General features: G+C 58.8%; 51 protein-coding genes. 31 read left to right on the top strand and 20 right to left on the bottom strand.

The genetic code is table 11. From position 1 onward, the window contains the following. Positions 1–22: 22 nt before the first annotated feature. Complete coding sequence (locus tag ACIF4X_RS21190) at positions 23–1,588, bottom strand: sigma-54-dependent transcriptional regulator (RefSeq protein ID WP_397483602.1); 1,566 nt, start codon at positions 1,586–1,588, stop codon at positions 23–25. Between the two features lie 331 nt (positions 1,589–1,919). Here ACIF4X_RS21190 and phhA point away from each other — a divergent pair, with 331 nt between their 5' ends. From phhA to ACIF4X_RS21160, 6 genes are all read left to right on the top strand, one after another. After that, positions 1,920–2,711, top strand: a complete 792-nt coding sequence (gene phhA / locus ACIF4X_RS21185) for a phenylalanine 4-monooxygenase (protein WP_007920123.1) — start codon at positions 1,920–1,922, stop codon at positions 2,709–2,711. A 117-nt stretch (positions 2,712–2,828) separates the two neighbouring features. Continuing rightward, positions 2,829–3,185, top strand: coding sequence for a 4a-hydroxytetrahydrobiopterin dehydratase (locus ACIF4X_RS21180; RefSeq protein ID WP_397483601.1), 357 nt, complete (start codon positions 2,829–2,831; stop codon positions 3,183–3,185). Continuing rightward, on the top strand, positions 3,185–4,378 hold the full coding sequence (locus ACIF4X_RS21175) for an amino acid aminotransferase (RefSeq protein ID WP_397483600.1): 1,194 nt from the start codon (positions 3,185–3,187) through the stop codon (positions 4,376–4,378). Before ACIF4X_RS21180 ends, ACIF4X_RS21175 begins: the two co-directional genes overlap by 1 nt. A gap of 266 nt (positions 4,379–4,644) precedes the next feature. Beyond that, a complete protein-coding gene (locus ACIF4X_RS21170; protein WP_016987951.1) occupies positions 4,645–4,776 on the top strand; it encodes a hypothetical protein in 132 nt (43 codons plus the stop codon). A gap of 70 nt (positions 4,777–4,846) precedes the next feature. Beyond that, positions 4,847–5,029 (top strand): hypothetical protein, encoded by a 183-nt coding sequence (locus ACIF4X_RS21165; RefSeq protein WP_397483599.1) that lies wholly within the window; start codon positions 4,847–4,849, stop codon positions 5,027–5,029. A gap of 114 nt (positions 5,030–5,143) precedes the next feature. Continuing rightward, positions 5,144–6,331, top strand: coding sequence for an MFS transporter (locus ACIF4X_RS21160; RefSeq protein WP_397483605.1), 1,188 nt, complete (start codon positions 5,144–5,146; stop codon positions 6,329–6,331). Here the strand turns inward: ACIF4X_RS21160 and arfB are convergent. Further along, a complete protein-coding gene (gene arfB / locus ACIF4X_RS21155; RefSeq protein ID WP_007920134.1) occupies positions 6,328–6,741 on the bottom strand; it encodes an alternative ribosome rescue aminoacyl-tRNA hydrolase ArfB in 414 nt (137 codons plus the stop codon). The genes ACIF4X_RS21160 and arfB overlap by 4 nt on opposite strands. A 308-nt stretch (positions 6,742–7,049) precedes the next feature. Between arfB and ACIF4X_RS21150 the strand changes: the two genes are divergently transcribed. From ACIF4X_RS21150 to queC, 6 genes are all read left to right on the top strand, one after another. Further along, positions 7,050–7,313, top strand: a complete 264-nt coding sequence (locus ACIF4X_RS21150) for a PAAR domain-containing protein (RefSeq protein WP_007920142.1) — start codon at positions 7,050–7,052, stop codon at positions 7,311–7,313. Positions 7,314–7,429: 116 nt separating this feature from the next. Further along, positions 7,430–12,055 (top strand): RHS repeat-associated core domain-containing protein, encoded by a 4,626-nt coding sequence (locus ACIF4X_RS21145; protein WP_397483598.1) that lies wholly within the window; start codon positions 7,430–7,432, stop codon positions 12,053–12,055. 4 nt (positions 12,056–12,059) lie between these two features. After that, positions 12,060–12,419: a hypothetical protein gene (locus ACIF4X_RS21140; protein ID WP_397483597.1), complete on the top strand. Its 360-nt coding sequence runs from the start codon at positions 12,060–12,062 to the stop codon at positions 12,417–12,419. 1 nt (position 12,420) lies between these two features. Further along, positions 12,421–13,017: a hypothetical protein gene (locus ACIF4X_RS21135; protein WP_397483596.1), complete on the top strand. Its 597-nt coding sequence runs from the start codon at positions 12,421–12,423 to the stop codon at positions 13,015–13,017. A gap of 207 nt (positions 13,018–13,224) precedes the next feature. Further along, positions 13,225–13,692: an SUKH-3 domain-containing protein gene (locus ACIF4X_RS21130; protein ID WP_397483595.1), complete on the top strand. Its 468-nt coding sequence runs from the start codon at positions 13,225–13,227 to the stop codon at positions 13,690–13,692. Positions 13,693–13,888: 196 nt separating this feature from the next. Beyond that, entirely contained in the window at positions 13,889–14,587 is a 699-nt protein-coding gene (queC, locus tag ACIF4X_RS21125) for a 7-cyano-7-deazaguanine synthase QueC (RefSeq protein ID WP_397483594.1), read from the top strand. Between the two features lie 53 nt (positions 14,588–14,640). Here the strand turns inward: queC and ACIF4X_RS21120 are convergent, their stop codons facing one another. The 3 genes from ACIF4X_RS21120 to ACIF4X_RS21110 form a co-directional block, all read right to left on the bottom strand. Then, positions 14,641–15,519, bottom strand: coding sequence for a queuosine precursor transporter (locus ACIF4X_RS21120; RefSeq protein ID WP_108225918.1), 879 nt, complete (start codon positions 15,517–15,519; stop codon positions 14,641–14,643). Continuing rightward, on the bottom strand, positions 15,503–16,108 hold the full coding sequence (locus ACIF4X_RS21115; protein ID WP_397483604.1) for a helix-turn-helix transcriptional regulator: 606 nt from the start codon (positions 16,106–16,108) through the stop codon (positions 15,503–15,505). Before ACIF4X_RS21115 ends, ACIF4X_RS21120 begins: the two co-directional genes overlap by 17 nt. A 195-nt stretch (positions 16,109–16,303) precedes the next feature. Further along, entirely contained in the window at positions 16,304–16,483 is a 180-nt protein-coding gene (locus tag ACIF4X_RS21110) for a hypothetical protein (RefSeq protein ID WP_397483593.1), read from the bottom strand. A gap of 158 nt (positions 16,484–16,641) precedes the next feature. On the opposite strand from ACIF4X_RS21110, the gene glyA reads away from it, so the two are divergent. After that, positions 16,642–17,991: a serine hydroxymethyltransferase gene (gene glyA / locus ACIF4X_RS21105; RefSeq protein ID WP_397483592.1), complete on the top strand. Its 1,350-nt coding sequence runs from the start codon at positions 16,642–16,644 to the stop codon at positions 17,989–17,991. A gap of 68 nt (positions 17,992–18,059) precedes the next feature. On the opposite strand, the gene ACIF4X_RS21100 is transcribed toward glyA, so the two are convergent. After that, positions 18,060–19,478, bottom strand: a complete 1,419-nt coding sequence (locus tag ACIF4X_RS21100) for an amino acid permease (protein ID WP_397483591.1) — start codon at positions 19,476–19,478, stop codon at positions 18,060–18,062. An 893-nt stretch (positions 19,479–20,371) separates the two neighbouring features. Between ACIF4X_RS21100 and ACIF4X_RS21095 the strand changes: the two genes are divergently transcribed. After that, positions 20,372–20,509 carry a hypothetical protein gene (locus ACIF4X_RS21095; protein ID WP_003222780.1) on the top strand — a complete coding sequence of 46 codons (138 nt, stop codon included), beginning with the start codon at positions 20,372–20,374 and terminating at the stop codon, positions 20,507–20,509. 71 nt (positions 20,510–20,580) lie between these two features. After that, on the top strand, positions 20,581–21,546 hold the full coding sequence (locus tag ACIF4X_RS21090; RefSeq protein WP_397483590.1) for a leucyl aminopeptidase: 966 nt from the start codon (positions 20,581–20,583) through the stop codon (positions 21,544–21,546). A gap of 208 nt (positions 21,547–21,754) precedes the next feature. Here ACIF4X_RS21090 and rluB read toward each other — a convergent pair whose 3' ends face one another. The 6 genes from rluB to ACIF4X_RS21060 form a co-directional block, all read right to left on the bottom strand. Further along, complete coding sequence (rluB, locus tag ACIF4X_RS21085) at positions 21,755–22,975, bottom strand: 23S rRNA pseudouridine(2605) synthase RluB (protein WP_038363752.1); 1,221 nt, start codon at positions 22,973–22,975, stop codon at positions 21,755–21,757. 143 nt (positions 22,976–23,118) lie between these two features. Continuing rightward, entirely contained in the window at positions 23,119–23,310 is a 192-nt protein-coding gene (locus ACIF4X_RS21080) for a DUF1289 domain-containing protein (protein WP_311886165.1), read from the bottom strand. A 104-nt stretch (positions 23,311–23,414) separates the two neighbouring features. After that, positions 23,415–24,398 (bottom strand): SMC-Scp complex subunit ScpB, encoded by a 984-nt coding sequence (gene scpB / locus ACIF4X_RS21075; RefSeq protein WP_397483589.1) that lies wholly within the window; start codon positions 24,396–24,398, stop codon positions 23,415–23,417. 11 nt (positions 24,399–24,409) lie between these two features. Further along, entirely contained in the window at positions 24,410–25,108 is a 699-nt protein-coding gene (locus ACIF4X_RS21070) for a ScpA family protein (RefSeq protein ID WP_185057878.1), read from the bottom strand. Positions 25,109–25,231: 123 nt separating this feature from the next. Beyond that, positions 25,232–25,861 carry an L-threonylcarbamoyladenylate synthase gene (locus ACIF4X_RS21065; protein ID WP_155740674.1) on the bottom strand — a complete coding sequence of 210 codons (630 nt, stop codon included), beginning with the start codon at positions 25,859–25,861 and terminating at the stop codon, positions 25,232–25,234. A 13-nt stretch (positions 25,862–25,874) separates the two neighbouring features. Continuing rightward, positions 25,875–26,738, bottom strand: a complete 864-nt coding sequence (locus ACIF4X_RS21060; protein ID WP_397483588.1) for a PHP domain-containing protein — start codon at positions 26,736–26,738, stop codon at positions 25,875–25,877. Between the two features lie 87 nt (positions 26,739–26,825). On the opposite strand from ACIF4X_RS21060, the gene ACIF4X_RS21055 reads away from it, so the two are divergent. The 6 genes from ACIF4X_RS21055 (at position 26,826) to ACIF4X_RS21030 (ending at position 31,167) form a co-directional block, all read left to right on the top strand. Next, the gene (locus ACIF4X_RS21055) at positions 26,826–27,422 is read left to right on the top strand and encodes a septation protein A (RefSeq protein WP_127926280.1); all 597 of its coding nucleotides are present in this window, start codon (positions 26,826–26,828) and stop codon (positions 27,420–27,422) included. A gap of 1 nt (position 27,423) precedes the next feature. Further along, positions 27,424–27,723, top strand: coding sequence for a YciI family protein (locus ACIF4X_RS21050; RefSeq protein WP_007919677.1), 300 nt, complete (start codon positions 27,424–27,426; stop codon positions 27,721–27,723). A gap of 150 nt (positions 27,724–27,873) precedes the next feature. After that, entirely contained in the window at positions 27,874–28,284 is a 411-nt protein-coding gene (locus ACIF4X_RS21045) for a translation initiation factor 2 (RefSeq protein WP_038363742.1), read from the top strand. A gap of 7 nt (positions 28,285–28,291) precedes the next feature. Further along, positions 28,292–28,969 (top strand): response regulator transcription factor, encoded by a 678-nt coding sequence (locus ACIF4X_RS21040; protein WP_007919679.1) that lies wholly within the window; start codon positions 28,292–28,294, stop codon positions 28,967–28,969. 240 nt (positions 28,970–29,209) lie between these two features. Next, positions 29,210–29,659, top strand: coding sequence for an LTXXQ domain protein (locus ACIF4X_RS21035; RefSeq protein ID WP_397483587.1), 450 nt, complete (start codon positions 29,210–29,212; stop codon positions 29,657–29,659). Positions 29,660–29,826: 167 nt separating this feature from the next. Further along, on the top strand, positions 29,827–31,167 hold the full coding sequence (locus tag ACIF4X_RS21030; RefSeq protein ID WP_397483586.1) for a sensor histidine kinase: 1,341 nt from the start codon (positions 29,827–29,829) through the stop codon (positions 31,165–31,167). A gap of 246 nt (positions 31,168–31,413) precedes the next feature. Here ACIF4X_RS21030 and ACIF4X_RS21025 read toward each other — a convergent pair whose 3' ends face one another. Beyond that, the gene (locus ACIF4X_RS21025; RefSeq protein ID WP_397483585.1) at positions 31,414–31,980 is read right to left on the bottom strand and encodes a nitroreductase family protein; all 567 of its coding nucleotides are present in this window, start codon (positions 31,978–31,980) and stop codon (positions 31,414–31,416) included. Between the two features lie 121 nt (positions 31,981–32,101). On the opposite strand from ACIF4X_RS21025, the gene ACIF4X_RS21020 reads away from it, so the two are divergent. Then, complete coding sequence (locus ACIF4X_RS21020; RefSeq protein ID WP_064119592.1) at positions 32,102–33,556, top strand: TrkH family potassium uptake protein; 1,455 nt, start codon at positions 32,102–32,104, stop codon at positions 33,554–33,556. Here the strand turns inward: ACIF4X_RS21020 and ACIF4X_RS21015 are convergent. After that, positions 33,513–34,574 (bottom strand): AraC family transcriptional regulator, encoded by a 1,062-nt coding sequence (locus tag ACIF4X_RS21015; RefSeq protein ID WP_397483584.1) that lies wholly within the window; start codon positions 34,572–34,574, stop codon positions 33,513–33,515. The two genes, ACIF4X_RS21020 and ACIF4X_RS21015, sit on opposite strands and share 44 nt — an antisense overlap. Positions 34,575–34,738: 164 nt before the next feature. Between ACIF4X_RS21015 and ACIF4X_RS21010 the strand changes: the two genes are divergently transcribed. Both ACIF4X_RS21010 and ACIF4X_RS21005 read left to right on the top strand, forming a co-directional pair. Continuing rightward, entirely contained in the window at positions 34,739–35,050 is a 312-nt protein-coding gene (locus ACIF4X_RS21010) for an Mpo1-like protein (protein WP_397483583.1), read from the top strand. Positions 35,051–35,064: 14 nt separating this feature from the next. After that, the gene (locus ACIF4X_RS21005; RefSeq protein WP_397483582.1) at positions 35,065–35,655 is read left to right on the top strand and encodes an HD domain-containing protein; all 591 of its coding nucleotides are present in this window, start codon (positions 35,065–35,067) and stop codon (positions 35,653–35,655) included. A gap of 116 nt (positions 35,656–35,771) precedes the next feature. Here the strand turns inward: ACIF4X_RS21005 and ACIF4X_RS21000 are convergent, their stop codons facing one another. Next, positions 35,772–36,587: a UDP-2,3-diacylglucosamine diphosphatase gene (locus ACIF4X_RS21000; RefSeq protein ID WP_007919701.1), complete on the bottom strand. Its 816-nt coding sequence runs from the start codon at positions 36,585–36,587 to the stop codon at positions 35,772–35,774. Between the two features lie 133 nt (positions 36,588–36,720). On the opposite strand from ACIF4X_RS21000, the gene ACIF4X_RS20995 reads away from it, so the two are divergent. Then, positions 36,721–37,485 carry an AraC family transcriptional regulator gene (locus ACIF4X_RS20995; RefSeq protein WP_397483581.1) on the top strand — a complete coding sequence of 255 codons (765 nt, stop codon included), beginning with the start codon at positions 36,721–36,723 and terminating at the stop codon, positions 37,483–37,485. 112 nt (positions 37,486–37,597) lie between these two features. Next, positions 37,598–38,491: a DMT family transporter gene (locus ACIF4X_RS20990; protein WP_397483580.1), complete on the top strand. Its 894-nt coding sequence runs from the start codon at positions 37,598–37,600 to the stop codon at positions 38,489–38,491. Here the strand turns inward: ACIF4X_RS20990 and ACIF4X_RS20985 are convergent. Continuing rightward, on the bottom strand, positions 38,485–38,772 hold the full coding sequence (locus ACIF4X_RS20985) for a SelT/SelW/SelH family protein (protein ID WP_397483579.1): 288 nt from the start codon (positions 38,770–38,772) through the stop codon (positions 38,485–38,487). The two genes, ACIF4X_RS20990 and ACIF4X_RS20985, sit on opposite strands and share 7 nt — an antisense overlap. Positions 38,773–38,843: 71 nt before the next feature. Between ACIF4X_RS20985 and ACIF4X_RS20980 the strand changes: the two genes are divergently transcribed. Continuing rightward, positions 38,844–41,033, top strand: a complete 2,190-nt coding sequence (locus ACIF4X_RS20980) for a patatin-like phospholipase family protein (protein WP_397483578.1) — start codon at positions 38,844–38,846, stop codon at positions 41,031–41,033. Positions 41,034–41,153: 120 nt separating this feature from the next. Here ACIF4X_RS20980 and ACIF4X_RS20975 read toward each other — a convergent pair whose 3' ends face one another. The 3 genes from ACIF4X_RS20975 to recQ all read right to left on the bottom strand — a co-directional run bounded on the left by ACIF4X_RS20975 (position 41,154) and on the right by recQ (position 46,027). Further along, complete coding sequence (locus ACIF4X_RS20975; protein ID WP_397483577.1) at positions 41,154–42,932, bottom strand: FimV/HubP family polar landmark protein; 1,779 nt, start codon at positions 42,930–42,932, stop codon at positions 41,154–41,156. 127 nt (positions 42,933–43,059) lie between these two features. Further along, entirely contained in the window at positions 43,060–43,494 is a 435-nt protein-coding gene (locus tag ACIF4X_RS20970) for a MarR family transcriptional regulator (RefSeq protein ID WP_007919713.1), read from the bottom strand. A 403-nt stretch (positions 43,495–43,897) separates the two neighbouring features. Further along, positions 43,898–46,027, bottom strand: coding sequence for a DNA helicase RecQ (recQ, locus tag ACIF4X_RS20965; RefSeq protein ID WP_397483576.1), 2,130 nt, complete (start codon positions 46,025–46,027; stop codon positions 43,898–43,900). Positions 46,028–46,411: 384 nt separating this feature from the next. Between recQ and ACIF4X_RS20960 the strand changes: the two genes are divergently transcribed. From ACIF4X_RS20960 to ACIF4X_RS20945, 4 genes are all read left to right on the top strand, one after another. Continuing rightward, positions 46,412–46,999, top strand: coding sequence for a YecA family protein (locus tag ACIF4X_RS20960; RefSeq protein ID WP_064119603.1), 588 nt, complete (start codon positions 46,412–46,414; stop codon positions 46,997–46,999). Between the two features lie 10 nt (positions 47,000–47,009). After that, a complete protein-coding gene (locus ACIF4X_RS20955) occupies positions 47,010–47,405 on the top strand; it encodes a YbaN family protein (RefSeq protein WP_397483575.1) in 396 nt (131 codons plus the stop codon). A 122-nt stretch (positions 47,406–47,527) separates the two neighbouring features. After that, entirely contained in the window at positions 47,528–51,151 is a 3,624-nt protein-coding gene (locus ACIF4X_RS20950) for a hypothetical protein (protein ID WP_397483574.1), read from the top strand. 554 nt (positions 51,152–51,705) lie between these two features. Further along, positions 51,706–52,065: a DUF6124 family protein gene (locus ACIF4X_RS20945; protein WP_397483573.1), complete on the top strand. Its 360-nt coding sequence runs from the start codon at positions 51,706–51,708 to the stop codon at positions 52,063–52,065. A gap of 191 nt (positions 52,066–52,256) precedes the next feature. Here the strand turns inward: ACIF4X_RS20945 and ACIF4X_RS20940 are convergent. Next, positions 52,257–57,671, bottom strand: a 5,415-nt coding sequence (locus ACIF4X_RS20940) for an Ig-like domain-containing protein (protein WP_397483572.1), incomplete at its 5' end; no start/stop codon positions are given.

Here is a 57,671-nt window from a genome sequence, read left to right as displayed (position 1 = left end):
CCCACGCAGAGCGTGGGAACGATCACGTGCTGCCCAGATCTTTGCCAACCTCATACTCACGCAGTTTGTTGGCAATCGTCGTATGTGAAACCCCCAGCCGCTTACCCAACTGCCGACTGCTCGGATGCTCGGAATACAAGCGCTCCAGCACCGCTTTCTCGAAGCGCCCGACGATCTCGTCCAACCCACCTTCGAGCGAGAAATCGCCAAGCGGCTGACGCACGCCGTAATCCGGCAGACGAATATGCTCGGCTTTCACCGTGCCGCCCTCACACAGCGAAACCGCCTGAAACAGCACGTTTTCCAGTTGTCGCACATTGCCCGGCCAATGGTAATGACTGAGCCGATCCATTGCCGTCGGCGCCAGTTTCGGCAGCGAGCAGCCAATCTGCCGACTGGCCTGATCGAGGAAGTGTTCGACCAATGGCGTCAACCCGTCGAGGCATTCGCGCAGTGGCGGGATGTGCAGCGACAGCACGTTCAAGCGGTGATACAAATCCTGGCGAAACTCGCCGCGTGCGCACAGCTCCGACAAGTCAACCTGCGTCGCGCAGATCACCCGCACATCCAGATAAACCTCTTCATCACTGCCGACCCGGCGGAAGCAGCCGTCCTGCAAAAAGCGCAGCAGCTTTACTTGAAGGCGCGGACTCATTTCGCCGACACCGTCAAGAAACAGCGTGCCGCCCGCGGTCAATTCCAGCAGGCCGAGCTTGCCCTCAGCGCGCGCGCCTTCGAACGCGCCCGGGCCGTAACCGAACAGCTCGGTCTCGGCCATGGACTCCGGCAAGCCTGCGCAGTTGAGCGCCATCAGCGGCGACTGTCCGCGCGGGCTGGCGAGGTGGCAAGCGCGCGCGAGCAATTCCTTGCCGGTGCCGGTTTCGCCTTCAATCAATAGCGGCGCATCCAGTGGGGCCATACGCCGCGCTTCACGCACGACGGCGGCCATGACTTTCGAACTCTGGAAGATGCTGTCGAAGCCACGCAGCTCCTGCTTGCGCACGTTGTAGATGCGCTCGCCGACACGGTCGGCGCGATGCAAGGTCAGCACCGCGCCGGCCATGGCCTCGCTGTCATCGTGCTCTGATTGCAGCGGCGCGATGTCAGCCAGAAAGACGTCGCCCTTGACCTTGACCCGCATGCCGTTGATTCGCGATTTGTTGGCGCGCACCAGCTCCGGCAAGTCGAAATCTTCGGCGTAGCGCGACAGCGGAATCCCCGGCACTTCATCGACGCGCACACCGAGCAACTGCGCCGCCGCGCGGTTGGCCGCGACAATGGAGCCGCCCATGTCGATCGACAACACCGGAAACTCCAGCGCGCCAAGCAACGCGTTCAGCTCCATGTGCCGTCGCTCGCTGGGCATCAGCCCTACCCGCTTGACGCCGAACACCCCGGCAATCGCCTCGAATTTCGGCCGCAGCGCCTGGAACTGGATGTTGATCAGATTTGGGCAGTGCAGGTAGATCGCATTACCGTGCTCGCCACCGACCTCACCGCGCGCCACGTTGATCCCGTAAGCGACCAGCAGGTTGAGAATGTCGCGCAGGATGCCGATGCGGTTCTGGCAGTGGACTTTGATGCGCATATATAAGGCCCGACAAGATTGGGAGTTGAATACCGACCCTGTGGGAGCGAGCTTGCTCGCTCCCACAGGGTGTTGCGGTGCGCCCGAAGCTCATTTTTCTGCCGAGGCGCGCAGATAACTGTCAAGATTATGTGACAGCTACTGAGCTTTTCAAACCCGCGAATCACCGCAAACGCGATATATCCGCCAAAGCGTAACGATTATTTTACGATTTCAGGCGATTTTTCCTACACGTATCGCGATCAACCTGCTGCAAACCCGACCGCTCTCAGGTAATTCTGAGTCCATCGCTGGACATAACAAGAACGAATTCCCCTAGCAGGAGAGCAGTATGAAGCAGACGCAATACGTGGCCCGCGAGCCCGATGCGCAAGGTTTTATCGACTACCCCGCCGAAGAACACGCGGTGTGGAACACGCTGATCACTCGCCAGCTGAAAGTGATCGAAGGGCGTGCGTGCCAGGAGTACCTGGACGGTATCGAAAAACTCGGTCTGCCCCACGACCGCATTCCGCAACTCGGCGAGATCAACAAGGTGCTCGGCGAGACCACCGGTTGGCAGGTCGCCCGCGTACCGGCACTGATTCCCTTCCAGACCTTTTTTGAACTGCTGGCCAGCAAGCAATTTCCGGTCGCTACGTTCATTCGTACCCGCGAAGAGCTGGATTACCTGCAAGAGCCGGATATTTTCCACGAGATCTTTGGTCACTGCCCATTGCTGACCAATCCGTATTTCGCCGAGTTCACCCACACCTACGGCAAACTTGGTTTGCAGGCCACCAAGGAAGAACGCGTGTACCTCGCGCGCCTGTACTGGATGACCATCGAGTTCGGCCTGGTCGACACCCCGCAAGGCAAACGCATCTACGGTGGCGGCATCCTGTCCTCGCCAAAAGAAACCGTTTACTCGCTGTCGGACGAACCTGAGCATCAGGCATTCGATCCGCTCGAAGCCATGCGTACGCCGTATCGCATCGACATCCTGCAACCGCTGTACTTTGTCCTGCCGAACCTCAAGCGCCTGTTCGACGTGGCCCATGAAGACATCATGGCCATGGTTCGCCAGGGCATGCAGTTGGGTCTGCACGCACCGAAATTTCCGCCGAAACCGAAAGCCGCGTGAACCGCGACTTTTGCTGACAATTGAGCCTGTCAGTCGCCGCCACTTTGGTTTAGCGTGACGGCATTGAAGGCCGAAAAGCTTTAATAAAAAAAACACACTCGATTTCAGGAATACACCATGTCCACTTTGAACCAAGCCCACTGCGAAGCCTGCCGCGCCGATGCGCCACAAGTCAGCGACGAAGAACTGCCGATCCTGATCAAGCAGATCCCTGACTGGAACATCGAAGTGCGCGACAGCATCATGCAGCTGGAGAAGGTCTTCCTGTTCAAGAACTTCAAACATGCGCTGGCGTTCACCAACGCTATCGGCGAGATCTCCGAGGCCGAAGGTCACCACCCGGGCCTGCTGACCGAGTGGGGCAAAGTCACCGTGACCTGGTGGAGCCACTCGATCAAAGGCCTGCACCGCAACGACTTCATCATGGCCGCACGCACTGACGAAGTGGCCAAGACTGCAGAAGGACGCAAGTAATGCACTTCGACGCCATCGGCCGGGTACCCGGCGACCCGATCCTCGGCTTGATGGAGGCGTATGCGCAGGACACTAACCCGCGCAAATTCGATCTGGGCGTTGGCGTCTACAAGGACGCCCAAGGCCTGACGCCGATCCCGGAAGCGGTGAAAATCGCCGAAGCGCGGCTGGTCGAAAGCCAGGACACCAAGACTTACATCGGTGGTCACGGTAATCCGTTGTTCGGCAAAGCCATCAACGAGTTGGTGCTCGGCGCCGATTCGAAGCTGCTCGCCGAACAACGTGCCGGCGCGACTCAGACCCCGGGCGGTACTGGCGCGCTGCGTCTGGCCGCTGACTTCATCGCGCAGTGCCTGCCGGGCAAAGGCGTGTGGCTGAGCAACCCGACCTGGCCGATTCACGAAACCATTTTCGCCGCGGCCGGGGTCAAGGTCAGTCACTACCCGTACGTCGGTAGCGACAACCGCCTCGACGTCAACGCCATGCTCGCCGTACTCAACCAAGTGCCGAACGGTGATGTGGTGCTGCTGCACGCGTGCTGCCACAACCCGACCGGTTTTGACTTGAGCCATGACGACTGGCAGCGCGTGCTCGACGTGGTGCGCAGGCGCAATCTGCTGCCGCTGATCGACTTTGCCTACCAGGGTTTTGGCGACGGTCTTGAGCAGGATGCGTGGTCGACCCGGTTGTTCGCGGCAGAAATGCCCGAGCTGCTGATCACCAGTTCCTGCTCGAAGAACTTTGGCCTGTATCGCGACCGCACCGGTGCGCTGATCGTCTGCGCGAAAACCGCCGACAAGCTCATCGACATCCGCAGCCAACTGGCCAACATCGCCCGCAATCTGTGGTCGACGCCGCCGGATCACGGTGCTGCTGTAGTCGCGACCATCCTCGCCGATCCAGAACTGAAAGCCCGTTGGGCCGATGAAGTGGAAGCCATGCGCCTGCGTATTGCGCAACTGCGCAGCGGCCTGGTCGAAGCGCTGGAGCCGCATGGCTTGCGTGAACGTTTTGCGCACATTGGCGTGCAGCGCGGCATGTTTTCTTACACCGGGCTGTCGCCGGAGCAAGTGAAACAACTGCGCGAGCATCACAGCGTGTACATGGTCAGCTCGGGCCGGGCGAACGTCGCCGGCATCGACGCCACGCGCCTCGCCCTGCTGGCTGAAGCCATCGCCAGCGTCTGCAAATAATCCCTCCCATGCTCGTTCCCACGCTCCGCGTGGGAATGCAGCCCGGGACGCTCTGCGTCCCAACAGCGGACGCAGAGCGTCCATTGAGGCATTCCCACGCAGAGCGTTGGAACGATCAATCTCTCCTCTGGGCCTCCCCTGCGGCCATCTGTCGCATTAATTTGAATTAAAAGTCTGATTGTCATTTTTCCTGCTGTATCCTGCGCAGGCTTTCTAAAAGCGCGGATCTACCAGATCTATCAACAGACTTAGCGAGGAGCGCAACCATGCACGAGATTCCTAATCTCCCCTTCCCAAGCCTGCACGTACCTGAGCAGACGACCACGCAACAAGCCGGCGCGGGGCAGCCCGAACCGAAAGAAGCCGTTGAGAGCCGCCCGGCCGACAACGAAGAGTAAGACCCGTCGTACAGACCGTGTGGAAAGCGCTAACATGCGCTTTCCACACTGCCTGAACCCCGAGCCCGCCATGACCGACGAATTCTCCGAAAGCCAAGCTGCCGTCCTGATCGGCGCGACCGAGAAAATGATCGAGATCTGGAACCGTCTCTCCCCGGAAAAACGCGCCGCCCTGCTTGCCCGGTTCGGTAGCGAAGAAAATGCCCTCGCCGCGCTGGTCACCACGCAACTGGTTGCCCCGGACAAACCTTGAACCCGCCGCCGAGCAAATAGTTTTACTTTTCCCGCCCCAGATCCGTCCGCGCCGGTATCATAAGCAGCCTATCTAATCTGCCGTTCCCGTGGATCGTTACCCATGTCGTCCTCTATGTCCGAGCCCCAGCGCCCCCTGGCGGTTACGTTGCAAGTCGTTTCCATCGTCCTTTTCACCTTTATCGGTTACCTGAACATCGGCATTCCGCTCGCGGTGCTGCCTGGCTATGTCCACAGCGACCTGGGCTTTGGCGCGGTGATCGCCGGTCTGGTGATCAGCGTGCAATACCTCGCCACCCTGCTCAGCCGCCCGTATGCCGGCAAGATCATCGACAACCAGGGCAGCAAACGCGCGGTGATGATTGGTCTGGCCGGCTGCGGTTTGAGCGGTGTGTTCATGCTGATTTCGGCGTGGACCCCGAGCATGCCAATGTTCAGTTTGATCAGTCTGTTGATCGGCCGTCTGGTGCTGGGCAGTGCAGAAAGTCTGGTCGGCTCAGGTTCGATCGGCTGGGGCATCGGCCGGGTCGGCGCTGCCAACACCGCCAAGGTGATTTCCTGGAACGGCATCGCCAGTTATGGCGCACTGGCGGTCGGCGCACCGTTCGGCGTGTGGCTGGTTGGGCAGTTGGGGCTGTGGAGCATGGGCGTCAGCATCATCTTGCTCGCCGTCCTGGGCCTGTTGCTCGCCTGGCCAAAAACGCCGGCACCGATTGTCGCCGGCGAGCGTCTGCCGTTCATGCATGTGCTCGGTAAAGTGTTTCCCCACGGTTGCGGTCTGGCACTGGGCTCGATCGGTTTCGGCACCATCGCTACCTTCATCACCCTGTATTACGCGACGCAGCATTGGGACAACGCCGTGCTGTGCCTGAGCCTGTTCGGCGCCAGCTTCATCGGCGCGCGGCTGCTGTTCGGCAACCTGATCAACCGTCTCGGCGGCTTTCGCGTGGCGATTGCCTGTCTGTCGGTGGAAACCCTTGGTCTGCTGCTGTTGTGGCTCGCGCCGGACGCGCATTGGGCGCTGGCCGGTGCGGCGCTGAGCGGGTTTGGTTTCTCGCTGGTGTTCCCGGCGCTGGGCGTGGAAGCAGTGAACCTGGTGCCGGCCTCCAGCCGTGGTGCGGCGGTCGGTGCTTACTCGCTGTTCATTGATTTGTCGCTGGGGATCACCGGGCCATTGGCCGGGGCGATTGCGGCGGGATTCGGTTTTGCCTCGATCTTCCTCTTCGCCGCCCTCGCCTCGCTGAGTGGATTGGCGCTGAGCGTGTATCTGTACAAGCACACGGCGAAGTACCGCGAAGACTAGAAATCCACCTTGCCACGCCCGGCCTTGATGCTGCCGCGCTTGGTTTTCGATTCGAGCCGGCGTTTCTTTGAGCCGAGGGTCGGTTTGGTCGGACGGCGTTTCTTTTCGACTTTGGTCGCGCTGAGAATCAGCTCGACCAGACGCTCCAGCGCATCGGCGCGGTTGGCTTCCTGCGTGCGGTACTGCTGGGCCTTGATGATCAACACGCCGTCGCTGGTGATGCGACTGTCACGCAGCGCCAGCAGCCGCTCCTTGTAGAACTCGGGCAAGGACGAGGCCGGTATGTCGAAGCGCAAGTGCATGGCACTGGAGACCTTGTTGACGTTCTGCCCACCGGCGCCTTGCGCGCGGATGGCGGTCAGTTCGATCTCGGCATCTGGCAGATGCACGTTGTTGGAAATCACCAGCATGGAAAAGCGTCCGTAATCAGAACGCGCAGGATACCGCGAAACAGACCTCGAACCTGCTGAAGATCCACCCTAGGCTTTCGCTTGTTCGGAGCCGCTCAACTGCGCAACTTCTTGCGCACTTTGAGGCGGTTTCCCCAATAAAAATCGATTGATTCCGCAGGCATCCGGCGCAAACCCTTGCTGCGTAATGGCCATATAGTGGCTGGCACGGATTTTGATATCAAATCGGCACTAACGCCTGCTGAACGCAGGCAGGAAAGACAGGGTTGCTCGCCGAGCCAGCCACCCTCGGTCAAAGGAATGACGCAATGAAAGACGCAATTCGCTTGGGCGACTCCACCACTCACGGTGGCAAAGTCCTCGAAGCCTTCTCCCGCACCGACCTCAACGGCAAGCCGATTGCCGGGGTCGGGCACAAGGTCAGCTGCCCGCTGTGCAAAGGGGTTTTCCCGATTGCCGAGGGCAGCAGCACCTACACCGTCGATGGCACCCCCATCGCACTGGACGGCATGAAAACCGCCTGCGGCGCCGCGCTGATCGCCAGTGGCCCGAAAGGCGCTGTCGTCAGCTAATTCCGTTTTTTCACTTTGATGCGTACCTCTGAGAGGCGGCTTTTTCTCGCCCGCTCATTGAGGTCTGCAATTTTTGCCCGCAAAGCCCGGACCTTGTCGCCGGGTGAGATGCCGTGATGACCACTGAAACTGCTGTCGCAAAACGTGAGCCCCAAGCCGCCATCGTTCCACTCAATGCCATCGACGTTCAGGACGTCGCCAGCAGTGCGGCGGCTTTCGATGCCTGGCTGCAATCCGCCACCGATGGCGTGGTCACGCTTGACCGGATCAAGAACTACGCCGGTTTCTTGCCGGTGGTCGGCAACATCATGGCTTTGGTCGATGCGCTGAGTGACATCGTCACCCTGTCGGATGCCAAGCAACGCGACTTGCTCACGTGGGCCAGCCTTGGCATCAACCTGATCGGCGTCTTGCCGTTGCCGCCGTCGATGGCAGCGGCGCGCATGACCCTGCGTCCGACGCTGTTTCTGGTACGTCAAGAGATGAGGGCCAGCGGCAAGTTGTTGCTCAGCACCTCGGTGATCGAGGTGCTGGTCGGTCACCTGAACGCCTCGATCATCGGCACCCTCGATGACTTTGTTGAGCAGGCCAAAGGCAAGTTGCCGGGGATTCTGGCGGACGCTGGCAAGCTCGGCGAACAAATCATCAACGAGATTGCCACCGGTATCGAAGCAACGGCCCTTGGCCGGCTGGATGCCAAGGGTGATCTGGAGGAAGCCAGCGCAAGAGCCAGCGTCGGGCGCGGCCAACTGCTCAACGACCCCCTCGCGACGGCCGACAACTTTTTAGCGGCTGCCAACAGCGCCTTGAAAGCGGCAGGCAAAGGGATGGTCAACAGCGTCGCGCAGAACCTGCTGCCGAACGAACTCCAGAAACAGATCACCACCGAGACCGGCAAACTGCGCGCGATGGGCCCGGAACTGCGCACGCAGTTGAGCAAGCTCGACGATAAAAATGTGCAGAACTCCATCGGCTGGCTGCTGCAGATCCTCTCCAGTGCCGTGATCCTGTGGCGCAAGCGCAATGCCCATGGCCAGAACGCCGCGGTCCATACGGAGAAGACCGGTAAGGCCACCCACACGGCAGCGGAAGGCGAATTGGGTGTTAACAACAAGCAAGTCCCAGCGAAAAGCGCGCCCAATCCGGAGAAAGGTCCCTGTAAATGCGCCACTGAATTCAGCATCAACTTTGCCCTGGGTTCAGAAAGCCTCAGCCATACCGATTTCAGCCTGCCCGGCCCCTTCCCGATCGAATGGACGCGCACCTACAACTCACGCCTCGACGCCTACGATCAGAGCGAACTCGGCGCTCGCTGGATCAGTGAATTCACCACACGTTTTGACTGCGTGGACGATGGTCTGACGTTCTACGGCGCCGACGGCCGCGACCACAGCTACCCACTGCCTAAAGTCGGCCTGTTCCACTACGACGCCATCGAAAACATCACCCTGGTCCGCAACAGCGAAGATCAGTTGTTGCTGTGCCGAGGTTTCGAGCGCAAAGAAACTTACGTCCGCCGTGGCCAGCGTTTTGTGCTGACCAATATCTCGTTGCGCAACGGCGCCGGAGTGATGCTGCATTACGAGCACCGTCACGGCGAACACTCGCTGCTCTCCGACCTGATCACCTATCAGGAAAACGACTTCACCAAAGTCCATTTGCACCTCGGCACGATGATCGACGATCACGGCCGGTTTATCGGTGTCTGGCAGATCGTTGATGGAGAACCGCTGCGCCAGCTGTGTGCGTACCAGTACGACGCCTATGGCGACCTGATTCAGGCGCAGGACGAGAACGGTGCAGTCTGGTCGTATCAGCTCCAGCATCACCTGATCACCCGCTACACCGACCGCACCGGGCGCGGCATGAATCTGCAGTGGGATGGCCAGAGCGCCAAGGCCAAAGCCGTGCGCGAATGGGCCGACGACGGCAGTTTCGACACGCGTCTGGAATGGGACGAAACCATTCGTCTGACCTACGTCACCGACGCGCTCGGCAACGAGACCTGGCACTACTACGACATCCTTGGCTACACCTATCGCATCCGCTACGCGGACGAGCGTTCGGAATGGTTCTTCCGCGACGAGGCGAAGAACATCGTGCGCCGCGTCAATGCTGACGGCAGCACCGATCGCTACAGCTACGATGAGCGCAGCAACCTGCTCGAACACATCCGCGCCGACCATACCGTGATGCATTACGCCTACGACGATCAGGACCTGCTGATCAAGATCAGCGATGCCGAGGGCGGTCAGTGGCAGCGCGCCTATGACGACCAAGGCAATCTGGTCGAAGCGCTCGATCCGCTGGGCAACAAAACCGAATACGCCTACAACAAATCCGGCCAGCCCACCGCGATCAAGGACGCCAACGGCAACGAAAAAACCCTCGACTACAACGATGCCGGGCAACTGGTCGAGTACGTCGATTGCTCGGGCAAAACCAGCACATGGGAGTACAACGATCTGGGGCAGATGACCTGCTTCACCGACGCCGCCGGCAACGCCACCGAATACGAATACAAGGCCGGCCAACTGGTGCTGATCAAGCACCCGGACAAGACGGAAGAACGCTTTGATCGTGACGCCGAAGGTCGGCTGTTGGCGCATGTCGACGGTCTCGATCGCTGCACCACCTGGAGCTACAGCGCTGCCGGTTTGATCGCCGAACGCATCGACGCTGCCGAGCAGACCCTGCGCTATCGCTGGGATCGTCTCGGACGGCTAACGGCGCTGGAAAACGAAAACGAACAACGCGCGCACTTCCACTACGACCCGGTCGGTCGTCTGCTCGAGGAACGCGGTTTCGACGGCCGCAGCACGCGCTATCAGTACGACCCGCTCACCGGTCGCCTCGCCCAATCGATCAATGGCCAACGCGTCATCTCTTTGAGCTTCGACCCGATGGGCCGTTTGACTGAACGTCGCGCAACCTTGGGCGATCAGTCGCAAAGCGAGACTTTTGCCTACGATGGCAACGGCAATCTGGTGCTGGCCGACAACGCCGACAGCCGCTTGCAATGGTTCCACGACCCGGCCGGCAATCTGCTGCGCGAACACCAGCATTACCTCGGTCTGGAAAAACCTACGGTCGCAATCTGGCAGCACGAGTACGACGTGCTCAATCAGCGTGTTGCTACCGTGCGCCCGGACGGCCACCGCGTCAGTTGGTTGACCTACGGCAGCGGCCACCTGCTCGGTCTGCGCCTGGACGACCACGAACTGATCGGTTACGAGCGCGACGACCTGCACCGCGAAGTCGCCCGCCATCAAGGCAACCACCTGCTGCAAACCCAGAGCTGGGACCCGGCCGGTCGTTTGCAGGAACAGTTGCTGGGCCGCAGCGACGACAAATCCACACTGCTCAAACGCGAATACAGCTACGACGCCGCCGGCCAACTGACCGACATCAACGACAGCCGCCGCGGCCCGCTCGCCTATCGCTACGATCCCGTCGGCCGACTGCTCAGCGCCACCACACGCCAAGGCGTGGAAACCTTCGCCTTCGACCCGGCCGGCAACCTGCTCGACGACAAGGCGACAGAAATTCGCCGCCCGCTGGACCTGACCCCACCGCGCAGCAAACTGGTCGATAACCTGCTGCGCGAATACGCCGGCACCCACTACGACTACGACGAACGCGGCAACCAGATTCAGCGCTGGCACAACGGCCAACGCAGCGACCTGCGTTGGAACCTGTTTGATCGACTGGTGCATTTTGAAGACCCGCACCTCAGCGTAGATTTCGCCTACGACGCACTGGGACGCCGCCTGCACAAAAACTCGCGCGCGCATTACAAACAACGTCCAGAAGCAGGCTCTCTCTGGAACAGAAACGAACACGCCCGCAAACAACGCGAACTTGGCTGCGGCTTCACCTTCTACGGTTGGGATGGCGACACCCTCGCCCTTGAAAGCAGTCCTGCACAAAGCGATGGCGAACCGGGTCGCACGGTGCACTACGTCTTTGAACCGGGCACTTTTGTCCCTGTGGCACAGGCTGTGCGGCACGCGCCGATCGATCTGATTGGGCTACCGGATTACAGCGGTGAATACAGCCTTGATGAAGATCCAGTGTGGAATCACAAGGAAGCGGCTTTACCGTTTGATGCGCTGGCCTGGTATCAGTGTGATCACCTCGGCACGCCGCAGGAATTGACGGACTCGCACGGCAACATGGCCTGGACCGCGCAGTACAAGGCGTGGGGACAGGTGACGGAGCAGCGTTCGGAGTGGGCGCAGCAGCATGGCGTGATGAACCCGATACGGTTCCAGGGGCAGTATCACGATCATGAGACGGGGCTGCACTACAATCGGCATCGGTACTATGATCCGGGGGTTGGGCGGTTCATCAGTAAGGACCCAATAAGTTATGAGGGTGGCATAAATATTTATCAGTATGCCCCGAATCCTATGGGGTGGGTCGATCCTTTAGGATTGGCAGCCCAGAGAGGACGTATTCAAGCTCAAGGTGCCAAGCTTGAAGAGTCTGTCGCATGGAACCAAGATACGCCTCTGACCGCTAGCGACGCTAAGAAAAAGCTTGAGGAGTTGAAAGGAAAACTCAATAAAAAAGACCTCGCAGCCCGACAGGATGCATTCCAGAAGGCGGACAAATATATTGACAATGCGGCTAAGTGCGGCGGAGCGGATGCGCATATCAGTCAGACGTTCAAGGTAAAAGATACCAAAAGTGAGCGCGTTGATATTGAAGTAATTACTGGCAAAGCATTTGTGGAGTAGAGAAATGTTTGATGACTACCTGAGCAACAAAGACAGCTATTTTCAACTAGAGCAGGATTTTTATAAATTCTTTTATCTAGAGGCTCAGAAAAACGAAGTCGCTAGTGAAATATTCAAGGCGCCTTTTTACAATACATTCTTTTCAAACGGCACGCCGTTCATGGATGGAAATCCAATTTTTTCTGTAAGAAACGAGGTGAATGGCCAGATTCTTAGAATAGTATTAGACGAGGAGGTTGATGAGCTTTCCTCGTATCAAGACAAAGAGGCGGGGTGTGAGCTTGTTATATTCGGAAATCTATCCTTGATGGATGAAATAAAGAAAATGATTTCCGCGTGGATCAAGGCGCAACAACTCTTCTAGCATGATTTCTACAGATTTCCATCAGCTTGTAGAGTTGTTCATAGAGGGCTCGGGTAATTTTCAGCCAAGTATTTTTGGGTTGGACAGCTTTTCCGCGTCGGATTTCATAAGCGCCGGTTTTGAACTGATCGGCGATCCGAATGGCTTTCATTCTTTCGAGAAAGCATACGACGTTCCTTATTTTCGTAGAAAAATAACGGTAGTGTTCAAGCAGTATTTTTTTGCGCGTGAGGGTTTGGGGGGAGGTCTTGGTATTGCAGGTGGGGTAAGGCTGACATCGCTTTTGATAAAACAGCCATTTGCTACATCAATGGGGCATGTCGATACGAATCGAATTGTGTTCTTTTTCTTCGAGGATAAAAGTGATGGAGCACTGATTTTCGACGAAAAAATCGTCATAAGGTTTGACCAGTGGTCCAAACGCAATTCTTATATGGTTTCAACAGTAGAGTGTGATTTTGATAATGCGCAGTTCAATGAAATAGCAAAGAAAGCGGTTCGCGAAACGTTTGAACCGTCCACTCACGATTCGATGATCAGAGATGCAAAGCAACGAGGCTGCTCACGTGCGTTTAATCGTTTGATTGAAAAGCTTTAGCTCGACATGCTCATATGGCAATCCAATTTATATGCTATTGGTGCGGCGCAAACTAATTCTGGGGAATAGTTATCATGAAAAATCCCATTGATATAGGGGCATCTCTCAGAGACAAGGTATCCCGGTACGGCTGGATGTTGACAAACGATTCAGTGCAATGAAAAAAGACCGTTAATGCAGATCGCTGCCTAAGCCTGGACGCTCCCAATGCACCCGCTGATCGAACTTCCCGAGACTCTCCACCCACTGTTTCTGGCTGCCGGTTGGCCTGTCACCCATATCGAGCCATTGCCGGATGTCGTCCCGCGCGAGCATCCGGCCGCTGCTCTGCTCGAACAACTGGCCGGCCTGACCGTCGGCATCTGCGGCCCAGGCGAAGACTGCGCTACCAGCGATGTAGCGTTTCGCGCCTTTAAGCACCTGTATGGAGATGAAGACTTCTTGGCTTGGCAGCAACGCTTGGGCAGCACCTTGGTGAACATCGCCGAAATTCATCATGGCCACGCTGCACTGTTGATGGACGAAAAAGGTCGCTGCTACGCCTTGAGTTTCATTCATGACGGGTTCTGGCGGCAGGGCAGAACTTTTGTCGAGGCGATGGAAAAGCTAGTGTTTGGGCACAAGTGCGGTGAGCAAGTGGCGCTGGCCACACCGGGCGCCATGCCAGTTGTTTAAATCCCTCTGCTTTTAGCAACGGTCTAAAAACGTTTGCTATTTAACATGCCTATTATTCAGTTACTGAAGCCTCACTCCACTTTAAGATAGCCGCTCACGGACTCACGCGCGCCTCTGGACTCTGCACCGAACTCCATCCCTATTTCGAGTATCATCTCCACCTTGCCCTCAAGACCTCAATGCAGGAAGCATACCCATGACCAACAAAGCAGTTATCGTATTCAGCGGCGGGCAGGACTCCACCACGTGTTTGATCCACGCCCTGACCCACTACGATGAAGTCCACTGCATCACGTTCGACTATGGTCAGCGTCATCACGCAGAAATTGAAGTGGCGCAGCAGCTGTCGAAAAAGCTCGGCGTCACCGTGCATAAAACGCTGGATGTGTCCTTGCTCAACGAGCTGGCCATCAGCAGCCTGACCCGCGATAACATTCCGGTCCCGACCGTGAACAGTTCCGGCGAGAGCCTGCCAAGCACCTTTGTTCCGGGGCGGAACATTCTGTTTCTGACCCTGGCTTCTATCTATGCCTATCAAGTCCAGGCGAAAACGGTCATTACCGGCGTTTGTGAAACCGACTTCTCGGGCTATCCCGATTGCCGGGATGAGTTCGTCAAGGCCTTGAATAAAGCCCTTGAATTGGGCATGGATTATAAACTGCAACTGGATACGCCATTGATGTGGCTGAACAAGGCAGAAACCTGGGCCTTGGCTGATTACCACCATCAACTGGATCTGGTTCGCGAAGAAACACTGACTTGCTATAACGGCATCAAAGGCACTGGGTGTACCGATTGCGATGCCTGTAATCTTCGCGCCAAAGGCTTGAATGAGTTCCTGAACAATAAGGTACAAGTGACTCAACGTTTGAAAGAAAAACTTGGCTTAAAGTAATACTGCAACAAGAAGCGCTCACTCAAGCATGCTGAGTGAGCGCCCTCCTCTGCTTACTGCGTCTGCGCACCCGTCAGGTATTTCTTGAACAAAGACCTTGCCCCATAGGCCGGCAAGATATTGAAGAATGCAAAACCCACTTTGATTGCGATCTGAACGTAGATCATGCCCAGTATCGCGCTGTTTTCCATCGTCCCGTAAAAGGCGATGTAGCAGAACAGAAAACTGTCGATGATCACGGCAAACAATGTGCTTAAAAATACTCGCAAAAACAGAAACCTGGAATTTGTGAGTTCTTTAATCTTGCACAACAGGTACGAGTTTATATTCTCGGAAACCAGAAACGATACAGAAGACGCTACAAGAACTGCGGACAACTGACTGATAACGTCATTGTAAGCCCCATCGAGCTTCCAACCCGGCAGGCCCGGAAGATGGGTAGTGATGGCCAGCAGAATGATAATTGCGGCGTTGCTGATGAACGCGAACAGAATCGCTTTTCGCGCGAGCCTCAGGCCAAACGTTTCGTTGAGCAAGTCAACGATCAGAAACGTCAGCGGATAGAGGAAGGTGCCCGGCGTTACGACAATATCGAAATACTCGAGGTAGATCGGTTTTGTCGCAGCAATACTGGTGAAGATATACAGCGTGAACAGCATCAGGTTCAGGATGATGTAGATCATCCAGGAACTCTCATGCCGGTCATTGATTTCGTAAGCGGTGAGTGCGCCGCCCTGGGAGTAAAACTTCTTGTAAAGGTTTTTCACTTCGATTTTATTCAGATTATCCATAATCTCACTATTCAACACTTCACTCAGCTTTATTTTAATTATTTTGCCTGTCGCAATGACCATGATCACGGCCAGGCTTTTTCCATTCTCGAATCCTAGCAACTTGTACTTGCTGTTTTCCACTTCAACACTGCAATCCATTAAATCGTTCCTCGATTACATCTCCGATCACGCATACACGATCCGTATCAAAGTTGCCTTCATGGCTTATAGATAACTTCGCTGTGATTTTGTCATACACCAGCTTTTCCCTGTCGCTGGTCGATGCTCCTTTCTGCACGATCAACAAATCGCCGGGTTCATTCAGGCCGCTGATTTCGTTTTCCAAAAGCACGCCAATCAGGTTAAAGGACGCGCCAAAGTAGTAAGTCAATGGATAGATAGTGGCTAACTCGCCAATTCTTTTATCCAGACTTTGCAGCAGCATACTTTCTTTAATCACCGGAACAGCGGCCGGATTCATATTCCCCTGTGGCGAAATACTGCTTTCGATGATTTCCTTTTCTTCGAAATCAATCGTCTCTATTTCCTCGTAAGACACGCCGAAGAAATCAGAAATCTTGCGCACAGTGGACTGTTGTACATTGACCACCTTGCCTTCAAGAATGTTATAGATGGTCGTGCGGGTCAAACCACTGGAGTGGCACAGGGACAACTGAGTTTCCCCGCGACTCTTGATCAGGTATTTGATGTTGTTTTTCAGATTCTCCGATCTTTCTCTTCTGTGTATCACATGCTTACCATCCGTTGTTAACTGCAATCAATGTCACGCCCCGAATGATCATTCCGGACATACACAAGTGAGGTAGGAAATTGCAGTTTTATCCCTGTCAGTGCCGCGCGAGATCATAGCACTCTCCCTCCTTGGATTCGGTATAAAAAGTCAGCCTTCCCAGGCTGCCTCCCGCCCACTTGCAAGATCCTTTCAGCCTCTGTACTGACTCGTCACTTCCTGCTGCCTTTCACCCGGAGCCTGAAAATCGGCACCGGGCAACGCCTGTTTTACACCCGCAGCGACTACAAAAAGAATCATTTTCTTTGAAGAATGTTCATTTTTCTGATTAATTCTGTGGCGTTCCTCAGTGAAAAATTTATGATGCGTCAATCCCGCGTCCCGTTCTCGAGAGTGAAAGGACGAAAAAACGGGAGGCCTGTACAGGGTTTAGTTTTGCGCGCACAGCGGTCAAAACACGGATTCGCCTGTACAGATCTGGCAAGCACGGACGTGCGCCTATCACGCAAAACCAGGGAAGGAATCAAGCAATGGCAGTCATTACTGAACCGCTCAAGCACCAGGCTGACTTGTTGCGTCGTGGCCTCGCGGATCTTCGCGCAGAAGATGCCGAACTGGCGGAAATTCTTGAGGCGGAAGTCACGCGTCAACAGCACACGCTTTCACTGGTCTCCTCCTCCTGCGCAGTCCAGCCGCGAACCTTGGCGGCCTCCGCTTCCGTGCTGGTCAACGTGACCGCTGAAGGCATGTCCGGCAAGCGCCACAGCGCAGGGTGCGAGAACGTCGAGCGGGTCGAATCGCTGGCCATCCGCCGGGCTCGGCAACTGTTCGCGGCTCAATACGCCAACGTGCAGCCACACTCAGCGTCGAACGCCGTTTACCAAGTGCTCACTGCCTTGCTTGAGCCCGGCGACACCTTGCTGGGCATGGCGGTGGAACACGGCGGTCATCTGACGCATGGCAGCCTCGCTGCGTTTTCGGGCGCCTACTACAAGGCGATTCAATACGGCACGACATCAGACGGCCTGATCGATTACGACAATGTGCGCCTGCTGGCACTCGCCCATCGCCCACGCGTCATCCTCTGCGGCGCCAGCGCCTATTCGCGCGAAGTGGACTTCAAGCGGTTTCGCGAAATTGCCGACGAAGCCGGGGCCATCCTGCTCGCCGACATTTCACATATTGCCGGGCTGGTCGCCACCGGGCGTCATCCAAGTCCGATCGATGCCGCCCACGTCACCGTCACGTGCACGCACAAGCAACTGGCCGGTCCTCGCGGCGGGCTGATCATCAGCGGTGCTGATGCGAACACCAAGATTCCCGGTTTACGGACCACCTTCAGTCGCCTGCTGGATCAAGCCGTTTACCCGCGAATGCAGGGCGCGCCGGCCGCTAACATGATCGCGGCGAAGGCTGCCGCGCTGGGTTACGCCATGTCCGCAGCATTCGACGCCTGCATGGCGCAGATCCGCAGTACGGCGGATGAAATGGTCAAAGCGTTTCAGGCCAAGGATTATGAAGTGGTCGGCGGCTGCAGTGAAAACCACACGGTGCTGGTTCGCTTGCGGGGTGGCATCACGGGCGCTATCGCTGAGGCGGCGCTGGGACACTGCGGGATCATCGTCAACAGACATCGCGTACCCGAGGATCTCCGCTCGGCACTGGTTACCAGCGGTCTGCGTATCGGCACCGCTGCTCTGGCGCAACGCCGGGTCGATGTCCACGGCAGCCGCCAGATCGTCGATTTGATCGTGCGGATTCTGAATACTGTGGCGCCGCTCGGCGAACAGGATTACACACTGGAACCGCTGCTCCTCGCGCAGTTTCGCTCAGAAGTCGAAACCCTGTGCAGGGACTATCCTTTCGCCGACTATCAATAGCGCTCCAACATTTGCGCCCATAAAAAAACCCGGCACTCAGGCCGGGTTTTGTGTTTCTGCGTCTGCGCTTACTTGGCAGCACCTGCCGCATGCACGGCCTGCTGCGCACCGCGCTTGTTCTTGATCACGTAGCAGACCCACATGAACACGACCCAAACCGGAATCGCATACACCGAGATCTGAATGCCCGGGATCAGCAGCATCACGCCAAGGATGAACGCGACGAATGCCAGGCAGATGTAGTTGCCGTACGGATACCACAGCGCCTTGAACAGCGGCGTCTGTTTAGTCTTGTTCATGTGCTGACGGAACTTGAAGTGCGAGAAGCTGATCATCGCCCAGTTGATCACCAGCGTCGCCACGACGAGGGACATCAGCAGTTCCAGCGCGTGCTGTGGGATCAAGTAGTTGAGCAGCACAGCGACCAGCGTCACTGCCGCCGAAGCCAGAATCGAACGCACCGGCACGCCACGTTTGTCGATCTTCGCCAGACCTTTCGGCGCATCGCCCTGCTCGGCCATGCCCAGCAGCATGCGGCTGTTGCAGTAGGTGCCGCTGTTGTACACCGACAACGCGGCAGTCAGCACCACGAAGTTGAGGATGTGCGCGGCGGTGTTGCTGCCGAGCATCGAGAATACTTGCACGAACGGGCTGCCGCTGTACGAATCGCCCGACGCGTTGAGGGTTGCCAGCAGGCTGTCCCATGGGGTCAGCGACAGCAGGATCACCAATGCGCCGATGTAGAAAATCAGGATCCGGTAGATCACCTGGTTGATCGCTTTCGGGATCACGGTTTTCGGTTTGTCGGCTTCAGCAGCGGTGAAACCGAGCATTTCCAGACCGCCAAAGGAGAACATAATGATCGCCATAGCCATCACCAGACCACTGACGCCGTTCGGGAAGAACCCGCCGTGCGACCACAGGTTAGTGACCGACGCTTGCGGGCCGCCGTTGCCGCTGACCAGCAGATAACTGCCGAGCGCGATCATGCCGACGATCGCCACCACCTTGATGATCGCGAACCAGAATTCGGCTTCACCGAAGACTTTGACGTTGGCCAGGTTGATCGCGTTGATCAGCACGAAGAAGGCTGCCGCAGAGACCCAGGTCGGAATATCCGGCGCCCAATAGTGGATGTATTTGCCGACCGCAGTCAGCTCCGACATACCCACCAGAATGTACAGAATCCAGCAGTTCCAGCCCGACAGGAAACCGGCAAAGCCGCCCCAGTACTTGTGCGCGAAATGGCTGAAGGAGCCGGCCACCGGCTCTTCGACGATCATCTCGCCGAGCTGGCGCATGATCATGAAGGCGATGAAGCCGCAGATGGCGTAGCCGAGGATCATCGACGGGCCAGCGGATTTCAGTACCCCGGCCGAGCCGAGGAACAATCCGGTACCGATCGCGCCACCGAGGGCGATCAGTTGAATGTGGCGATTTTTCAGGCCGCGTTTCAGCTCGCCTGATTGCGAGGGTTGTCCACTCATGAAAAAGGTCTCACGCAAGGTTTGATGGTGTTCAGTAGACGTTGCTGCAAGGTTGCGATTTCAGGCAGCCCCGATCAAACCCCAGCGCAGGCACCAGGAGTTCAGCTTGTTTACAACGGTCATGCGTCACCTGTTTGTTTTTATCTGTGACGAAATCGAACCCGAAACGCTTGTGGCGCCACGGAGTGAACAAGGCGGGTAGCCTTGAGATTTGCGCGATTACGCAGAGGGTCACAGTTAAAACGCGGCGCATTGTACACCGCTAACCCCCTGCTGCCAGACCCCGCTGGATCAGCGTGTTGGTTGCCGGGATTGCGTGTGTCCGCCACGAAACACTCGAGCGGCTGCAAAAATTGAGTCAGGCCTTTGCAGGCCATCGGCGTGGACGAGGAAAAAACCGTCCCACGGAGAGAGGTGGAGATCAGTCACGGCGTTCATTGCGCCTCCTTCTTGTTATGCACCTGCACGACAGGCATGGGGCGCATCTCACCCTGCAAACGCCGCTGAAACAAGCGCGCCAGAGCCTTGTCCGACCCGCAGCGGTGCGGGCTTCGGCAGCTTTTCCTTACAGCGGTCATGAAGGGTTGGATTCACTCGGCTTTTCCGGCTTTTTCGTAAATATTTCTTTACGCCGCGTAACGCAGAGTTTCCATTTCAGAAATTTCTGTCAGACGTCTGCAAATTGACGGTAGCAAGCTTGCTAATGAAACTCGCGGCTTAGTTTTTTGTTTTCAAATAAGAAAACTGCCGCCGAAAAACAGAATAAAAAGTCTATTTAAAAATTAAATGAATAATTTTTTGCATTACAAAAAACCCTGAACTAGGTTCTTCACGTCTTGCCGGCCACCTCGACCGGCCAGTCACAACCGTGAAAGTCATCTAGGAGATCGACCATGCAAGCACTGGAAAAAGACTTGGATACCGAACTGCAACTGGACGAATGGTTTGAAGCACCGACCCACGAGGCGGCTGTAGAAATGATGCAAGCCGACGCGGTGGTTCCGTTCGGCACGGCGATGTGGCCTCTGTAAGACATCCCCGGGCAGGCACGATCCGGCCGGTCGTGCCTGCCGCTTTTTTCACGGTCAGTCAGGGAGGACTCATGGATAAGCCCCGCGCGATTTCGCATTTCCTTTACTACCTCGAACACCACCCTGCCCTTGCCGGTCTCGACTCGGCGAAGGTATTGCTCGGCCACACGGCTGATTACGCAGCGCTGACCGGCGACATCGCCGAACAGGCCGGCGATCATCCTCGTTTCCAGTTCAGCGCCCGACGTCTGGATCTGGAAAGTACCGAAGCGCTGACCTCGGCAATCACCGACAGCGATCTGTACATTTTCTTCTACGACTCTTCCACCCTGCCCAACCCACGGCCCGACGGCCCGGAATTCGTCCGCGCGCTGCAAGGCGTGATGGCGGAAAACTGGAGGAAGTCGCTGCTGTTCAAGGATTACGGCGATTATTTCTACGACACCTTCAGCGTCACCCCGCAGCGGATTGCTGGCCTGAACAGCCATTTGATCCAGCGCATGTCCCAGGCGACCACGCTGAGTTTCAAGGACGATGACGGCTCATGGTTTGAAACGCCGCTGAGCAGCATCAAGAAGTGGACCGACATCAACGGCGTCGGCAACTTCGACCTGGCCCCCGGCGAAATCGCCACGCACAGCGAGGCCATCAACGGCCATGTGAAATTCAAGGGCACGTTCCTCAGCACCATCCCGTTTGCGCGCAAATACGGTGTGCTGGAAGCGCCGCTGGAGTTGTGGATCGAGAACTCGACCATCAGCCGCATCGCCACCGACGTGCCGGGGCTGGAGCATGATTTCAACAAGTATCTGGATGCCAATCCGTCGAACCGGCGGATCGAGGAGCTGGGGATTGGCACCAATGAAGGCGTGAAGGATTTGTATGCACGCAATGCCGGGTTTGAGGAGCGGCATTGTGGGTTGCATCTGGGGCTGGGCGGCGGGGCCAAGGGCAGCCATCACCTGGACCTGATTTTCTCGGGCGGTGTTTTGGCGCTGGATGACAAACCTGTGTTTGATGGCCGATTTGTGTTTTAGGGCCGGCACCTGATCGTTCCAACGCTCCGCGTGGGAATGCAGCCCGGGACGCTCCGCGTCCCTTTAGAGCCGAACGCGGAGCGTCCGTTGAGGCATTCCCACGCAGAGCGTTGGAACGATCGGTGCGCACCAGACAAAAAAAACGCCAACCCTGAGGTTGGCGTTTTTGCTAGAGCTTGAAGCTTGCCGCTAGAAGCTCACAACTGCCTTATTCCGGCTTCTTGCGACCAAACCCCGGACGCTGACCGGAACCGGCCGGTGCACCACGACGCTTGCCCGAAGGCTTGTCGCCATCAACCAGCTTGATCCCTGGACGCTTCGGCGCAGGCTTGGCCGGGCGCTTGTTGGTGGTGTCCGCTGGACGATCCGCCACTGGCGTGCCACGACCGGCAGGTGCACCACGTTCGCCACGCTCAGTGCGACCGTTGGCCGGACGCGGAGCGCGCTCGCCGTCACGAGCCACTGGCTTGCGACCTGGACGCTCGCCTTCGATCTGCGGCTCACGGCTTGGACGTGGGCCGGTCGGCGCGCCAGCGGCTGGACGCAGAGTGCGCACGCGCTCGGTCTTGCCCATCGGACGCGACGATTTGCGCTGCATGCGCTCGAGCTTGTCTTTGCTCTTGGCGTTCAGTTGCGGCATGGCAACCGGCGTCAGGCCGACTTCAGCACTGAGGATGTCGACTTCGTACTGGCTCATTTCGCGCCAGCGGCCCATCGGCAGGTCGGAGTTGAGGAACACTGGACCGAAACGCACGCGCTTCAGACGGCTGACCACCAGACCCTGCGATTCCCACAGACGACGAACCTCACGGTTACGACCTTCCATCACCACGCAGTGGTACCAGTGGTTGAAGCCTTCGCCACCCGGCGCCTGCTTGATGTCGGTGAACTTGGCCGGGCCGTCTTCCAGCACGACGCCGGCCTTCAGGCGCTCGATCATTTCGTCGTCGACTTCACCGCGTACACGCACGGCGTACTCACGGTCCATTTCGTAGGACGGGTGCATCAGGCGGTTGGCCAGTTCACCGTCGGTGGTGAACATCAGCAAACCGGTGGTGTTGATGTCGAGACGACCGATGTTGATCCAGCGCCCTTCTTTCGGGCGCGGCAGCTTGTCGAACACGGTCGGACGGCCTTCCGGGTCGTCACGGGTGCAGATCTCGCCATCGGGTTTGTTGTACATGATCACGCGGCGCACCGATTCGGCCGCCTCTTCGCGCTTGATCACCTTGCCATCAATGGTGATGGCGTCGTGCATGTCGACGCGCAGGCCGAGGGTGGCGTCTTTGCCATTGACCTTGATCCGGCCCTGGCTGATCCAGGATTCCACGTCACGGCGCGAGCCGACGCCGATACGGGCGAGGACTTTCTGCAGTTTTTCGCCTGCTGGGCCGATTTCCTGGTCGTCTTTCTGAATGATGTCGCTCATCTGGGCACCTCCCGGTGTGGTCTGTTCAGGCGGCGCCTGAAGCATTGAAATCTGGGTTCCAAGCCGAAGGGATCGGCGAAGGGTCGCGAATCATACGCGGATGTGCGCCGTCGCGCATCAGAGACTAGCTGATCGATCGACAGTTATTTCTTTTTCCGCCGACCGGCGCCACCGAGTTTGATCAGGCGCAGCGCGGCTTCGGCCAGTACGCTGCGCTTGTCGTCCTTGTCGAGTTTCTTCCAGGCTTTGATTTCGCGCTTGCTGCGGCCGCAGCCGAGGCAGATGTCGTCGCTGAATTTGCAGAGGCTGATGCACGGGTCTTTTGTCGAACTCATTTGGATACCTTTGGGAGATCAAAAGATCGCAGCCTTCGGCAGCTCCTACATTGGAATGCGGCCCCTGTAGGAGCTGCCGGAGGCTGCGATCTTTTCGGCGCCCCTCAGTCTTCGAATTCGCGGCGTTCGGCTTCGATGGCTTCGGCCAGGGCGCGGGCTTCGGCTTCTTCCTCGCTCAGTTCGGGTTCGGGTGATTCGAGGGCGGCAACGGCGGCCAACAGCTTTTCTCGGGCTTCGGCGACGCCAAGAATGTCCTCTTCCGGCTCGGCTTCGGGCTCGGCTTCTAGTTCAACTGCGATAACCGCTTCAACGTCGACAAGCGGCTCACCGGTTTCGGTTTCGGGCTCAATCGTCTGCACTTCACCATCCACCGCATCCCGCAGCAAGTCGTCGAAGTCGGTCTTGATCCCCTCTTCCATGCTGTCCAACTCCAACAGCAAGGTGTGGAAACTGGTCTCTTCCTTCTCTTCTTCCGGCTCGGCGCTGGCATCGGCCAACTCCTGCAAACCCTGCGGCACCGGCGCGTCGTCGAAATCAAGCACCGGGTCGGTTTCCATCTCGCGCAGCTCGGCCAGCGGCGGCAGGTCTTCGAGGTTCTTCAGGTTGAAGTGGTCGAGAAACATCTTGGTAGTCGCAAACATCGCCGGTTTGCCCGGCACATCGCGGTAGCCGACGACGCGGATCCACTCACGTTCCAGCAAGGTTTTGACGATGTTGCTGTTCACTGCCACGCCACGCACATCTTCAATCTCGCCACGGGTTATCGGTTGGCGATAGGCGATCAGCGCGATGGTTTCCAGCAAGGCGCGGGAATAGCGCTGCGGGCGTTCTTCCCAGAGTCGGCCGACCCATGGCGAAAACTTTTCGCGGATCTGCAAACGATAGCCGGACGAAACTTCCTTGAGCTCGAAGGCACGGCCCTCGCAGGACTTGCCCAGCAGGGTCAGGGCTTTCTTGAAAACCGCAGGCTCGGGGCGTTCACCTTCTTCGAACAGTTCGAAAAGGCGTTCAAGGGATTGCGGCTTTCCAGAGGCCAACAGAAAGGCTTCAAGCAGGGGCGCCAGCTCGCGGGGTTCAGTCAGGTTCATGTTTCGACTCGTTATTCGGCTCGGGCTCGCACGTGGATCGCGGCGAACGGCTCATTCTGCACCAGCTCGACCAAGGATTCCTTGACCAGTTCAAGGATCGCCATAAAGGTCACCACCACACCCAGCCTGCCCTCTTCGGCAGTGAACAGCTCGACGAACGGCACAAAACCGCCGCCCTTGAGCCGCTCCAGCACATCGCTCATGCGCTCGCGGGTGGACAATGCCTCGCGGCTGACCTGGTGGCTTTCAAACATGTCGCCACGGCGCAGCACTTCGGCCATGCACATCAAAATCTCTTCCAGCGCGACATCTGGCAACAGCTTGCGCGCGCGGGCCTCCGGGGCGTCGAGCTTGGGCACAATGACGTCACGGCCAACGCGGCTCAAGCCGTCGATGCCTTCGGCTGCAGCCTTGAAGCGCTCGTATTCCTGCAAGCGGCGGATCAGTTCGGCGCGCGGGTCGTCTTCTTCGTCTTCGACGGTTTCGGCGCGAGGCAGGAGCATGCGCGACTTGATCTCGGCGAGCATCGCGGCCATCACCAGATACTCGGCGGCCAGCTCAAGGCGCACCGACTGCATCAACTCGACATAGCCCATGTACTGACGGGTGATTTCCGCCACCGGGATGTCGAGGATGTTGATGTTCTGTTTGCGGATCAGGTACAGCAGCAGGTCGAGCGGGCCTTCAAACGCATCAAGGAAGACTTCCAGCGCATCCGGCGGGATGTACAGGTCCAGCGGCATTTCCATGACCGCCTGGCCATAGACCATGGCAAACGGCAGTTCCTGCTGGGCGCCGGCCTGGGGATCGACAACGGTTTCCACTGCGGACATTCAGGCCTCGACCATGAACGGCGTCGGATCGCCGCAACCGACGCGGACGACTTCCGGATCGTCGCCGGTCAAATCGATCACGGTGGAAGCTTTGATGCCACCAAAACCGCCATCAATGATCAGGTCCACCTGATGTTCGAGCAATTGACGCATTTCGTATGGATCGCTCAGCGGATCTTCTTCGCCGGGCATGATCAGGGTCACACTCATCAGCGGCTCGCCGAGTTCGGCCAACAGCGCCAGCGCGATCGGATGGCTCGGCACGCGCAGGCCGATGGTGCGCTTCTTCGGATGCAGCAGCAGACGCGGCACTTCGCGGGTGGCGTTGAGAATAAAGGTGTAAGGCCCCGGCAGATGCGCCTTGAGAATACGGAAGGTGCCGGTGTCGATCTTGGCGTAGTTGCCCAGTTGCGACAGGTCGCTGCAGATCAGCGCGAAGTTGTGCTTTTCATCGAGCTGACGCAGACGGCGTACGCGCTCGATCGCGGTCTTGTCGCCGATCTGGCAGCCGATGGCGTATGAAGAGTCCGTGGGATAAACCACCACCCCGCCCTTACGGATGATTTCGACCGCCTGTTTTATCAGGCGCGCTTGTGGGTTCTCCGGATGTATCTGGAAAAATTGACTCACATTCTCTACCTGTTCAGACGGCGGCAATATCTGTGTCATGTTTGAACCGACACCACAGGGGTGGAAGGTCCTCGGGAACCGGCCGGTACTGGCCGATCTCGGACCAGCCGCCAGGGCCATGGAAGTCACTGCCGGCGCTGACCAGCAGACCGAACTCACGGGCAAGGATTGCCAGGCTGCCCACCTGTTCCGCAGGCTGATGGCCATTGACCACTTCAATCGCATGCCCGCCCGCTTGAATATAGTCGGCAATCAGCTTTCGGCGCTTGCTGCGGGTGAAATCGTAATGCCACGGATGCGCCAGGCTGACCCAGGCATTGGCGGCGCGCAGCGTGCCGACGGTGTCTTCCAGCGTCGGCCAGTGCAATTTGACGTCACCGAGCTTGCCGGCACCGAGCCATTTGCGGAAGGCTTCGGCGCGATCCTTGACAAAACCTTCACGCACCATCCAGTCGGCGAAATGCGGACGGGCCGGGGCGTTGCCGCTGTCGCCCAGTTCCTGCTGGATTTTCCGGGCGCCGTCGAGGGCACCGGGCATGCCTTTGAGGGCGAGCTTGCGGCTTATTTCTTCCGACCGCAGCCAGCGCCCATCGTGCAATTTGGCAATCGCCTCGACCAAAGGCACAGCATTGACATCAAAACCGTAGCCGAGCACATGAATGGTCGCGCCGCCCCAGGTACAGGACAATTCGACGCCGTTGACGAGTTGCATGCCCAATTCGTTGGCGGCCGAGCGCGCTTCGGCGAGGCCTTCGAGGGTGTCGTGGTCGGTCAACGCCAGGACTCGCACGCCGTTCTCGAACGCACGCGCAACCAGAACCGCAGGCGCCAGGGCGCCATCGGAGGCCGTGCTATGGCAGTGCAAATCAACATTCACGGGGAGTTGTAACCTCAAATCAGCTGGCGCTATCGCGCGCCCATATGTTTGTTATTATGCCGCCACATCCAGCTTCTGGCTCTCACTGTGAAACAATTCATCGATTTCATCCCGCTTCTGCTGTTCTTCATCGTTTACAAACTTGATCCACGGGTCGTCGACATCGCTGGCCATGAAGTGACTGTAGGCGGTATTTACAGCGCCACGGCGATGCTGATCATCAGTTCCCTGGTGGTGTACGGCGCGTTGTTCATCAAACAGCGCAAGCTGGAAAAGAGCCAATGGCTGACCCTGATCGCCTGTCTGGTGTTCGGTAGCCTCACGCTGGCCTTCCACAGCGAGACCTTCCTGAAATGGAAGGCGCCGGTGGTCAACTGGCTGTTCGCCGTGGCTTTCATCGGCAGTCACTTCATCGGTGACCGTCTGCTGATCAAACGCATCATGGGCCACGCGCTGACCCTGCCGGATCCAGTCTGGACCCGCCTGAACATCGCCTGGATCGCCTTTTTCCTGTTCTGCGGGGCCGCCAACCTGTTCGTCGCCTTTACCTTCCAGAGTTACTGGGTGGATTTCAAGGTGTTCGGCAGCCTGGGCATGACCCTGGTGTTCCTGGTCGCACAGGGCATTTACCTGTCGCGCCATCTGCACGATGCCGATACCACAACACCAAAAACCGAGGACTGACATGCTCTACGCAATCATTGCCACCGACGTCGCCAACTCACTGGAAGCACGCCTCGCCGCACGCCCTGCGCATCTGGAACGCCTGCAAGCGCTCAAGGGCGAAGGCCGCATCGTATTGGCCGGCCCGCACCCGGCCGTCGACAGCAATGATCCGGGCGCGGCGGGTTTCACCGGCAGCCTGATCGTCGCTGAATTCGATTCGCTGAGCGCCGCCCAAGCATGGGCCGATGCTGATCCGTACATCGCCGCTGGCGTCTACGCCAATGTGGTCGTGAAGCCGTTCAAGCAAGTCCTGCCATAAATGCGCGGTGATGAGGGGATTTCTCCCCTCATCATTTACGACACGGCCTCTGGCACTGAACCTTCCTGGTTCTTGCTGCTCTCAATCGCTCATTATTCTCGTTTGCCTGCCGACAACCTGCCCAATATCCATTTGGAAGCAGGTGTCGCGATGCGCAAGGGTCCGTTGTGTCTGATGTTGGTCACGTTGTCGATCATGGCACCCGCCCATGGTGAGGAAACCACCGAAGGCGGCAGCTCCACGCCATTGTCGTTAAGCGCCGGCAGCCAGATCACCGAGTTGCAGCAGCGCCTCAAAGCCAGCGAGCAGCAGCGGGAAGAACTGAGCAAACAACTGCAAAATGCCGACAATACCCGCGAAAGCGCCCAGCTTGCCCGGTTGCGCCAAGAGAACCAGCGCCTGAAGCTGCAACTCAAGGAAGCCCAGGCCAGTCCGCTGCCACGTCTGCTGACCGATCAGCAGCAGTGGTTCGTCACGGGCGCCGGAGTAGCGCTATTGGCGCTGCTCTGCGGTATCTTTGCCAGTGGAGCAAGCCGAAAACGTCGGCAATGGCTAAATTGAGTGAGTCATGAGCGAGCTGTTACTGATTGATGATGACCAGGAGTTGTGCGAACTCCTGAGTAGCTGGCTGAGCCAGGAAGGCTTCCAGGTGCGCGCCTGCCACGATGGCCAGAGCGCGCGTAAAGCGCTGGCCGAAACCGCCCCGGCGGCAGTGGTGCTGGACGTGATGCTGCCCGACGGTAGCGGTCTGGAACTGCTCAAGCAATTGCGCAACGACCACGCTGATCTGCCGGTGCTGATGCTCTCGGCCCGTGGCGAGCCGCTGGATCGTATCCTCGGCCTGGAACTGGGCGCCGACGATTATCTGGCCAAACCGTGCGACCCGCGCGAACTGACCGCCCGTCTGCGCGCGGTGTTGCGCCGCAGCCATCCGGCAGCGGTGTCGACTCAGCTTGAGCTGGGCGATCTGAGTTTCAGCCCGGTGCGCGGTGTGGTCAGCATCGACGAAAAAGAACTGACCCTTACCGTTTCTGAAAGCCGTCTTCTTGAAGCGCTGCTCAAGCAACCCGGCGAGCCGCTGGACAAACAGGAACTGGCGCAGCTCGCCCTCGGCCGCAAGCTGACCCTGTACGACCGCAGCCTCGACATGCACGTCAGCAACCTGCGCAAAAAGATCGGCCCGCACCCGGACGGTCGTCCACGGATCGTCGCCCTGCGTAGCCGCGGTTACTTCTATAGCCTCTGAACCGCGCGCGGCACGCTGCGATCGATCGTTCCCACGCTCTGCGTGGGAATGCAGCCGGGGACGCTCTGCGTCCCACAGCCTCAAGATCGCAGCGTGCCGCAGCGCCTGCACCGGATATGTGTAAGGCTTACAACAAAGCGTCTTTACCCAAGCTTTACGCAGTGCTGACCGCCGCTGACCTTGATCTCCGTAATCTGAACTCATCCGGAACGTACCGGGAACGAGACAAGGAGATACACCATGCGCAAGACTCTTATCGCTCTGATGTTCGCTGCCGCTCTGCCAACCGTCGCCATGGCCATGCCGCAAGATGGCGGCCCGATGGGTGGCCCGATGGACGGCGCTCGCCACGGCGGTCAGATGCACGGCATGCACGGCAAAGGCCCGTACAGCCAACTCGACCTGTCCCGCGAACAGCGTGAGCAGATCCGCAAGATCATGGGCGAGCAGATGCACGAGCGTAAGCAAGTGGTCGACAAGTACCTGGAAAAACTCTCGCCGGCGGACCAGAAAGCCATGAAGGACGAGATGGCCGCCAACCACAAGAAAGCCGAGACCGATGTGCGTGCGGTGCTGAAACCGGATCAACAGAAGAAATTCGACGAGATCCAGAAGAAACAGGCCGAGCGTCGCGCCGAATGGGCCGAGTTCAAGGCGTGGAAAGCGCAACAGGCGCAAAAAACGCAATAATGTTCTGACCCGGACCCGACGGTTACCCGTCGGGTCTTTTGCAACCCGGAACCTGTAGGAGCTGCCGAAGGCTGCGATCTTTTGATCTTGATCTTAAAAAACAAAGTCAAAAGATCGCAGCCTTCGGCAGCTCCTACAGGGATTTGTGTTTGTTCTGAGGATTTTCTGTGCGTTCATTGTTCTGGCGTATTCTCGCGAGCTTCTGGCTGGCCATCGCTCTGGTGGCCGGGCTGTCGATTCTGCTCGGGCACATGCTCAATCAGGACGCGTGGATCCTCAGCCGTCACCCGGGCCTCAACACCCTCGCCGGCGAATGGACGCAAACCTACGAAGCCCAGGGTGAAGAGGCCGCCCAGGACATTCTCGAACAGCGCAAACGCCAATATCATATCGACGTTCAGGTCCTCAATGAATCCGGCGACCCGGTAGTGCGCGGCACCTTCCCACGTCGCGCCGCCGCCTTCGAAGCACGCCAGAACAACGATGACCGACGCCTGCCATGGCGCCGCCTCACCGACGAATTCACCAGTGAAAAAACCGGTGATACCTATCTGTTTATCTACCGCATCCCGCACCCGGAACTCGACGCCTGGCACCGCGAAAGCCTGCTCTGGCCGCTGAGTGCACTGGGCATCGCGCTGGTGGTGCTGACCCTGTTCAGCCTGCTCGTGACCTTTTCGATCACCCGTCCGCTCAGCCGTTTGCGCGGCGCCGTGCATGATCTGGGGCAGACGACTTATCAGCAGAACAGCCTGGCGAAACTGGCTAACCGTCGCGATGAATTCGGCGTACTCGCCACCGATTTCAACCGCATGGGCGCGCGCCTGCAAAGCCTGATCGGCAGCCAGCGCCAGTTGCTGCGCGACGTCTCTCATGAGTTGCGCTCGCCACTGGCGCGGCTGCGAATTGCCTTGGCACTGGCCGAACGCGCCAACCCTGAAGAGCGCGAGAAACTCTGGCCACGACTGACCCGCGAGTGCGATCGGCTGGAAGCGTTGATCAGTGAAATTCTGGTGCTGGCACGGGTTGATGCGGACAACGCCAGTGCGGAAGACGTGGATTTGAATGCGCTGCTCGGCACTTTGCAGAAGGACGCAAAACTCGGATCGCCCGAGCAGATCGTACGTCTCGATGCCGAACCGCAACTGAATCTGAAGGGTTGGCCGACCATGATCGAGCGCGCCGTCGATAACCTGTTGCGCAATGCCCAGCGCTTCAACCCGGAAGGTCAGGCGATTGAAATGCAGGCCTCGCGACAGGGCGAGCGGATTGTGGTGAGCGTGCGTGACCATGGGCCGGGGGTGCAGGCCGAACATTTGAGCCAATTGGGCGAGCCGTTTTACCGGGCTCCGGGGCAGACGGCGGCAGGGCATGGCTTGGGGCTGGCGATTGCGCGGCGTGCGGCGGAACGCCATGGCGGGAGTTTGACGCTGGCCAATCATCCACAGGGTGGGTTTATTGCCAGTCTGGAATTGCCGTTGGTGCCGGGAGCGGTGGTGCAACCCTGAGAGCCGCCCTCACCCCAGCCCTCTCCCGGAGGGAGAGGGGGCCGACCGCGATGTCTTGCGTCATACATCGACCTGAAAAACCGAGTCGATTATGGACTCTGAACCCGTAATCAACTCTGTATTCGACTTAAACCGAAATCGATTATGGATTCATTGCAGATCGCTCAAGTCGGCGTACCTCTACAGCATCCCCCAATCAGTCCCCTCTCCCTCTGGGAGAGGGCTAGGGTGAGGGGCTTTTGATCTTCAGCCCTTACCGGGCCAGGCGCTGACAAACTCAGCCAGATCAACCTTTTCCGCCACACGCGGCTCTTTCTGCGGCGTCCCAAGGTAGAGAAACGCAATTACCTCCTCACCTTCCGCCAAGCCCAAGCCTTGCGCCACATGCTTCGAATAAGCCAAATCCCCCGTACGCCACACCGCACCAATCCCCTGCGCATACGCCGCCAGCAAAATCCCGTGCGCCGCACACCCAGCCGCGAGCAACTGCTCGGCCTTCGGGTATTTGACGTGCTCCTGCAACCTGGCAATCACCACAACCACCAGCGGTGCACGCAGGGGGCCGTTGCGGGCCTTGTCGATCATCGCTTCGGTGACTTCGCCTTCCTGCTGCTGAGCAGCCTCGGCCAGCAACTCGCCCATTTGCTCGCGCGCCGCGCCTTCGATGGTCAGAAAGCGATACGGCTGCAAGTGCCCGTGATCCGGTGCACGCAATGCGGCGCCAAACAGAGCTTCGCGCTGCTCGGCAGTGGGGGCCGGTTCGACCAGTCGTGGAACGGAAACACGGTTGAGCAACGCGTCGAGAGCCTGCATCGGCCACCTCCTGAAAAATATGTGCGGCTATTCTAGCTTTATCTGCCAACAGGATGCCGGTTTACATGCCCTGCCCCACGGGTAGAATGGCGCCCTTCTTACATCAGCCCGAGCGGACTTCATGGCGTTGCCGACCTTACGGATCATTGGTTTCATCATCGGCATCTTCCTGATCACCCTGGCCGTCGCCATGGTCGTGCCCATGGCCACCCTGGTGATTTTCGAGCGCACTGGCGACCTGCCGTCGTTCCTCTGGGCAAGCATGATCACCTTCGTCGCCGGCCTCGCACTGGTGATTCCCGGCCGCCCGGAACACATTCACCTGCGCCCGCGCGACATGTACCTGCTGACCGTCAGCAGTTGGCTGGTGGTGTGCATTTTTGCCGCGCTGCCGTTCCTGCTGACCCAGCACATCAGCTACACCGACTCGTTTTTCGAAAGCATGTCAGGCATCACCGCCACCGGTTCAACCGTGCTCAACGGCCTCGACACGATGTCGCCGGGCATTCTGATGTGGCGCTCGCTGTTGCACTGGATCGGCGGCATTGGCTTTATCGGTATGGCGGTAGCGATTCTGCCGTTGCTGCGGATCGGTGGCATGCGCCTGTTCCAGACCGAATCCTCGGACCGTTCGGAAAAGGTCATGCCGCGCTCGCACATGGTGGCGCGGCTGATCGTCGCCGCGTATGTCGGCATCACCATCCTCGGCAGCCTGGCGTTCTGGTGGGCCGGGATGAGCCCGTTCGATGCGATCAACCACGCAATGTCGGCGATTTCCACTGGCGGGTTCTCGACCTCTGATCAGTCGCTGGCCAAGTGGACGCAACCGGCGGTGCACTGGGTCGCGGTGGTCATCATGATCCTCGGCAGCCTGCCGTTCACCCTGTACGTGGCGACGTTGCGCGGCAACCGCAAAGCGTTGATCAAGGATCAGCAAGTGCAGGGGTTGCTCGGCATGTTGCTGGTGACCTGGCTGGTGCTCGGCACCTGGTACTGGTGGACGACCAACCTGCATTGGCTGGATGCCTTACGACACGTGGCGCTGAACGTGACCTCGGTGGTCACCACCACAGGCTTTGCCCTCGGCGATTACAGCCTGTGGGGCAACTTCTCGCTGATGCTGTTTTTCTATCTGGGGTTTGTCGGTGGCTGTTCCGGCTCGACGGCAGGCGGGATCAAGATCTTCCGTTTCCAGGTTGCCTACATCCTGCTCAAGGCCAACCTTAATCAGCTGATTCACCCGCGCGCGGTGATCAAGCAGAAGTACAACGGCCATCGTCTCGACGAAGAAATCGTGCGCTCGATTCTGACCTTTTCGTTCTTCTTCGCCATCACCATCTGCGTGATCGCGCTGCTGCTGTCGCTGCTCGGCGTCGACTGGATGACCGCACTGACCGGTGCCGCCAGTACCGTGTCCGGTGTCGGCCCGGGCCTGGGCGAAACCATCGGCCCGGCGGGCAACTTCGCCACCTTGCCGGACGCGGCCAAGTGGATCCTGTCGTTCGGCATGCTGCTCGGCCGACTGGAGATCATTACGGTGTTTGTGCTGTGTATTCCGGCCTTTTGGCGTCACTGATCACACTCGGCGCCTGCAACAACCGCGTCCGGTAATCACCGGGCGTGGTGTCGAACCAGCGGCGGAACGCGCGAAAGAAGTTGCTCGGGTCGGCAAACCCCAACAGGTAAGCGATTTCCAGCAAGGTCATGCTCGGCTGCGCCAGGTACTGTTCGGCCAGCTCTCGACGGGTGTCATCGAGCAGTTGCTGAAAACTCGTGCCCTCCTCCTGCAACCGCCGCTGCAAGGTGCGCTGCGATAGATGCAGGGTCTGCGCGACGGTATCGCGCTTCGGCTCGCCCTGCGGCAACAACCGGCACAGCACCTGCCGCGCCTTGTGGGTCACGCGACTTTCGGAAAACCGCGCCAGATACTCCCCGGCAAAGCGGTCATGCAACAGCGCCATCGCCTCGTTGGCGGTGGGCAGTGGCGCTTCCATGTCAGCGCGTTCGAAGATCAACGCATCGTACGGCGCGTTAAACATCAACGGCGCGTGGAAGGCTTGTTTGTAGGGTTCCAGGTCATCCGGTTCCGCGCCCTGCACCAAGACTTTGACCGGGTGCAGCGTGCGCCCGGTCAACCAGCCACACAAGCCCAGTGCACAGGCCAGCGAGGCTTCGGCGCTTTGCCGGGTCGGCGGCAGGTGATCGCCATGCACCGTCAGAATCAGCGCATAACCTTCTTCCAGCAGACGAAAACTCAGGTCGGCACTTTCGGCGATGATGCGCTGATAACGCACCAACCGTTGAAAGCCTTCGGCCAGCGTATTGCTCGACATCAGTGCATAGCCGGCGACATGAAACGACGCCGGGCGCACTACTTTGCCCATGTTCAGGCCAATCGCCGGATTACCGGACAGTTCGACTGCCCGTTGCCAGAGGCGGGTCATGGAATCTTGCGGGAAGCGCGCATCCGGATCATCCAGAGCCGTGTAATCGAGCCCCAGTTGCTTGAACAGAACCCGGCAATCCAGGCCGTCCATCTCCAATGCTTTGACAATCCCCATCGCCCAGCTTGCAGAAGTCGTTCGTTCGCTCATGGCGTTTTTCTTTTACATGAGGGGCCGCATATTACGGCCTGATTTGCGAAGGATACTAAAGTGGCGCCGATTGTCACTGGCCCACGCCAATGATCACTCTAGACTCAAATAAGCTACCCGCAGAACAACTCGTCGCCAGAACAATAACCACAGAGAACGCGGTCGTGGAAAACATCAAGCATTTCAACAGCTTCGCTGAGTTTTACCCGTATTACCTCAGTGAACACAACAACAGCACCTGCCGGCGCCTGCATTTCATCGGCACGACACTGGTGATTTTCATTTTCGCGATGACCATCGCCAAAGGCGCCTGGCTGCTGCTATTGGCCGTGCCACTGGCCGGTTACAGCTTCGCCTGGGTCGGCCACTTCTTCTTTGAAAAGAACCGACCGGCGACTTTCCAGCATCCGCTCTACAGCCTGCTCGGCGACTTCGTCATGTACCGCGACATGATTCTGGGTCGCGTGGCGTTCTGAATGAGGGTCAGCCAATGAATGCCAATGCCCGTTTCACCCATATGAAAGACGGTACCCAAGAAGACTGGGCGATCATCGCCGCCGACTTCAGTGCCTACGCCAAACAGTTGCCGTCGCGAATCCTGACTCACCTGAAACTGCTTGAAGGCGACTTCGGGGGGTTCCCGGTGGATCGCCTGACCCACTCACTGCAAACCGCGACCCGCGCCTTTCGTGACGGGCGCGACGAGGAGTATGTGGTTTGCGCGTTGTTGCATGACATTGGCGACACGCTCGGCTCGTATAACCATCCGGACATTGCTGCGGCGATTCTCAAGCCGTTCGTCAGTGCCGAGAATCTGTGGATGGTCGAGAAGCATGGTGTGTTTCAGGGTTACTACTTCTTTCATCATCTGGGCATGGATAGGCATCTGCGCGAGCAGTTCAAGGAGCATCCGCAGTTTCAGGCAACCGCCGAGTTTTGCGCCAAATACGATGCGGCGGCGTTTGATCCGGGCTATGACACGCTGCCTTTGAGTTTCTTCGAGCCGATGATGGAGCGGTTGTTTGCGCAGCCGAAGAACTCGATTTACAAGGCGGCAATGGCAGAACACACCAGCGTTTGATGTTGTCTGTTCCGGCCTCATCGCTGGCAAGCCAGCTCCCACAGGGTTGTATGGCGTTCACAAAACCTTGTGGGAGTTGGCTTGCCAGCGATGAGGCCCTCTAAAACACCCGAGAGTCAGGCGAGTTCGGCGACTTTGGCCGCTTTCAGCTCCGCTTCGCGCGCCTGCGCATCCGCCAGTCGATACAACTCGATCGTGCCATCCCAGTGCTCGATCAGCGCCGTGCACGATTCCACCCAATCGCCGCAATTGAGGTAATCCACCTCCCCTACCTTGCGGATTTCGGCATGGTGAATGTGTCCGCACACCACGCCATGCAACTCGCGCTTCACGCATTCATGGGCGATGGCTTCTTCAAAGTCGCTGATGAAACTCACCGCGGTTTTCACCTTGTGCTTCAGGTATGCCGACAACGACCAGTAACCATAGCCATAGCGCGCACGCCAATGGTTGAGCCAGCGATTGAGGGTCAGGGTGAATTCGTAGGCGGAGTCGCCGAGGAAGGCCAGCCAGCGGTGATAACGGGTGATGACATCGAACTGATCGCCGTGAATCACCAATAGATGCCGCCCGTCGGCGGTGACATGCACCGCCTCGTCGACCAACTGGATATTGCCCAGAATCAGCTTCGAATAGCGGCGCAGGAATTCGTCATGGTTGCCAGTGACGTAAATGACCTCGGTGCCGCGCTTGCTCATGGTCAGCAAGCGGCGGATCACGTTGGTATGTGCCTGCGGCCAGTACATGCCGCCGCGCAGTTTCCAGCCATCAATGATGTCGCCGACCAGGTAAATCTTGTCAGCGTGATAGCCCTTGAGAAATTGCGACAAGTGCTCGGCCTGGCAATCCCGCGTGCCCAGGTGCACGTCGGAGATCCACAGGGTTCGCACGCGTTGTTTGCGACTGGGTCTGGCGAGCTCGGCGCTGGTCATGGGCAACCCTCTGTGATGTTTTCGCCACTCTGCGCCTGCCCGGTTAATCGACCATGACAAGCGTGAGTCAGTCCTGTGACAACGCATTGCGCATGCGCCGGTGTAGACTGGCTACCTAGCCGGAGACCCTGCCATGCGTCCGATCCTCACCCTGCGTCAGTACACCCGCGATTTGATCGTGCACAGCCATGAGCACGCGCAATTGGTGTTTGGCTTGTCCGGTGCGCTGGATTTCGAGGTCGAAGGCTGTGGCAGTCAGGTGCGCCAGCAGAGTTTCGTGGTGATTCCGTCCGGCGCGCATCATGCCTGCGGCAGCCCCGATGGCAGTCGCTGTCTGGTACTCGATATCCCTGAAGGACAATGGGTGACCGATTCACTCGGCGAACATGCCGAGGCCAGTCGCCGCCTGCTCGACCAGCCGGCGCGGCGATCATTGGATGCGGGGCAAAGCCAATTGGTCAGTTGGCTGGCGAACAGCCCGGTCAGCGATCCGTTGATCGCGCAACAAGGCGCGGTGTTGCTGCTGGCCAGCCTCACTCTGGCGCAACCTGCCGAACTCGCCGCGCGACGCCTGCCTTATGCCGCGCTGGATGCGCACATCGAGCAATACGCCGCTTACCCTTTGCAAGTCGCCGATCTGGCGCGAGTCGCCGGTTTATCCAGCGCACGTCTGCATGCACGGTTCATGGCCGAATGTGGACAGACACCGATGGACTACATTCGCAGCCAGCGCCTGCATCTGGCGGTGCAACTGCTGCGCGACACCGCGTTGCCGATAGGTGAAATCGCCAATCGCGTCGGTTACAGCTCGCAGAGTGCCTTTTCAGCCGCGGTCCTACGTGAGTTCGGCTCATCACCCGGCCAGCTTCGGCGCGATTCCTACGACAAAAGACGATAGTCTGCCGACAGACTTGTAGGCCGATACAGGGTTCAATGGACGTATTGATCGTTCCCGCGCTCCGCGTGGGAACGATCAATCACAAGAAACCGTGTCTGGATTAAGGAATGCAATGACTCCGCGTACCGCCCTCGGCGCTCTGCATATCGGCGCTTTGATGTTTGGCCTGACCGGTGTGTTCGGCAAACTCGCTGCCGCGTCCCCCGCTGTGATCGTCTTCGGTCGCGCGGCTTTCGCCGTTGTCGCCTTGGCGTTCTTCGCCCGTTTTGCCAGTCAGCATGGCTGGCACAAACTTCAGGCCGTGGACTGGCGGCGCCTGGCCCTCAGCGGCGTGTTGCTGGCCGGGCACTGGGTGAGCTTCTTCATCTCGGTGAAGATCGCCGGTGTCGCCATCGCAACATTGGGCTTTGCCAGTTTCCCGGCCTTCACGGTGATTCTTGAAGGGCTGATCTTCCGCGAACGCATTCGCGCCAACGAGATTCTGCTGGTGGTACTGGTGAGCATCGGCCTGATTCTGGTGACCCCGGCCTTCGACCTGGGTAGCGGCGCTACCGTTGGTTTGCTTTGGTCGGTGTTGTCGGGCCTGCTGTTCTCGCTACTGTCACTGACCAACCGCGCCAGCTCCGGGCGCATCCCGGCGGTGCAGGCAGCGCTGTGTCAAAACGTCGTGGTGGCGCTGTGTCTGCTGCCAGTCGCGGCGCCGCAATTGAGCGACGTGCGCGCACTGGACTGGCTGTGGATCGCCCTGCTCGGAGTGTTCTGTACCGGCATCGCCCACAGCCTGTTCGTGGCCAGTCTGGCGGTGATCAAGGCACGGACGGCTGCGGTGGTATTTGCCATGGAGCCGGTCTACGGCATCACCGTCGCCTGGCTGTTGTTCAATGAAAACCCGACGCTACGGATGTTGATGGGCGGCGCATTGATCATCATCGCCATCGTCGTGTCCGCGCGGATGTCCGGCAGCGCCGACAAGAAAACCATCGCCGCCGAAGCCGCGTCTCACTGAGTGCGGTCGTTGTGACCGAGGTCGCGGTCAGGATCGATCTGATCGCGAACTCGCTGCTTCAAGACCTTGGCCTCTGGAAAACCGCCATCAGCCTTGCGTTCCCAGATCTGCACACCGTCGCAGGTGATGTGAAACACCCCGCCGGTGCCGGGCACCAGTGAGACTTTGCCGAGATCGTCGGCAAAGGTGCTGAGCAGTTCCTGCGCCAGCCACGCGGCGCGCAGCAGCCACTGGCATTGGGTGCAATAAGTGATAACAACTTCTGCTTTTGCGACAGTCATGTTTGCTGGAACTCCTGAGACAGAGGGCGCCGCTATAATAGCCGGCTTTATCGCTTGCCCCGAGACTCACAATGCGCCGTCTGCTGTTCTGCCTGCTGCTTGGTTTCCTTCCATTGCTTGTCCACGCCAGTGAAGCGCCGCGACCGAAAGTCGGCCTGGTGCTGTCCGGCGGTGCTGCGCGCGGACTGGCGCACATCGGCGTGCTCAAAGCACTGGAAGAGCAAGGCATCAAGATCGATGCGATCGCCGGCACCAGCATGGGCGCAGTGGTCGGTGGCCTGTACGCCTCGGGTTACAAGATCGATGAGTTGGAAAAACTCGCGCTGAACATCGACTGGCAAGCCGCGCTGTCCGACGCCCCGCCGCGTGAAGACGTACCGTTTCGGCGCAAACAGGATGACCGCGACTTCCTGGTCAAACAGAAACTCAGCTTTCGTGACGACGGCAGTCTCGGCTTGCCACTGGGTGTGATTCAGGGCCAGAACCTCTCGTTGTTGCTGGAAAGCCTGCTGGCCCACACCAGCGATACGCGGGATTTCGACAAACTGCCGATCCCGTTCCGCGCTGTCGCCACCGACATTTCCAACGGCGAAAAAGTGGTGTTCCGCAAAGGTCATTTGCCTCAGGTGATCCGCGCCAGCATGTCGATCCCGGCGGTGTTCGCCCCGGTCGAACTCGACGGTCGACTACTGGTGGACGGTGGCATGACCGACAATATTCCGCTCGATGTCGCGCGGGAAATGGGCGTCGACGTTGCCATCGTTGTCGATATCGGCACACCGTTGCGCAACCGCAAGCAACTGACCACCGTGGTCGATGTGTTGAACCAGTCGATCACCCTGATGACCCGCAGTAACTCCGAAGAACAACTGGCCGCGCTGAAAACTTCCGATGTGCTGATCCAGCCTGCGCTGGCGGCATTCGGTGTCACTGATTTCGGCAAGGCTCAGGAGATGATCGACGCCGGTTACCGCGCTACCCGCATCCTCGATGCGCGCCTCGCCATCCTCAAACCCAAAGAATCCCAGGACGCCGAACTCAACGCCGCGCGTTCGCCGGGTCAGCGCACGCCGATCATCACCGCGATCCGCGTCGAGAACGACTCAAAAGTCGACGACGATGTGATCCGCTACTACATCCGCCAACACATTGGCGAACCGCTGGATCTGGCTCGATTGCACTCGGACATGGGCACTTTGTACGGCCTCGATTACTTCGAGCAGGTGCAATACCGCGTGGTGCATAAAGGTCAGGATCACACGCTGGTGATCAGCGCCCGGGGCAAACGCAGCGGCACCGATTACTTGCGGGTCGGCCTCAATCTCTCGGACGACATGCGCGGCGACAGCGCCTTCAACCTCGGCGCCAGTTACCGCATCAACGGCATCAACCGCCTCGGCGCGGAATGGCTGACCCGCGCGCAGATTGGCGATAAACAAGAGTTGTACACCGAGTTCTATCAACCGCTGGACGTTGGCTCGCGCTACTTCGTCGCGCCGTACGCCTCGTTCGAAGCACAAAACGTCGACTCGGTGCTCGACAACGATCCGATCGCGCAGTATCGCGTCGAGCGCTACGGTTTCGGCCTCAACTTCGGTCGCCAGATCGGCAACAACGGCGAAGTGCGTTTCGGTGTCGGCGAGGCCTGGGGCAAGGCCGATGTGCGCATTGGCGATCAGGATCTGCCGAGTGAAAACTTCAACGAAGGCTTCTACGCGCTGAAGTATTCCTACGATTCGCTGGATAACGTCTACTTCCCTCATGAAGGCAAGGACGTCAGCCTGACGCTGATGCAGTTCGAACCAGGCCTGGGTTCGGATACGCGCTACCGACAGTGGGAATTCAAACTCGACAAAGCCATGAGCCGTGGCCCGGATACGCTGATTCTCGGTGGTCGTTACGGGCGAACGCTGGACGATGCCAACGTGGTGACGTCAAGCTTCCTGCTTGGCGGTGCGCGGCAGTTGTCGGGGTTCAGAGAAGACGCGATTTCCGGGCAGAACGTCAGCCTGATGCGCGCGGTGTACTACCGCCGGCTGACGCCGCGCTCGTATCTGCCGCTGGACTTCCCTCTGTATGCCGGCGCCTCGCTGGAGCGTGGACGGGCGTGGAACAACGACAATGAGTTCGACAGCGGCTATATCAACGCGGCCAGCGTGTTCATCGGTTTTGACACGCCGCTGGGGCCGTTGAATTTCAGTTATGGGTTGAATGATGCGAATGAGCAGGCGGTGTACTTGAATCTTGGCCAGACTTTCTGACCACGGCGCCCGACAAACCGCTATCGCGAGCAGGCTCGCTCCCACAGGGAACGCATTCCAATGTAGGACCGAGCCTGCTCGCGAAGGCGGTATCAGATCAAGCGCAAATCGATCGGGGGGTCAGCGAATCCCCGCCAGCAATGTCCGCGCCGTTTGCTTCAAAGGCTCATCGCCTTCCTTGAGCAACTCAGTGAGCAACGCAATCGCACTGTCGATGTCACCATCATCAATGCAGGTCTGCGCCTGTTCGAGCTTTCCAGAGTTTTCGTCGTGTAGCAGCTCCGGTGCCTGCAAATCCAACGGTTGCAACGCCAATGACGGCTCCGCATCAGCAAACTCATTGAGAAAATCTTCATCCAGCGGGCCGGCGTCCGATTCAGGGATCCACTCAAGCTCGGCGTCTTCGCTGGCCGCTTCCGGCAATTCAAAGTCCTGAGGCAATACTTGCAGGCCGGAACCCAGCGCCGAGGTGTCTGCAACTGGCTCTGCGGTGGCTGAACGACTGTCTTCCAGATCCCAACTGGAATCCATCGACAACTCGCCCAGGTTCAATTCGAAATCATCCTCAAGTGCCGGTTTGGCCTCGACAAGGGGCGCAGCCGCAATGACGGGCTGCACTGCGGCCAATGGTGCAGCACCCGCCAGTTTCGGATGTCGAACGCGAACGTCCTGTAACGTCTGGGCATCCACGCCCTGTTCACGCAAATGACTTTCCTGCTGCTCATACGCGGCGCTGTCACCCTGACGCCCCAGGACTTCAAGCAACTGCAAACCAATGTCCGTACGCTCCGGTTCCTTATGCAAGGCATCGCGCAGCAACCCCGCAGCTTCGCCCAGGCGACCATAGGCCAGATAGATCCCCACCGCCTCCAGGACATCGCCCGCCGCCGGTTCTTCACGGTGTTGGGCTGAGGTGTGAGCCCTGACAGACTCGGCGTTTTCGACTTCAGCTACATCAGGTTCATCGCCCTGCGGCAACAGTGGCAGCGGTTGATCAGCCTGTTGCGGCTGTTGCGGCTGTTGCCGTCGGCGGTGCACGAACAGCCCGGCCAATGCCCCCAACAACAGCAACAGGCCGCCAAGCAATGGCCAGTTCAACCCGTCATCTGTGGACTCAACAGGTGCCACAACCGGAGCAGGTGCCGGGGTTACCTCGGTCGGTGGCGGTGCTTTTTTGAGTTCGAACAATTGCGTTTGCAGCTCAGTGACCTGCTTCTTGCCCTCGGCAATCTGCACATCCTGCGTCTGCAGTTTGGTGTTCAGTTCATCGACGGTCTTTTGTAATTGCTGATTCAGCAAGACACTGGCAGCCAGTTGCTCGGCCAGTGCATCGTTGGCGGGCGGATTTGCAGGCATTGGCGCGGGCACGGCGTCGCGTTTGGCCTGAGGTGCCTGCGGCGCTGCCACAACGGGCTCGACAGTGGGAAACGCGGAGGATTGCGCACGTGGATCCGGTTCATCGGTGGCCGGCACGATACCCGGCGAACCCGGTGGATCGATCAACACGGTGTACTCACGCAGCAACCGGCCGTTGGGTTGATTGAGCTGCACGAGGAAATTCAGAAAAGGTTCGTTGACCGGTTTGCTTGAGGTCACCCGGATCATCTGCCGATTGCCATGCAGGATCGGGACGAACCTGAGGTCGTTGAGGAAGAACACCCGCTCGACCCCGGCCTCGGCGAACTCATCCGCCGTGGCCAGGCGCGCGGCCAAATCGTTTTGCGTCAGCCCGCCGACATCGACCAAAGCAATGTCGGCCTTGAGCGGCTGATTAAGGCCTGAATGGACGGTGATATCACCCAGCCCCAAGGCCATCGACCAGGCCGAATAACTGAATACACCAGCGACCAGCAGCCATTTGGCGCCGCCGCGCAGTAACACGTGCCGACTTGCGAGCATGAGCATCCCTTAAATAAGCAAAACCGACTTCTATGCGTTCGCACATCCGGTACGAACACGATATTGCCCAGTAGTTCTTATAGTCGGCTCAGCGCGATCTCTCAAAGATCCGGCACGTGGATGTGCCTCAAGATTTTTCCAGGTTGGCCAGAATGTGCCCGTGAACCCGCATGCACACCTTCAAATCCGCCTCGTCGACGCCTTCGAACAACTCATGACGCAACTGTGTGGCAATGGTTTCGATTTGTTCGATCAGCGGCAGGGCCGGTGCGCAAAGGACGATTTTTTTCGCCCGGCGGTCTTCCATTACGGACTGGCGTTGCACCAGGCCCTGGCTTTCCAGACTATCGAGCAATCGCGCGAGGGTCGGCCCTTCGACGCCGACACTCTGCGCCAGCTCACGCTGGGTCGGCGCTTCTTCAAAACGCGCCAGATGCAGCAGCACCAGCCAGCGCGCCTGGGACAACCCCAGCCCGGCGAGGCGTCGATCCAGTTCGGCACGCCAGCCACGGGACATCTGGGCCAGTTGCATGCCAAAGCGGTGTTGATCGGTTAACGGCATAAAACACTCACGGTTAGACTGAAAATAAAGAATTTCTAATTATTAGCCAGCTAAGCATGAGCTGCAGTTATAGGCAAGTGGCGGTCTGTACTGAATCGTTACATCTTGAAAGCCCCTCACCCTAGCCCTCTCCCAGAGGGAGAGGGGACTGAATGGGGGATGCTTCAGAATTACGCCGACCTGATCCTGCTTTACCGAATCCATAATTGGAGGCCCCTCCCCCTGTCCCTCTCCCAGAGGGACAGGGGACTGAATGGGGGATGCCTGGGATAATTCAGCGACTTTAACGTGCCTTGGTGAATCCATAATCGACTCGGGTTTTCAGGTCGATGTATAGCGCAAGACACCTCGGTCGGCCCCCTCTCCCTCTGGGAGAGGGCTGGGGTGAGGGTGCTCAGGCGAATTACATTTCGAATTCGGATTGCAACGCAGCCCGCACACAATACAGCACGCCCTCCGGAACGCGGCCGGCAAACAACTCGGCGATTTCAGCGACCGACGGCAACTCGCCTTCGCCATCGAGGAACGCGTCCTGCACTTCGCCCATCAGCTCTTCCGGCAAATCCAGCGCCTGCTCCAGTGACAACTGCTGCTTGCCGATCGCCTCAGCGAGCATGGTGTAAACGTTCTTTTCCGAGCACTGCAACTGACCGGCGATTTGCAGCGGGGTCATGCCCGCGCGAGCCAGGGTGATCAGTTCGTGGCGCACGTCGGCCACTGCTTTCGGCGCCTCGACCTCGCCGCCGAGCACTTCGAGGAAGGCATCGCCATAGCGTTCCAGCTTGCGTGCGCCAACGCCGCTGACCCGGGCCATTTCCGCCAGCGAGGTCGGCTGGCTGCGGAGCATTTCCAGCAAGGTCGAATCGGGGAAGATGACGTACGGCGGCACGCCATGTTCTTCGGCCAGTTTGCGCCGCAGGGCGCGCAAGGCTTCCCATTGTTCACGCTCTTCGCCGCGCACCAGTTGGCTGGCCGGGCTCTTGCTGGCGGTTTTGGCGGTGACCTGCGGTTTGAGATCGCGGCGCAGCTCCAGCGTGACCTCACCCTTGAGCAATGGTCGGCAACTGTCATTCAAACGCAGACCGCCATAGCCTTCATGATCGACGTCTGCCAGACCGCGCGCGACCAATTGGCGGAACAGCGAGCGCCACTCGCTCTCACTCAGTGCCTTGCCAACGCCGTACACCGACAGATGCTGGTGGCCAAAACTGCGGACTTTTTCGTTTTCCTTGCCCAACAGCACGTCGACCAGATGCCCGACACCATAACGCTGGCCGGTACGGAAAATCGCCGACAGCGCCTGACGTGCAGGCTCGGTGGCATCCCAGGTCTGCACGCCATCGACGCAGTTGTCGCAATGGCCGCACGGCTCCGGCATGTCCTCATCGAAGTACGCCAGCAGGGTCTGGCGACGGCAGCGGGTTTCTTCACACAGCGACAGCATGGCGTCGAGTTTGTGCTGTTCGAGACGCTTGTGCCGCTCGTCGCCTTCGGAGTTTTGCAGCATCTGCTTGAGCATCACCACGTCTTGCAGACCGTAGGCCATCCACGCATCCGCCGGCAGGCCGTCACGGCCGCCGCGCCCGGTTTCCTGGTAATACGCCTCGAGGGATTTCGGCAGATCGAGATGCGCGACAAAACGTACGTTGGGTTTGTCGATGCCCATGCCGAACGCCACGGTGGCAACCATGATCAGGCCTTCCTCATTGAGGAAGCGCTTCTGGTTGAAGGCACGTAGTTCATTGGGCAAACCGGCGTGATACGGCAGCGCCGGAAAGCCCTGCTCGCTCAAAAACGTTGCGACTTCTTCGACTTTCTTGCGCGACAGGCAATAGACGATGCCGGCATCGCTGCGCCGCTCGGCGAGGAATGCCAGCAATTGCTTGCGCGGCTGCTCCTTGGGCACGATGCGGTAGAAGATGTTCGGCCGGTCGAAGCTCGACAGGAAGCGCTCGGCATTCTGTAAATGCAGACGCGTGACGATTTCTTCGCGGGTGCGCTTGTCGGCGGTGGCGGTCAGGGCGATGCGCGGTACGTCGGGGAACATCTCGGCCAACTGGCCCAGTTGCAGGTATTCCGGACGGAAATCGTGGCCCCATTGCGACACGCAGTGCGCTTCATCGATAGCGAACAATGCGATGTTCAGACCTTGCAGGAACGACAGCATGCGCGGCTGCACCAGACGTTCTGGTGCCAGATACAGCATCTTCACTTCGCCGCGCTTGATCCGCGCCGCCAGGTCACGTTGCTGCTCGGCGCTCAACGTGGAGTTCAGCGCGGCGGCGGCCACACCGAGTTCTTCGAGGGTGGCGACCTGATCGTCCATCAGTGCGATCAGCGGCGACACCACCACCGCCAAGCCATCACGCAGCAGCGCCGGCACCTGGAAGCACAGCGACTTGCCGCCACCGGTAGGCATCAGTACCAGCGCATCCCCGCCGCTGGCCACGCGCTCAATGATTGCACCCTGACGGCCACGGAAACTGTCGTAGCCGAAGATGTCCTTGAGGACGCGCTGAGCCTGTTCGAGCATAAAAACTCCAAAAATCTACCGATACATCCCTGCTCAGGCTGGTTCAGAACAGCCGGGGCTGCTTAAACAAAACGTAAGAGCGCATTGCATGACAGCCGCAAGAGGGGCAGGGATCGCAAAACGCGGCAGTATACCCGAGCCCTCCCCTGCACAGGGCGACACCCGTCGATACAATCGCTGATAGCTGATACCTGTGTAGGAGCTGCCGAAGGCTGCGATCTTTTGATCTTGTCTTTATTAAAAGCAAATCAAAAGATCGCAGCCTTCGGCAGCTCCTACAGGGTGTATGCAGGGTATGGCAGGTCAAATCTGCCATGCGGCTGGCTTGAGCGCGCAAGAAGGCCTAGAATTCCCGCATTGTTTATTCCCCAAGGTAGCCCCGTAATGTCCTTCGCTGAGCAACTGACCCGCCTGCAAGTTTTCCTCGACGCCGACGAGCTGCATGACGAGGCGCTGGATTACGTGGCCGCTCACGGCTACCTCACCGCACTGTCAATCTGCTCGGACGTCGTGCCGGACCGTGAGTGGATCGATGCCTTGTTCGCCGAAGAACCGCACTACAGCGGCGAAGCCCAGCGCGAAGAGATCGAAGCCACGCTCATCGGCCTCAAGGCACACATCGCCCGTCAACTGGCGTCCGATGAAGAGTTCGAGCTGCCATGCGAACTGGATCTGGGCGACGAGCCCGACGATTCCGAACTGCGCGGCTGGTGCATCGGTTTCATGGAAGGCGTGTTCCTGCGGGAAGCGGCCTGGTTCGAAACCGCCGAAGAAGAAGTCAGCGAAATGCTCCTGCCGATCATGGTCGGTTCGGGCCTGTTCGACGAACAGCCAGAGTTCGAAGACATCGCCAAGGACGCCAACCTGATGGACGACATGATCGTACAGATCCCGGAAGCCCTGACCGCGCTGTACCTGCTGTGCCAGGCGCCAGACGAAAAACCGGCGATCCTCAAGCCACGTCACCACTAAGATCCGGCCTATGGACAACCCCATAGGCAACCGCCCCCTGATGTTGCGCTACTTTCTGCTGGCCGTCGGCTGGCTCAGCGTGGCATTGGGGGTGATCGGTATTTTCCTGCCGGTCCTGCCCACTACCCCTTTCCTTCTGCTCGCCGCGGCCTGCTTCGCGCGCAGCTCTCCGCGTTTCTATCAATGGTTGGTCGAGCATCCACGGCTCGGGCCATGGATCCGCGATTACCTCGATGGCAACGGCATTCCGCTCAAGGGCAAGGTCTACGCAATCGGGCTGATGTGGGCGAGCATTCTGTTCTCGTGTTACCTGGTGCCGTTGCCGTGGGCGCGGGGGTTCATGTTGACCAGTGCGGTACTGGTGACGGTTTATATTTTGCGGCAGAAGACTTTGCGCAAACCTTGAGCCATAACGTTACTACCGTTTGTCTAAAACGTTAAAACACCTGTCAGATCTGACAGGTGCGCATTTCTCGATTCCGCGCCCTAATCACTCCATCGCCCAAACCCCCGGCAGGAGTGCCCGTCATGCTCGTCCAACCACGCAAACAAATCTCTGTCCTGTCCCTCCTCGACCCGGAAATCCCCGGCGGCATTCTGTTACCGGACGGCACCTGGGGCATCAACCTCGCCGCCGCACGACTCAACTTCATCAAGGGGCTGAAGACCCAGATTTCCGCCTGGAACAACATGAGTGTGGGCGACAACTGCAAATTGCTTCTGAACAAAACCATGGTGGATCAAAAGACCATCACCGATAAGATCGAAGTGGACAAGCGCGTCACCCTGTTCGTCGCGCCCGAGCGTTTGCCCAGCGGCGACTGGGAACTGTCCTACCAGATCACGCGGTTCGGGCAGAAGCCCGAGCCAGGACCGACGATCAAGCTCTTCGTCAAACTCGAACTGCCCGGCGGTCAGGACACCAATCCCGACTATGGCCACTCCGAACTGACCATGGCCTTCGATCCGCCGGATGTGGTGCGCGACGGTGTCGACAAGGCCACCGCCGAGGAAGGCGTGCTGATCTACGCCAAACCCAAGCCCGGCGATGGCTGGCTCTACCGGAACTGCGCCGTCGGTGATGTGCTTATCCTCGCCTGGGCCGGGAAAACCGTGGAGTCCGAGCCTGTCACCCAGGAACAGTTCGACGATCCAGAGGGGAATCCCATCGTGGTTCTGGCCGACAAGACCACCATCCTCTCAGCCGGCGACTCCGATGGGGTGTCGGTCAGCTACAAGATCCGCGACCGCGTGCACAACGAGTCCGAAGATTGGTGCGAGGCCGTGCGTATTGTCGTCGACACCCAGGGCTTGCGGCTGGGGGCGCCCATCCTCAAACAGGCCGATGGTCTCATCGTGAATCTGGAGGCGCTGGGAGACGAACGGCCGCAGGTAGAAGTCTGGGCGGAGGACGGCAACACCTTCAAAAAGAACGACGAGATCTACCTCAGCGTCTTCGGTACCGACGACGAAGGTAAAGAGATCAGCGAATTGGTGATCCAGCGTATTGAAACCACGCCACCGGTGCGAGTCTCGATCGCGCACAACAACAGCACCCTGCGCGCCTTGGCCAAACGTACGGTGGTGTACTCCTATCACGTACGTCGCGGCGGCGTCGTGGTCGACAACTCCAGATCCAAGTCCCGCGCCTACAGCGTCATCGGTGAGGCCACGCGCCTGGCGGCCCCGATTGCGCTGGACGCCATCAGTGGCGCGCTCGACCCGAATGCGCCCGAATACCGCATCCGTATCCCCTACGATCCGCTGATCACCCCGGACAACGCCATCGAGCTCAAATTGTTCGGCACCCGGTCCGACCTCACGATTTACGACCCCGAACTGGACTGGTATTTCCCCAGCCAAGACGAGGCCGATGACCCCGAGGGGTTCATCATCACCGTCGCCGGCGAACACGGCAAAACCCTGGAGGGCGGCACGCTGCGTCTGTCGTACAACCTGCTGAGCGACGAAAACGGCACCATCACCCGCCGCGCCTCGCTGCACGCCTCGTTGCTCAACGTCGGTAAAGCGCAACGGGAACTGGTCAAACCCATCGTCCTTGGCGAAAAGGACGGAGCCCTGGAACCCAAGGACCTGCCCGGTGGCGTCAGCAAAATCACCGCCCCACGGCCGGTGGCCACTCCGACAGAATCCAACGATATCGTGAAATTTTTCTGGATCGTTGAAGGCAATGAGCCTGTTACCGACTTTAAAAAACTCAACGTATTGTCCAAGGACAAGGACGTGGATTTCCCGCTGAACGCGGCGTTTGTGGCCCAGCACATCGAGCCTAATCGCGGGAAAAAAGTGAAGGTTAACTACGAGATTTTTCGGGCGGCCAGCAACACGACCAGCTATTCGAATGATCTGGAGTTTACGGTGGGGCAACCGGTGGCGCTCGATCCGCCGACCATCGACTCGGTAACCGGCTCGGTCAGTGGCAAAGAGATCCCAAGCGACACCAGCACCACCGAGACCTCATTCAAATTCCAAGGCAAGGCCAGCGCAGGGCTGACGATCGAGTTGCGTGATAACAGTGAGCTGGTAGAAACCATCACTGTCGGTGCGAACGCGGTATGGGAACATGCTTTGAACCTGCAACCGGTGGGAGATCATCGCTATACGGTCAAGGGCAATTACGGCGATATGCCGGAGTCAGAGGCATGGATCATCAAAGTCGCCGAGGAGGAAATTCTTCTGCCGCCGACACTCGTCAAGCCAGCGGCGAATCCGATCGATGTACTGGCCTATCCAAACGGGGTAACAGTACGCATTGAGTATCTCGGCGCACGGAAAGAAGATCGCGCACGTCTGGTGGAGGTCAAGCAACCAGCAGGCTCGCCGCAGTTTCCGCTCGTGGCGTTCAACGCTAATAAACGCACAAACACCGTATTGAGTCCGGCGTTTTTGGCTGCCAGGCATGGCAAGGAAATTCTGTTGCGGTGGAATTTGAATCGGGATGGTGGTCAGGCTGCTATATCTCCGCCACTGGCGCTTACGATCCAGCCAATTTCTCCTGAAGATTCGCGCTTGCCTAAACCGCAAATCAATCAAGGGTTAGAACTGGATGTCACTCAGCTGCAGGCCAGTGACCGTTTGACTGTGCCTCCCTGGCCCGGCGAAGTATACGGACAAAGGTTGTGGCTGCGTTACGAAGAGGTGACGAACGCCACTCCTGTTGCGCCCTTCAACGATCTTGTCAGCGAATTTCATATCCAACTACCCGGTCTGAGCCGAGAACTACCAGGTAGCTGGCTGAAGACACTCAAGCACGGCAGTACACTGAAAATCAGTTTTTTGGTAAATATGGCCGGAGGAACAGCAGAAACTGAAGCCGTGTTTTTTCCAGTACGAACGTACTTGATCAAATCATTGGTATTGACTGTTCCCAGGCTTCTGGACCTACCAGGCCCGACGCTGGATTTTGACGACATCGCGGATACAGGGGCGAGTATTGAAGTTCCGGCTTATAGAGGGATGTCAGTAGGGCAGTCAGTAAAAGTCGAACTTGAAGGTGTAGCTCCGGGGTACACAACAGAATCAAAATATATTGCAGACATTGGTGCCCTGATCTTTTCGATCCCGCGACCGGTATTCATTGCCAATGCTGGCCGATCGGTCAACATCACCTATCTAGTTGCTTACACCGAAGGCCAGTGGGAAAAACCTGCCTCTCCCCCACTGCAATTGAACGTTCTTGCCAATACTTGGCAAGACTCGATAACTGATTTCAATGGTAATACGGGGGGGTGGGTGTTTGGACCTGCATCGAGAAGGGCAACACTGCAAAATGGCTACTATGAGAACAAGTCTTGGGAACACTCGGGAAACTCGGGTGTTGCATTGCACCGGACCTTTCAGTTCAAAGCGGCAAGAACCTATCGCTTTACCTACCGAGTAGCGAATATAAATCCGCAGCCTGACAATCTTCCACCGAGGATCAGCATAAGCACCTCAAGCGGTTTAGCAATTCTGGGAGTGTTTGTCGTTCCCCGAACAGGCGCCTATTACGAACAAACCGCTATTTTCAGAGTCCCGGCTAGCGGTTCTTACACAATTAATGTGGTAAGTCATGAAGATCGGGGAGGTGCTGCCAATGCGGATGGGGGGAATGAATACCGTATCGACAGTATTTATGTAAGGCGGCAATAAGCAGTCGGACAACCAAACACAAAGGGGGGCGAATTTATTTAACCAGTGATTTAAATAGCGAGGCTTGATCGAGATTTTTCTGCTGACCCGAATGGCCCTTTCGCGAGCAAGCTCGCTCCCACAGGGAAACGCATTCCAAATGTGGGGGCGAGCTTGCTCGCGAAGGGGCCAGTTAAGTCAGTGCAAATCGCCTTTTAAACACTGGTGTTTAAAAGACACCTTCAGACACGCCTTCCAAGCTACAAAATCTTGCGCAATTGCCTACAGCCAAGCCAGAATCCGCCGGCTTGTGCGCTTTGGGGTCGGGTTCTATTGTGGTCCGGTCGCTGACGAATCAGCGATCGGGTTTAGCGATCCGATACCTTACAGACGCTCAATCCCCAGTCTCAATTGCAGCTTTGTCTATCTGCACTTGGCGTCATGGTGGCTGTGCGTGGGAGACCTTCGGGTCTACCCGGGGTTTCTGTGACCCGGATCGCTAACCTGCGTACAGCCGCCACCTTTACTTGTTTAGCGATGAGCCGTGGCGGCCAAATCAACCACGGAGTCTCACCATGATCAAACCAACACCCAACCCACCCGAAATCGATCTCGCCTCCCCCTACGAATCCCTCGATTCGAAAAAGCTCAACGACGCCGCCGAACGCGCCCTCGATCACTACCTCTGCCCACCCGGCTCCACGCCACCACCGCGTAAGACCCGCCGGATGTATGCCGTTACCGCAGACTTCAAAAACGAAGAACTGCTGGCCGATGCCAGCGAAACACTCGCCTCAGCCAGAACCATCGCTCATGACTTCGCCCACCTCATACCCGTGTCGCAGCGCAGGACGCTGTTGGGGATTGCGCAACTAATCATGCTGGGTGAACTGGCGGTAAATCGGGTGATGGATAATCTGGAGTTGCCGCAGTAGCGACACGCGATGATCGTTCCCACGCTCCTGCGTGGGAATGCCTCAACGGACGCTCCGCGTTCGGCTTTGGAAGGGACGCGGAGCGTCCCGGGCTGCATTCCCACGCAGAGCGTGGGAACGATCACGTCAGGCAGAAGAAACCCGCCGTCCCGGTTGTACGGGACAGCGGGTTTTGTCGTTTCAGGCGTCGCTTACACCGTATCCACCTTCAACGAATGATCATTCAACATCCCGCTGATGATCGTTGCCGTGTCATGCCCACCGGCAACCACGCCGCCCGCCCCCGGCGTCACCCCGTAATGGCTGGCGAGATTCACACCGGCCAGGTCGATGGTCTGGTTCGGCGTCGCGCCGGCCATGGCGCTGACGTCGATGCTGGTGAGGACCGAGGCGCCGCTGCCGCTGACGGTGAAGTGCAGGTAGTCGTCCAGCGACGCCGTGGTGCCGTTTTCGCCTTGCAGCAGTTGCGACAGGTCGAGCTTGTCGGTGCCGGGGGTGAAGTCGGTGATCAGGTCGTGGCCGCTGTTGCCCTTGAGCCACTGGAAGGTGTCGGCCCCTGAGCCACCGGTCATGGTGTTGTTGCCCATGCCCCCGATCAGCAGGTCGTCACCGCCGCCGCCGTTGAGGATGTCGTTGCCCAAGCCGCCGTTGATCACGTTGTTATTGTTATCGCCGGTGAGGGTGTCGTTGAAGTTCGAGCCGATGAGGTTTTCGATACCGGTCAGTGTGTCTGTGCCGGCGCCAAGGGTGTTTTGCGCACCGAGCAGGCCGAGATTGACGGTGACGGCAGCCGTGGCATGGGCGTAACTGGCGGTGTCGATGCCAGTGCCGCCGTCGAGCAGGTCATTGCCCGGGCCGCTGTAAAGCAAGTCGTTGCCGGCGCCGCCGTGCAGCTCGTTATTGCCTGAGCCTGCGGTCAGCACATCGTTGCCGTCGCCGGCGTTGATGATGTTGTCGCCAGTGCCGGCCACCAGCACGTCATCCCCCGAGGTGCCGGTGAGGGTGTGGCCGTCCTGATAACTGATGGTCACGTTGGCCGTGTCGCTGCCGCCATGGTTGTCGTTGGCGGTGTAAGTGCCGTGGAAGTCCGGGGTGATGTCATGCGCCCCGGCGTAGTTGACCGTCATGGTCAGTTGATAGTTTTCCGCGGCGTTGGTGTTGCTACCGCTGGTGTTGGTGATGTTGGTCACGTGGATCTGATACGTGCCGTCGGCGCTGGCGGTAATGGTGCCGCCGTCGGCAATTGTCACGAACGCGCCACCGTTGAGCGAGTACTCCATGGTGATGTGCCCGGCCGCCAGGTTGTGGTCCAGATTCAGCGTTTCGCCCTGCTTCAGTTTGACGGTGATCAGGTCTTCATCGTTGGCATTGGCGTTGGTCACCGCCCCGAGGTAGCCGCTGATCACCAGTACAGCGGTCATCGCTGCGGTGTTGGCCGCGAACGCATTGCGCACATCGGCCAGGGTCTGGTTGGCGGCGCTGTTGCTGTTGCCGTTGAACGTGATCGCGCCGGTGCCGGTGAAGTCCGCGCCCTTCGCTGCCCAACCCGTGTTGAAACTGGTCGGCGTGGCGTTGAGCGTATCGCCGTTCGGATCGGTGTCGTTGGCCAGCAACAATTCGCCCGGCACCACGATATTGCCCGACAGCACGTTGGTGATGACATGGTCGTCCACGGCCACTGGCGGTGCATTGGGAATGACTTTCACGGTCAACGTGGAGCTGGCGAGGTCGCCATCGTTGTCGCTGACGGTGAAGCCGATGTTCTCGGTGATGACCACGGCGGTGGTTTTCTGCGAGGTGTAGGTGTAGTCGCCAGTGTCGAGATTGATCAGCAGTGTGCCGCCGTTATTGGTGGCGATGCTCAACGTGTTGTTGGCGGTGTTGAAAGTACCGTGATTGGTGCCGCCGCTTGGCGTCAACGAGCCTTGGCCGCTGAGGGCTTTCGGATCGTAGGTGTAGGTGGTGCCGTCAACGACGATGGACTTGATAAAACCGCCATCGGCGCCAAAGGTGCCGCCCTCGCCCAGCAACGAACCGGTGACCGGCGCGCCCTGTACGGTGCCGGACAGTACCGAGTTGAGTTGATTGAGGTCCGTCACCACCACTGCGTTGGTATTGGTGTGGCTGATGCCGTCATAGGCCAGCGGATCGAGGTTGGCGTTGCTCACGCCGCTGCCCAGGCCAATCGCGTAGTTCTTGATGTTGTTGGCATCGAGGAAGTTTTTCAGCGCGGCTTCGTCAGCAGCGTTGATGTCACCTTCGTTGGGTTTACCATCCGAGAAGAAGTAACCGACGTTTTGCGCCCCGGTGAGTTTGCCCGAGGTATTGAACGCAGTTTGCATGACCGCCACTGCCGCGTCGTAGTTGGTGCCACCGCCAGCGGTGAGTCCGGCGAGAATGGTTTTCGCTGTGGCCACATCGACCCACACCGAGGTGCGGTCAGTAGCATTGCTGCTGAAGGTGACGAGCTGCACTTTCACATCGCCGAGGTCATCGTATTTGTCGAGCAAGGCGCTGATCGCCTGCTTGGCCAGCGCCAGTCGCGACAGGCCCGGCACGCCGGAGGCGTCGGCCATACTGCCGGAGATATCGAGGACGATAAGCAGGTTGGAATCGATCTCCACCGCGGCTACCGAACGATCCGACGCAACGGCTTTTGGCACGTCATCGACGATGTTCACCACGAGAGTGCTGGTGGTGCTGTTGCCCAGTGCATCAGTGGCTTTGTAGGTGAAACTTTCGCTGAGGGTGTTCGCCCCGTCGTTGGCGTTCGGTGTGGTTTTCGGTGCAGAGGTCAGCGTGTAGGTGTAGGTGCCGTCGGCGTTAAGCTGAATCTGCCCGTAAGTGCCAGTGGCGCTGCCAACCAGGGTGTAGGTGATCGCGCCCGTGCCGCCGGTGACCGCGCCGACCAGTGTGCCGGTGGCGGTTTCGCCAGTGTTGGTCGGGTCGCTGCCGGTGACCGTACCGGGGGCCAGATCCGCGCCGTCCTTGCTCAGATCGAGGGCTTTTTCGTAGACCGTCACGTCCTGATCGACCGAGGCCACCAGTTTGCTGTCGGCGACGTTGATGGTGATGGTCGTGGTGCTTTCATCGCCGTCGCTGTCGCGGATGGTGTAGGTGAAGGTGTCGGTGGCGCCCGGCGGGCTCACCGAGTTCGGGTTGCTGTGGTAAACGGCGTTGCCCAGCGCATCAAGGGTCAGGTAGCCGAAGCTGCCATTGATGTTGCTGTTGAGGCCACCGATGGCCGAGGTGCCGGTGTTGCTGCCGGCGCGTACGCCGACCACCGTGGCCGCGCCATCGGCACCGCTGATGTCATTGCCCAGCACGCTGACGTTGACCGTACCGCCCTCGGCCACCGAGCCGGTGTCGGGTTTGGCGGTCGGCAGGTCATCAATGATGTTGACGTTGATCTGACCGTTGGCGGTACTGCCATCGGTGTCGGTGGCCACGACGTTGAAGTTCTCGGTGAGGCTGTTGGCGCCGTTAGCGGTCGGGTGGGCTTCGTTGTCGACCAGGGTGTAGCTGTAACTGACGACACCGGTCGCCGGGTTGTAACCGGTGATGGTGAAAGTGCTGCCCAACGGCGAAACCACCGATTGCGGGAAGCCTGCGGCGACACCGTTGGTCACTACGGCAATGCCGCCGACGGTCAGAGTTTGCAGGCCATCGAGCGCAGTGACGGTGAAAGTGCCGCTCTGGGTCAGCGCCGGGGTGTCGGGGCTGGTGCCGTCGCTGAGGTTTTTCTCGTAGACGGTGAGTTCGCCGCCGTTGACGTCGAGGCCGTTGAGCACCACCGGATCGTCATTGTTGTGGATGTTCAGCACCAGGTTGGCGGTGCTGGTATCGCCGTCGGCATCGGTCAGGGTGTAGGTGAACGTCTCGGTGCCGTTGCCGCCGCCGTGCAGGTTTTTGAAGTCGGCATCGTTGGGGTTCAGCGTGTAGGTGTACGTGCCGTTGGCGTTGAGCACCAGCGTGCCGTAAGTACCGGTGAACGTGCCGGCGGTGATCGGCCCGGCATTCGGTCCGGTCGCGACCAGGTCGGCGCCTTGCACATCGTTGGTCAGCACATTGCCAGTGAGCGTCAACTGGGTTTCCGCAGCCGTGTTGGCGTTGCTGTCGTTCAGCGCTTTTGGCACGTCATCGACGATGCTCACAACGATGGTGCTGGTGACGATGTTGCCCAGCGAGTCGGTGGCCTGATAGGTGAAGGTTTCAGTCAGGGTGTTGGCGCCGTCGTCAGCATGCGGCGTGGTGGTCGCCGGCGAGGTCAGCGTGTAGGTGTACGTGCCGTTGGGGTTGAGGACGATTTGCCCGTAGTTGCCGGTGGCGCTGCCGACCAGCGCGTAACTGATCGCTCCGACTGCCCCGGTGACCGAGCCAACCAGGGTGCCGGACGCAGTTTCGCCGGTGCTGGTCGGGTCGCTGCCGGTGACCGTACCGGGCGCCAGATCCGCGCCGTCCTTGGTCAGGTCGAGGGCTTTCTCGTAGACGGTGACGTCGGTGTCGCTGGTCGCGTTCAGTTTGCTGTTGGCGACATCGATGGTGATGGTGGTGGTGCTTTCATCACCGTCGGAATCGCGCACGGTGTAGGTGAACACATCCACCGCACCCGGACCGCTCACGGCGTTGGGATTGCTGTGATAGACCGCGTTGCCGTTGGCGTCCAGGGTCAGGTAGCCGTAGGTGCCGTTGATGTTGCTGTTGAGCCCGCCGATGGCCGACGTCGATGTATCGGCGCCGGCGCGCACGCCGACCACCGCGCCAGTCACGGCCGGGCCATCGGCACCACCAATGTCGTTGTCCAGCACGTTGCCACTGACGGTGCCGCCCTCCACCACCGATGCGGCGTCAGGATGGGCGCTGGGCAAGTCATCGACGATATTGACGTTGATCTGGCCGCTGGCGGTGCTGCCATCAGTGTCTGTGGCGACGACGTTGAAGTTCTCGGTGATGCTGTTGGCGCCGTTGGCGTTCGGATGGGTTTCGTTGTCGACCAGTGTGTAGCTGTAACTGACCACGCCGGTAGCGGGGTTGTAACCGGTGATGGTCAACGTGCTGCCGAGCGGCGTGACGATCGATTGCGGGAAGCCTGCCGCCACGCCACCGGTGACCACGTTGATGCCGCCCACGGTCAGGGTTTGCAGACCGTCGAGGGCCGTCACGGTAAAGGTGCCGCTCTGGGTCAGGGCCGGTGTGTCAGGGCTGGTGCCGTCACTGAGGTTTTTCTCGTAAACCGTCAGTTCGCCGCCGTTGACGTCGAGGCCATTGAGGTAGACCTGATCGTCATTGTTGTGGATGTTCAGCACCAGGTTGGCGGTGCTGGTATCGCCGTCGGAGTCGGTGAGGGTGTAGGTGAACGTTTCGGTGCCATTGCCGCCGCCGTGCAGGTTTTTGAAGTCGGCATCGTTGGTGTTCAGCGTGTAGGTGTAAGTGCCGTTGGCGTTGAGCACCAAGGTGCCGTAAGTCCCGGTGAAGGTGCCAGCGGTGACCGGACCGGTTGCTACACGGTCAGCGCCTTGCACGTCATTGGTCAGGACGTTGCCGGTCAGGGTCAGCAGAGTTTCCGACGCGGTGCCGACGCTGGAATCGTTCACGGCTTTTGGCAG

The organism is Pseudomonas sp. NPDC085632 (assembly GCF_044541255.1).
In the GTDB taxonomy this organism is placed as follows: Bacteria; Pseudomonadota; Gammaproteobacteria; order Pseudomonadales; family Pseudomonadaceae; genus Aquipseudomonas.
This window is presented reverse-complemented; position numbering and strand designations above follow the sequence as displayed.

Excerpts from the sequence above, each read along its gene's own strand:
- ACIF4X_RS21190 (WP_397483602.1), bottom strand. The coding sequence starts at position 1,588 with ATGCGCATCAAAGTCCACTGCCAGAACCGCATCGGCATCCTGCGCGAC.
- phhA (WP_007920123.1), top strand. The coding sequence starts at position 1,920 with ATGAAGCAGACGCAATACGTGGCCCGCGAGCCCGATGCGCAAGGTTTT.
- ACIF4X_RS21180 (WP_397483601.1), top strand. The coding sequence starts at position 2,829 with ATGTCCACTTTGAACCAAGCCCACTGCGAAGCCTGCCGCGCCGATGCG.
- ACIF4X_RS21175 (WP_397483600.1), top strand. The coding sequence starts at position 3,185 with ATGCACTTCGACGCCATCGGCCGGGTACCCGGCGACCCGATCCTCGGC.
- ACIF4X_RS21170 (WP_016987951.1), top strand. The coding sequence starts at position 4,645 with ATGCACGAGATTCCTAATCTCCCCTTCCCAAGCCTGCACGTACCTGAG.
- ACIF4X_RS21165 (WP_397483599.1), top strand. The coding sequence starts at position 4,847 with ATGACCGACGAATTCTCCGAAAGCCAAGCTGCCGTCCTGATCGGCGCG.
- ACIF4X_RS21160 (WP_397483605.1), top strand. The coding sequence starts at position 5,144 with ATGTCCGAGCCCCAGCGCCCCCTGGCGGTTACGTTGCAAGTCGTTTCC.
- arfB (WP_007920134.1), bottom strand. The coding sequence starts at position 6,741 with ATGCTGGTGATTTCCAACAACGTGCATCTGCCAGATGCCGAGATCGAA.
- ACIF4X_RS21150 (WP_007920142.1), top strand. The coding sequence starts at position 7,050 with ATGAAAGACGCAATTCGCTTGGGCGACTCCACCACTCACGGTGGCAAA.
- ACIF4X_RS21145 (WP_397483598.1), top strand. The coding sequence starts at position 7,430 with ATGACCACTGAAACTGCTGTCGCAAAACGTGAGCCCCAAGCCGCCATC.
- ACIF4X_RS21140 (WP_397483597.1), top strand. The coding sequence starts at position 12,060 with ATGTTTGATGACTACCTGAGCAACAAAGACAGCTATTTTCAACTAGAG.
- ACIF4X_RS21135 (WP_397483596.1), top strand. The coding sequence starts at position 12,421 with ATGATTTCTACAGATTTCCATCAGCTTGTAGAGTTGTTCATAGAGGGC.
- ACIF4X_RS21130 (WP_397483595.1), top strand. The coding sequence starts at position 13,225 with ATGCACCCGCTGATCGAACTTCCCGAGACTCTCCACCCACTGTTTCTG.
- queC (WP_397483594.1), top strand. The coding sequence starts at position 13,889 with ATGACCAACAAAGCAGTTATCGTATTCAGCGGCGGGCAGGACTCCACC.
- ACIF4X_RS21120 (WP_108225918.1), bottom strand. The coding sequence starts at position 15,519 with ATGGATTGCAGTGTTGAAGTGGAAAACAGCAAGTACAAGTTGCTAGGA.
- glyA (WP_397483592.1), top strand. The coding sequence starts at position 16,642 with ATGGCAGTCATTACTGAACCGCTCAAGCACCAGGCTGACTTGTTGCGT.
- ACIF4X_RS21100 (WP_397483591.1), bottom strand. The coding sequence starts at position 19,478 with ATGAGTGGACAACCCTCGCAATCAGGCGAGCTGAAACGCGGCCTGAAA.
- ACIF4X_RS21095 (WP_003222780.1), top strand. The coding sequence starts at position 20,372 with ATGCAAGCACTGGAAAAAGACTTGGATACCGAACTGCAACTGGACGAA.
- ACIF4X_RS21090 (WP_397483590.1), top strand. The coding sequence starts at position 20,581 with ATGGATAAGCCCCGCGCGATTTCGCATTTCCTTTACTACCTCGAACAC.
- rluB (WP_038363752.1), bottom strand. The coding sequence starts at position 22,975 with ATGAGCGACATCATTCAGAAAGACGACCAGGAAATCGGCCCAGCAGGC.
- ACIF4X_RS21080 (WP_311886165.1), bottom strand. The coding sequence starts at position 23,310 with ATGAGTTCGACAAAAGACCCGTGCATCAGCCTCTGCAAATTCAGCGAC.
- scpB (WP_397483589.1), bottom strand. The coding sequence starts at position 24,398 with ATGAACCTGACTGAACCCCGCGAGCTGGCGCCCCTGCTTGAAGCCTTT.
- ACIF4X_RS21050 (WP_007919677.1), top strand. The coding sequence starts at position 27,424 with ATGCTCTACGCAATCATTGCCACCGACGTCGCCAACTCACTGGAAGCA.
- ACIF4X_RS21045 (WP_038363742.1), top strand. The coding sequence starts at position 27,874 with ATGCGCAAGGGTCCGTTGTGTCTGATGTTGGTCACGTTGTCGATCATG.
- ACIF4X_RS21040 (WP_007919679.1), top strand. The coding sequence starts at position 28,292 with ATGAGCGAGCTGTTACTGATTGATGATGACCAGGAGTTGTGCGAACTC.
- ACIF4X_RS21035 (WP_397483587.1), top strand. The coding sequence starts at position 29,210 with ATGCGCAAGACTCTTATCGCTCTGATGTTCGCTGCCGCTCTGCCAACC.
- ACIF4X_RS21025 (WP_397483585.1), bottom strand. The coding sequence starts at position 31,980 with ATGCAGGCTCTCGACGCGTTGCTCAACCGTGTTTCCGTTCCACGACTG.
- ACIF4X_RS21020 (WP_064119592.1), top strand. The coding sequence starts at position 32,102 with ATGGCGTTGCCGACCTTACGGATCATTGGTTTCATCATCGGCATCTTC.
- ACIF4X_RS21015 (WP_397483584.1), bottom strand. The coding sequence starts at position 34,574 with ATGAGCGAACGAACGACTTCTGCAAGCTGGGCGATGGGGATTGTCAAA.
- ACIF4X_RS21005 (WP_397483582.1), top strand. The coding sequence starts at position 35,065 with ATGAATGCCAATGCCCGTTTCACCCATATGAAAGACGGTACCCAAGAA.
- ACIF4X_RS21000 (WP_007919701.1), bottom strand. The coding sequence starts at position 36,587 with ATGACCAGCGCCGAGCTCGCCAGACCCAGTCGCAAACAACGCGTGCGA.
- ACIF4X_RS20995 (WP_397483581.1), top strand. The coding sequence starts at position 36,721 with ATGCGTCCGATCCTCACCCTGCGTCAGTACACCCGCGATTTGATCGTG.
- ACIF4X_RS20990 (WP_397483580.1), top strand. The coding sequence starts at position 37,598 with ATGACTCCGCGTACCGCCCTCGGCGCTCTGCATATCGGCGCTTTGATG.
- ACIF4X_RS20985 (WP_397483579.1), bottom strand. The coding sequence starts at position 38,772 with ATGACTGTCGCAAAAGCAGAAGTTGTTATCACTTATTGCACCCAATGC.
- ACIF4X_RS20980 (WP_397483578.1), top strand. The coding sequence starts at position 38,844 with ATGCGCCGTCTGCTGTTCTGCCTGCTGCTTGGTTTCCTTCCATTGCTT.
- ACIF4X_RS20975 (WP_397483577.1), bottom strand. The coding sequence starts at position 42,932 with ATGCTCGCAAGTCGGCACGTGTTACTGCGCGGCGGCGCCAAATGGCTG.
- ACIF4X_RS20970 (WP_007919713.1), bottom strand. The coding sequence starts at position 43,494 with ATGCCGTTAACCGATCAACACCGCTTTGGCATGCAACTGGCCCAGATG.
- recQ (WP_397483576.1), bottom strand. The coding sequence starts at position 46,027 with ATGCTCGAACAGGCTCAGCGCGTCCTCAAGGACATCTTCGGCTACGAC.
- ACIF4X_RS20960 (WP_064119603.1), top strand. The coding sequence starts at position 46,412 with ATGTCCTTCGCTGAGCAACTGACCCGCCTGCAAGTTTTCCTCGACGCC.
- ACIF4X_RS20955 (WP_397483575.1), top strand. The coding sequence starts at position 47,010 with ATGGACAACCCCATAGGCAACCGCCCCCTGATGTTGCGCTACTTTCTG.
- ACIF4X_RS20950 (WP_397483574.1), top strand. The coding sequence starts at position 47,528 with ATGCTCGTCCAACCACGCAAACAAATCTCTGTCCTGTCCCTCCTCGAC.
- ACIF4X_RS20945 (WP_397483573.1), top strand. The coding sequence starts at position 51,706 with ATGATCAAACCAACACCCAACCCACCCGAAATCGATCTCGCCTCCCCC.